Origin of the sequence: Streptomyces lavendofoliae (genome assembly GCF_014649735.1) — a bacterium.
GTDB lineage: Bacteria > Actinomycetota > Actinomycetes > Streptomycetales > Streptomycetaceae > Streptomyces > Streptomyces lavendofoliae.
On the sequence record NZ_BMTP01000004.1, the window covers coordinates 447010 to 504089 of the forward strand.

Genomic DNA, 57080 nt, shown 5'->3' on the forward strand with positions numbered 1-57080 from the left:
CCACCACCTTCGAGACCAAGTCCGGCTACGGCCTCACCGTCGAGGACGAGGCCCGCGCCCTGCGCATCGCCGCCCGTCACACCGACGAGGTCACCTACCTCGGCGCGCACATCGTCTCCCCCGACCACGCGGACGACCCGGCCGGCTACGTGGACCTGGTCACCGGCGAGATGCTGGACGCCTGCGCCCCGCACGCCCGCTGGATCGACGTGTTCTGCGAGAAGGGCGCCTTCGACGGCGACCAGGCCCGCGAGATCCTCACCGCGGGCAAGGCGCGCGGCCTCCATCCGCGCATCCACGCCAACCAGTTGAGTCACGGCCCCGGTGTCCGGCTCGCGGTGGAACTGGACGCCGCGTCCGCCGACCACTGCACCCACCTCACCCAGGCCGACGTGGACGCCCTCGCGAGCGGGAACACCGTCGCCACCCTCCTGCCCGGCGCCGAGTTCTCCACCCGTGCCGAGTGGCCCGACGCCCGCCGCCTCCTCGACGCGGGTGTGACCGTCGCCCTGTCGACGGACTGCAACCCCGGCTCGTCGTTCACGTCGTCCGTGCCGTTCTGCGTCGCACTCGCGGTGCGGGACATGGGCATGACCCCGGACGAGGCCCTCTGGTCCGCCACGGCCGGCGGCGCGGCCGCCCTCCGCCGCACCGACGTCGGCCGCCTCACCCCCGGCGCCCGCGCCGACCTGGTCCTCCTGGACGCCCCCTCCCACGTCCACCTCGCCTACCGCCCCGGCGTCCCCCTGGTCGCGGCGGTCTGGCGGCGCGGCGAGCGCGTCGTCTGACCCGGCCCACCGCTTGGCGGAGCCCCCGAAACCGCAGCCGGGGGCTCCCGCCCCGCCCGAGGGCCGTACACGGGTGGGCGGTCGGGCGTACGCTCCGCCCAGGGGAACGGCCGACCGGGGGAGCCACGTCGTGGGGCGTAACAGGCGAGCGGACCGGCGGACGGCGTGGGGTCTCGTCACCACCGCGGCACTCTGCCGCGGCGTTTTCGCCTACGCCTACTACGCCGCGACCGAGCGCCGTCAGCCCGCGTCCGTCTCGACGGACCCCGGGAACCGGCCGTAAGCTGCCGGTGAATCCCCCGAACACCATCCCCGGCCTGCCGTCGTCCCGGCAGGCTTTTTTCGTGTGCCCTGGAGGCTCCATGAAGCTCGGTCTCACCTGCCCCCGGTTCGTCTGGCCCGGCGGCGACGCCGCCATCGCGGGGCGGTTCGCGGATGTCGCGCGCGGCGCCGAAGCGGCCGGGCTCGACAGCTTCTGGGTGATGGACCACTTCTTCCAGATACCGAACTTCGGCGCCGCCGAGGACCCCATGCTGGAGGCATACAGCGCGCTGTCCTACGCCGCCGCCCTCACCCGGCGCGTCACCCTCGGGACGCTCGTGACGGGCGTGACGTACCGGGCGCCCGGGCTGCTGCTGAAGCAGGTGACCACCCTGGACGTGCTGTCAGGGGGGCGGGCCGTGCTCGGGATCGGGGCCGGGTTCCACGAGGAGGAGCACCGGGGCCTGGGGTTCCGGCTGCCGCCGGTCGCCGAGCGGTTCGAGCGGCTGGAGGAGACGCTGCGGATCGCCCGGCGGATGTGGAGCGCCGAGGACACCCCGTACGAGGGGAAGCACTACCGGCTGGCCCGCACCCTCAACTCCCCCCAGGCCCTCTCCCGGCCCCACCCGCCCGTCCTCATCGGCGGCGGCGGGGAGCGGAAGACCCTGCGGCTGGTCGCCCGCTACGGCGACGCGTGCAACCTCTTCCACGGCGCCGACGTACGCCACAAGCTCCGGGTGCTGCGCGCGCACTGCGAGGCGGAACGGCGCCCCTACGAGGCCATCGAGAAGACGCTCCACATGCGCGTGCCCGACGGGCAGTCCGTGGCGCAGAGCGTCCAGCGCTGCGGCGAACTCGCGGAGCAGGGCATCGACCACGTCATCGTGGCCATGCCCGATCCGTCCACCGACGCCTCCCTCACGCACCTCGCCGAACTCGCCCGCCAGGTGCGCACGGTCACCTGACGCCTCCCGTCGCCGTCCCGGCGGCCGGCCGCGCGACGATCATGGCAATCTGTCCCGATGAAGACCATCGGACTGATCGGCGGCATGAGCTGGGAATCCAGCGCGGAGTACTACCGGCTCCTCAACGAGCTGGTACGCGAGCGCCTCGGCGGGCTGCACTCCGCACGCTGCATCCTGCACTCCGTCGACTTCGCGGAGATCGAGCGGCTCCAGGTCTCCGGCGAGTGGGAGCAGGCCGGTGAGGTGCTCGCCGAGGCCGGGCGGGGGCTGGCCGCCGCCGGGGCGGACCTGCTGCTGATCTGTACGAACACCATGCACAAGGTGGCCGGCCAGGTGCAGGACGCGGTGCCCGTGCCGCTGCTGCACCTCGGCGACGCCACCGCCGACGCCGTACGCGCGGCGGGGCTGAAGACCGTCGGCCTGCTCGGCACCGCCTTCACCATGGAGCAGGACTTCTACCGCGACCGGCTGGCCGGACACGGGCTCACCGTCCTGGTGCCCGAGGCGGAGGCGCGGGCCGAGGTGCACCGGATCATCTACGAGGAGCTGTGCCTCGGTGTCGTCGAGGACGCCTCCCGCGCCGTCTACCAGCGGGTCATCGACCAGTTGGTGGCCGACGGCGCGGAGGGCGTCGTCCTCGGCTGCACCGAGATCGAGCTGCTGATCGGGCAGGAGCACAGCCCGGTGCCGGTGTTCCCCACCACCCGCCTGCACGCCGAGGCGGCCGTCACGGCCGCCCTGTCCCCGTGATCACACGCGGCCGGCGCCCCGTCACGCGGGTGGAAGGGCCCGTCCCTCGGCGGGACGGGCCCTTCGCGAGCCTTCGGCGGGCGGCCGGGTGACCGAAATCACTCGTCCAGGGTGAGACCCTTGCGCAGCTTGCCGAGCGTGCGGGAGAGCAGACGCGACACGTGCATCTGCGAGATGTTGAGCTCCTCGCCGATCTCCGACTGGGTGAGCCCGGCGACGAAGCGCAGGGAGAGGATCTTCCGGTCGCGGGCCGGGAGCGAGGCGATCAGCGGCTTGAGCGACTCGATGTACTCGATGCCCTCCAGGCCGTGGTCCTCGTAGCCGATGCGGTCCGCGAGCGCGCCCTCGCTGTCGTCCTCCTCGGGCTGGGCGTCGAGCGAGCTGGCGGTGTAGGCGTTGCTCGCCGCCATGCCCTCGACGACCTCCTCCTTGCTGATCCCGAGCTTCGCGGCGAGCTCGGCCACGGTGGGCGAGCGGTCGAGCTGCTGGGCCAGTTCGTCCCCGGCCTTGGCCAGGTCGAGGCGGAGTTCCTGAAGCCGGCGCGGGACGCGCACGGACCAGGAGGTGTCGCGGAAGAAGCGCTTGATCTCTCCGACGATGGTTGGCATCGCGAAGGTGGGGAACTCGACCCCTCGACTGAGTTCGAAGCGGTCGATGGCCTTGATGAGACCGATGGTGCCGACCTGGATGATGTCCTCCATCGGCTCGCTGCGGGAGCGGAACCGGGAGGCGGCGAACTTGACCAGAGCGAGGTTCAGTTCAACCAGCGTGTTGCGGACGTACGCGTGCTCGTGCGTCCCCTCCTCGAGGCTTTCGAGGCGCGCGAAGAGCGTCTTGGACAGAGCCCGCGCGTCGAGAGGTTCGACTTCGTCGAACCGGGGGATGTCGGGCAGACCGAGGGATTCGGTCCCGGTCTGCTCGAAGTCCGTGGTCCGGTGGGGCGGAGTTGCCGACGGCGCGTAGCGGGTACGCGTTTCGTCGAGCCGGGGTGACATGGTCTCCTCCATCGTTCTCGGCATATGGCCGCCGATGCCCAGTTGAGTCTGGCTGCGGTGTGCGGCGCCTCCAAAGCCGGCCGTGTTGGTTGTGTCCCTACTAGCCCTACCCGCTTCGCACGGATCGTTGCAAGTGTCAATTGTCCCATATGACCGCCTTGTAGTTAAGTCGTGACTACCGGCTGCCGTTCAGAGGGCGTAGGGTTCTACCGACTCAATGGCATCGGCGAAGAGGGACGGCATGGACCGCGGGACGGTCGGCAGCGCGAATCAGGGCCGACTCAAGGTCGGGGTCCGGACGGAAGGCCGCAGCGAGATTCTCACGCCGGCGGGTGAGCTTGATCACCACACCGCCGAGCTGCTGCGCGAGCCGCTGGACGCCGCGCTCGAACAAGGTCGCACCCGCCTGGTGATCGACTGCTCGCAGCTCGCGTTCTGCGACTCCACCGGGCTGAACGTGCTGCTCGGGGCCCGCCTGAAGGCGGAGGCCGCAGGTGGCGGGGTGCATCTGGCAGGGATGCAGCCCGTGGTGGCCAGGGTGTTCGAGATCACGGGCGCGGAGGCGGTTTTCTCCGTCCACGACTCGTTGGACGCGGCTCTGGCCGACTGAAGTGACAAAGCGGGTGTCGTCCCGGATCGGCCGGGCAGAAGAACCCCGCGGCAATTGTACGAACGGGCTCCACACTCTCTGTGACGGCCTTGTGGCTGCCCTGCGACGACGTAATTGGCGACTTGGTGAAATCGGTGAGGTGAAGCGCTGATGGGTACCACCCAGCAGCATCCGCCGAGCGATCTCGGCCCCCAGCCGGAGGGCTCCGGCCTCGGTGTCGGTGCCTCGCTCCCGGCTGCCTCCTCCGTGTCCACCACGCCGGAGGTGAGGTCGGAGATGTCAGGTGCGGCGTCCGGGGCGGGTCCCGGGGGCACGCCCGCGGGGCGCCGGACGCGGCGGTTGTCGCTGGGCAGTGCCAGCGGGATCGTTCCGCTCGCCCGGGACTTCACGAGGCAGGCGCTCTACGACTGGGGGTGGCTGCCGGCGGCCACCGCCGACCGGCGGGCCGCCGCCGAGGACGTGCTGCTCGTCGTCTCGGAGCTGGTCACCAACGCGTGCCTGCACGCCGGAGGGCCGGAGGAGTTGCGCGTCTCGCTGGACGCGAAGGTCCTGCGGCTGGAGATCGAGGACCGTGGCGCGGGGCAGCCCGCGCCGCGCACCCCGCACCAGGCGGGGCGACCGGGCGGCCACGGCATGTTCATCGTCCAGCGCCTCTGCCTGGACTGGGGGGTCGTACGGTCCACGGACGCCCCCGGCAAGACGGTCTGGGCGGAGCTGGCGGCACCCGCCTGATCCCGGCGGGTTGCGCGGAGCGGTGATGGAGCACGGCGATCCGCCGTGCTCTTCGTCTTTCCCGGCCCGCCCCCCACCCGCCTCCACCCGCCGCCGGGCGCCCCGGAACGCCCGTACCGCCGCCCGCCCTCCCTCCCGTACCGACGCCACGGCGCCGACGTTCGCCGCCGCGCGACCCTCCGGCAGGCCGGCCCCGGGACGGGCGTACGGAATCCCGGGAGCCCGAGGGGCTCCGACGGTACGCCCGGCACGGCGAAGGGCCGCCGTACCGGACGTATCCGGTACGGCGGCCCTCCGGCAGGGTGCGGACGCAGGCGTCAGTGCACGTCGACCATCAGTGTCTGCACCTTCTTGCGGTACATGAAGATCGCGGCACCGGCGAGGGCCGCCAGTGTGGCCTCCATCGCGATGATCCCGGTGCCGTTCAGGTCGACGCCCGCGAGGGAGAGCAGCCCCGTGGTGCAGTCGCCCGCGGTGACCGCGAGGAACCACACGCCCATCATCTGCGAGGCGTACTTCTGCGGCGCCATCTTCGTCGTGACCGACAGACCGACGGGGGAGAGGCACAGCTCACCGATCGTCTGGACCATGTAGATGGAGACGAGCCACATCGGCGAGACCTTGGTGCCGTCACCCGCCATGCCCATCGGGACGATGAAGACGAAGAACGACGCACCGACGAGAACGAGGCCCATCGCGAACTTCACGATGGTGTTGGGCTCCTGGTTCTTGCGGGCCAGCCACAGCCACAGCCAGGCGAAGACGGGGGCCAGCGCCATGACGAACAGCGGGTTCAGCGACTGGTACCAGGTGGCCGAGAAGGCGAAGCCGAAGACGCTGTCGGCGGTCTTGTCGTCGGCGAACAGCGACAGGGTCGAGCCGCCCTGGTCGTAGATCATCCAGAAGATGGCGGCGGCCACGAAGAACCAGATGTAGCCGTTCATCTTGGACTGCTCGGTCGGCGACAGCTCCTTGTCGCGCTTGATGCGGACGAGGACGGCGACCGGGATGACGAGGCCGGCGAGGGTCAGCGGGACCAGCGCCCAGTTCAGGGTGTACGCGCCCATGGCGACGACCACGCCGTAGAAGACGGCGAGGACCAGCACGGCGCCGGTGGCCTTGAGCAGCACCGCGCGGCGCTCCTCCGGGCTCAGCGGGTTCGGGACGACGCTGCTCTTCGGGCTCAGGTGACGCGTGCCGAGCAGGAACTGGAGCAGGCCCAGACCCATGCCCAGCGCGGCCAGCGCGAAGCCGAAGTGCCAGTTGTGCTCCTTGCCGATCGTGCCGATGACGAACGGGGCGACGAAGGCACCGAGGTTGATGCCGATGTAGAAGAGCGTGAAGCCACCGTCACGGCGCGGGTCCTCGGGGCCCTCGTAGAGGTGGCCCACCATCGTGGAGATGTTGGCCTTCAGCAGACCGGAGCCGGCGGCCACCAGGATCAGGCCGACGAAGAACATCGCCTGGCCCGGCAGGGCCAGCGACAGGTGGCCGACCATGATCACGGCACCGGCGATCGCGACGGTCTTGCGGGCACCCCAGACGCGGTCACCGAACCAGCCGCCGGGCATGGCCATCAGGTAGACCATCGACACGTAGACGGAGTAGATGGCCGTGGCCGTGGCCGCGGTCATCGCGAGCCCGCCGCCCTGGCTGCCCACGGCGGCGTCGGCGCCGCCCGAGACCAGGTAGTACACGAGCAGGGCGCGCATGCCGTAGTAGCTGAAGCGCTCCCACATCTCGGTCAGGAACAGAGTGGCCAGGCCGCGGGGGTGGCCGAAGAAGGACTTCTCTCCGCCAGTGGTGCGGGCCGAGTCCTTCGTCAGGCTGGACGCCATGGGTCGATCCTTGCTTGCTCGGGACGCGCAGCGCTTCGTGAGCGGTCACGCGCCCGGTGGGGGGCGGCCGGCACCGGCACGGGCTCCGCCCCACCCCACGCCCACAGGGGTCCGCCCTCGTACGCGTACGGAGGCGGGGGGACAGTCCGCACCGGGATCCACACCCCGGGCGACATCGCGCTTCGGGGCCCGGCCGACAGGTCATTCACTGTCTCGAGACCGGCCGGGCCGGTCTCACGCAGAAAGAGACCTTTGGCGCGTAGTGGTCCAAAGGTCCCCGGATAGTGCATCAGGCGTCTCGCCACCATACGACACGACAGGGCGGCATATGGAAGGACTTGAGAGATGGATCACAGGTGTCGCTGGAACCATCCACGCTGTTTCGAAGGTATTCCGCTGGATGACATCCCATACTCGCAGGGCATACCGATCATCGTGCGATCCCCCCGCGTCGCTGGTCCGGCGCGGACTACCATCACCACATGACCCGTGTACTGCTCGCCGAGGACGACGCATCCATCTCGGAACCGCTGGCCCGCGCCCTGCGGCGGGAGGGGTACGAGGTCGAGGTGCGGGAGGACGGACCCAGCGCCCTCGACGCCGGACTGCAGGGCCATGTCGACCTGGTCGTCCTGGACCTCGGGCTGCCCGGCATGGACGGGCTGGAGGTCGCGCGGCGGCTGCGCGCCGACGGGCTGACGGTGCCGATCCTGGTGCTGACCGCCCGCGCGGACGAGGTCGACACCGTTGTCGGGCTCGACGCGGGCGCCGACGACTACGTCACCAAGCCGTTCCGCCTCGCCGAGCTGCTCGCCCGCGTCCGGGCCCTGCTGCGGCGCGGCGCCAGCGAGCCCGCCCCGGCGCCCGCGACGCACGGCGTGCGCATCGACGTCGAGTCGCACCGCGCCTGGATGGGTGACGAGGAGCTCCAGCTCACCGCCAAGGAGTTCGACCTGCTGCGCGTCCTCGTCCGCGACGCCGGCCGGGTCGTCACCCGCGACCAGCTGATGCGCGAGGTGTGGGACACCACCTGGTGGTCCTCCACCAAGACCCTCGACATGCACATCTCCTGGCTCCGCAAGAAGCTCGGCGACGACGCCGCCAACCCCCGCTACATCGCCACCGTGCGCGGCGTGGGCTTCCGCTTCGAAAAGAGCTAGGTACGCACCGTGCGCCGCCGACTGATCAACTCCACGCTCGCGGTGGTCCTCGTCGTCATCGCCGTCTTCGGGGTCTCCCTCGTCATCGTCGAGACGCGCACCATCAGCAGCAGCGCCCAGGAGAGCGTGGACTCCGAGGCCGTCCGGCTGGTCAGCATCGTCGAGAGCCGGCTCGTCGGCGGCGAGCCGGTCAACCCCGGCATCCTCGCCCAGCAGAGCGGCGCCAAGCGGTACGCCCTGATCGAGGTGCCCGGCCGCGCCCCCATCGAGATCGGCGACCGCCCCGAGGGCAGCGTCATCCGCGGCAGCGCCGACGGCAAGCGCGGCGAGCGGGTGACCGTCGAGGTGCCGCGCTCCAGCGTCACCCGCGAGGTCGGCCGCACCCTGCTGATCATCGGCGCCGTGGCGCTGCTCGCCGTGATCGCCGCCGTCCTCCTCGCCGTACGCCAGGCCAACCGCCTCGCCTCACCGCTCACCGACCTCGCCGAGACCGCCGAACGGCTCGGCTCGGGCGACCCGAGGCCGCGGCACCGGCGCTACGGAGTGCCGGAGCTGGACCGGGTCGCCGACGTCCTGGACGCCTCGGCCGAGCGGATCGCCCGCATGCTCACCGCCGAACGGCGGCTGGCCGCCGACGCCTCGCACCAGCTGCGTACACCGCTCACCGCGCTGTCCATGCGGCTGGAGGAGATCTCCGAGACCGACGACCCGGCCACCGTGAAGGAGGAGGCGCACATCGCGCTCACCCAGGTGGAGCGGCTCACCGACGTCGTCCAGCGGCTGCTGACCAACTCGCGCGACCCCCGCACCGGCTCGGCGATCGCCTTCGACCTCGACGAGGTCGTCAAGCAGCAGATCGAGGAATGGCGGCCGGCCTACCGCAGCGCCGGGCGGGCCGTGGTCCGCTCCGGCAAGGTCGGCATGCGGGCCGTCGGCACCCCCGGGGCGGTCGCCCAGGTCCTCGCCGCGCTGATCGAGAACTCGCTGATGCACGGGGGTGGCACGGTCGCCCTGCGCACCCGGGTCACGGGCAACCAGGCCGTGGTCGAGGTCACCGACGAGGGGCCGGGCGTGCCGCCCGACCTGGGGGCGCGGATCTTCGAGCGGACCATCAGCGGCCGCAACTCCACCGGCATCGGGCTCGCCGTGGCCCGCGACCTCGCCGAGGCGGACGGCGGGCGCCTGGAACTGCTCCAGCAGCAGCCCCCGGTCTTCGCCCTGTTCCTCAGCCGCGAGGTGCGCGGCCGCGGGGAGAAGGCCCCCGACCGGTCCCCGACGGTCCGCTAGCGCTCGGCCCCCGACGGTCCGCTAGCGCTCGGCCCCCGACGGTCCGCTAGCGCTCGGCCCCCGACGGTCCGCCGGCGCTCGGCCCCGGGCGGTCCGCCGGCGTTCCGCCCCTGGCGGTCCGCTACCGGCGCGGCGCGACCGGCTCGGCCGCCCGCTCCGGCTCGTGCCGCCGCTGCTCCAGGAACGATTCGGCGGGCGGCGCCGGCTGGTGGACCGGCAGCGCCCGGAACACCCAGGTGCGGTACGACCAGAAGCGGAAGAGGGTGGCCACACCGATGCCGGCGAACTTGAAGAAGTTGTTCTGCAGCGGGGTGTCCCAGCCGAAGCCGTACGTCGCCGCGTACAGCACACCGTTCTCGATGACCAGCCCGACCAGGCTGAACAGCAGGAACAGCGTCAGCTCCTTCGTCCGGCCGCTCTTGTCGCGGTCCCGGTACGTGAAGTAGCGGAAGCCAACGTAGTTGAAGACGATGGCGACGACCGTGGCGACCAGACTGGCCCGGACCACCGGCAGCTCCGTGGTGTGGCGCACCAGGTTGAAGACCGCCATGTTGACCAGCAGCCCCAGACCGCCGACGAGACCGAATTTGGCGATCTCGCGGACGAGCTGGTCCAGCCGCACCCGCAGTGCGCCTCGTTCACTCATGGTGATCTTTCAGCCCCGTCCGGTCGAGTGGGTCAACCAAGCCATGCTAACCACCCGCTCGTGACCCCGCTCGGGGACGGAGACCGTCCGGTTCCGCGGGCCGGATACCCTAAGAGGGTGACGTTCCCGGTAGTAGGCATGGTGGGCGGCGGTCAGCTGGCCCGTATGACCCACGAGGCGGGCATCCCCCTCGGTGTCAAGTTCAAGCTCCTCAGCGACTCCCCCCAGGACTCGGCTGCCCAAGTGGTGAGCGACGTCGTCATCGGCGACTATCGCGACCTGGACACGCTGCGTGAGTTCGCGCGCGGCTGTGACGTGATCACGTTCGATCACGAGCACGTGCCGACCGAGCACCTGAGGGCCCTGGAGGCGGACGGCATCCCCGTCAGGCCGGGCCCCGACGCGCTCGTGCACGCCCAGGACAAGGGCGTGATGCGGGCCAGGCTCGACGCGATCGGCGCCCCGTCCCCCCGCCACCGCATCGTGGCGGACCCGGCCGACGCGGCGGCCTTCGCCGCCGAGACCGGCGGGTTCCCGATCATCCTCAAGACGGTGCGCGGCGGGTACGACGGCAAGGGCGTGTGGTTCGTCCGCTCCGAGGACGAGGCCCGTGACCCGTTCCTGGCGGGCGTGCCGGTCCTCGCCGAGGAGAAGGTCGACTTCGTGCGCGAGCTGGCGGCCAACATCGTCCGCTCGCCCCACGGCCAGGCCGTGGCGTACCCCGTCGTCGAATCGCGGCAGGTCGACGGTGTGTGCGACACCGTGATCGCCCCGGCGCCCGACCTGTCGGCCGAGCTGGCCGGCCAGGCGCAGGAGCTGGCGCTGCGCATCGCCAAGGAGCTGGGTGTCGTCGGCCACCTCGCGGTCGAGCTCTTCGAGACGCGCGACGGCCGCATCCTCGTCAACGAGCTGGCGATGCGCCCCCACAACTCCGGCCACTGGACCCAGGACGGCGCGGTCACCTCGCAGTTCGCCAACCACGTGCGGGCCGTCCTCGACCTGCCGCTCGGCGACCCGCGCCCCCGCGCCCCGTGGACCGTCATGTGCAACGTGCTGGGCGGTGACTACCCGGACATGTACCAGCCCTACCTGCACTGCATGGCCCGCGACCCCCAGCTGAAGATCCATATGTACGGCAAGGACGTGAAGCCCGGCCGCAAGGTGGGGCACGTCAACACCTACGGCGACGACCTCGACGACGTGCTGGACCGCGCGCGTCACGCCGCCGGCTACCTGCGAGGAACGATCGTTGAGTAACCCGATGGACACCCCGCTCGTCGGCATCGTCATGGGCTCCGACTCCGACTGGCCGGTCATGGAGGCCGCGGCCGGGGCCCTCGACGAGTTCGAGATCCCCTACGAGGTCGACGTCGTCTCCGCGCACCGCATGCCGCGCGAGATGATCGCGTACGGGGAGCGCGCCGCCGACCGCGGCCTGAAGGCGATCATCGCGGGCGCCGGCGGTGCCGCGCACCTGCCCGGGATGCTCGCCTCGGTCACGCCCCTCCCCGTCATCGGCGTCCCCGTGCCCCTGAAGTACCTCGACGGCATGGACTCCCTGCTGTCGATCGTCCAGATGCCGGCGGGCGTACCCGTGGCGACCGTCTCCGTCGGCGGCGCGCGCAACGCCGGACTGCTGGCGGCCCGCGTCCTCGCGAGCTCCGACCCCGAGCTGCTCGCCCGCATGGCCGAGTTCCAGCAGGAGCTGAACGACCAGGCCACGGAGAAGGGCAAGCGACTGCGGGCGAAGGTCGAGGGCTCGCCGGCGTTCGGTTTCGCCAAGTGACGGCCGGCCGTTTCCGGGACGAGGCGCGCGAGCTGCTCGCCTCGTACCCCGTCGTGGACGGCCACAACGACCTGCCGTGGGCGCTGCGCCAGTACGCCGGGTACGACCTCGACCACCTCGACGTCGCGGCCGACCAGACCGGCCGGCTCCACACCGACATCCCCCGGCTGCGGGCCGGCGGGGTCGGCGCCCAGTTCTGGTCCGTGTACGTCCGCACCGGAATGGCCGGCGACGACGCGGTCAGCGCGACGCTGGAGCAGATCGACTGCGTCGACCGGCTGCTGGCCCGCCACCCCGCCGACCTGGCGCCGGCCCTGACGGCCGACGACATGGAGGCGGCGCGGGCCTCGGGGCGCATCGCGTCCCTGAAGGGCGCCGAGGGCGGCCACTCCATCAACAACTCGCTGGCCACCCTCCGGGCCCTGTACGCGCTGGGCGTGCGCTACATGACGCTCACCCACAACGACAACGTCCCCTGGGCCGACTCGGCGACCGACGCGCCCGGCGTCGGCGGCCTGTCCGCCTTCGGCCGCGAGGTCGTACGGGAGATGAACCGGCTCGGCATGCTGGTGGACCTCTCCCATGTGGCCGACACCACGATGCGGGACGCCCTCGCCACGTCCGAGGCGCCGGTGATCTTCTCCCACTCGTCGGCCCGCGCCGTGTGCGACCACCCGCGCAACATCCCCGACGACGTGCTGGCCCTGCTGCCCGGCAACGGCGGCGTCGCCATGGTGACGTTCGTCCCCAAGTTCGTCCTCCCCGCCGCGGTCGAATGGACCCGCCGGGCCGACGAGAACATGCGGGCGCACGGCTTCCACGCCCTGGACACCACGCCGGAGGCGATGCGCGTCCACGCGGCGTTCGAGGAGGCGAACCCCCGCCCCGTCGCCACCGCCGCGACGGTGGCGGACCACCTCGACCACATGCGCGAGGTCGCGGGCGTCGCCCACATCGGCATCGGCGGCGACTTCGACGGCACCGCGTTCACCCCGGCGGGCCTGGACGACGTGTCGGGCTACCCGAACCTGATCGCGGAGCTGCTGCACCGGCGCTGGTCGCGCGCCGATCTCGCGCGGCTCACCTGGCAGAACGCGGTGCGCGTGCTCCGGGACGCGGAGTCCGTCTCGCGCTCCCTGTCCTCCCGCGCCCCCTCCACCGCCACGCTCGCGTCCCTGGACGCCTGACCACGCCGGCCCACCGCCCCTCGCGGCACCGGGGCGGTGCGGTGGCTTCACCCGGCCGTGGGCCTGGCCCGATCGGCGGAAGACGCCCCGGTCACGCGCCGCACGGCACACGGCACACGGCACGGCGCCGGTCTACCGGGGTCACCCGGTCGGAGTACGCCGCCGAGACCCCCGTACCGGCCCGTGTCACCGTGGCCCTGTCGGCTCGTCGTTCGTCCGGAGCGGAGCTCCCCCATGGCAGACCTTCAGGACCACCCCTGTGCGGCACCCTCTGCGATCGGTGAGTTCGACGACACCTCCGACGGACTCGCCGAGGCGACCACCCCGGCCGAGGTCGACATCGAGCGGGCCCGCGTCCTGCTGGCCGCGCAGCTCGTCGTCGACGGCCACAACACCCTCGCGCAGGAACTCGACCGGACGCACTGGCTCGACCTCCAGCACGGCTCGGCGTTTTTGGACACCGACATCCCGCGCATCCGCGCCGGCGGCGTCGGCGCGCAGTTCTGGTCGCTGTGCGTACCGCCGGGGCCCGCCGCCGTGCAGGAGACCCTGGACCGAATAGACGCGGTGCGCACCCTCATCGCGTCCTGCCCGGAGGCCCTCCGGCTCGCCCTCACGGCCGCCGACATGGCGCAGGCCCGGGACTGCGGCCGGATCGCGTCGCTCCTGGGACCCGTGTCGGGTGCCGCGCTCGGCGACTCGCTGGGCACCCTGCGGGCCTACCACGCGCTCGGCGTGCGCAGCGTCGGCATCGCCGGTACGCGCTGGACGGCCGACCCCGCCGGCCTGACGCCGTTCGGTGAGGAGGCGGTCCGGGAGATGAACCGCCTCGGGGTCCTCGTCGACCTCTCGGGCGCCTCCGGGACCACGATGGACCGGGTCCTGGACGTGGCCAGGGCGCCGGTCATCCTGTCCCACTCGGCGGCCCAGGCCCTCACCCCGCACGCCGCCAACGTCCCCGACGACGTACTGCGCCGCCTGCGGGGCAACGGCGGGGTCTGCATGGTCAGCTTCGCGCCCGACCAGGTCACCCGCCGTGCCGACCGGCCGGCCACGCTGTGGGACGTGGCCGACCACGTGGAGTACGTGCGCGAGGTCGCCGGGCCGGAGTGCGTCGGGCTGTCGGGTTCCTTCGGCGCGACCGCCGACGCCCCGCACACCATCGGGCTGGAGGACGCGTCCTCGTACCCGAACCTCATCGCGGAGCTGTTGCACCGCGACTGGGCCGAGACCGACATCGCGGCCCTCACCTGGGGCAACGCGGCCCGCGTGGTGCGCGAGGCGGCGGACGCCGCGCAACCGGCGTAACCGCTAGGGCGTGTCTTTCGGATCAGGCCGGATCAGGGCGCGTGCCAGGGCGCCCGCGAGCCCGGCAAGATCCGCAAGACACGCCCTAGGCGCGGCACAGGCAGAAGGGGTGCCCGGCCGGGTCGGCGTAGACCCGGAAGCCCCGCTTGCCCCCGTCGTCGTCGACGTCCAGCGGCCGCGCGCCCAGCGCCAGCACCCGCTCCTGGGCGGCGTCGATGTCCTCGACGTCCAGGTCGAGATGGAGCTGCTGGGAGTTCCGGTCGGCCCGCGGCCACTCGGGCGGGCGCAGGTCCGGCACCTTCTGGAAGGCGAGGCGCTGCCCGCCGGGGAGGTACAGGTCGATCCAGTGGCCGTCGTCGGTCTGGTCGTCCTTCACCTCGCCGCCGAGGACGGCGGCGTAGAACTCGGCGAGCCGGCGCGGTTCGGGACAGTCGATCGCGGTCAGGGCGAGTGTCGCAAGAGCCATGGTGCCCGGGTGCCCCTGCGGCACGGCGCCATTCCTGCCGCGGGCGGCTCAGGCCCGGGGCCGGCCCATCGCGCGGAACGTCCAGCCCGCCTCGCGCCAGCGCTCCGCGTCCAGGGCGTTGCGGCCGTCCAGGATGGTCCGCGACGCCGCGACCTCGCCCAGCTCGGCCGGGTCCAGCTCGCGGAACTCGCGCCACTCCGTCAGGTGCAGCACGATGTCCGCGCCCCGCACCGCGTCCAGGGCACTGTCGGCGTACCCCAGCGTCGGGAACAGGCGCCGGGCGTTGTCCATGCCCTTCGGGTCGTACACGGTGACCTGACCGCCCTGGAGGTGGATCTGGCCGGCGACGTTCAGCGCGGGCGAGTCCCGCACGTCGTCCGAGTCGGGCTTGAACGTCGCGCCCAGCACGGCCACCCGCTTGCCGAGGAACGTGCCGTCGCCCAGGGCCTCGCGGGCCATGCCGACCATCTGGCCGCGGCGCCGCATGTTGATGGAGTCGATCTCGCGCAGGAACGTCAGCGCCTGGTCCGCGCCCAGCTCGCCGGCGCGCGCCATGAACGCCCGGATGTCCTTGGGCAGACAGCCGCCGCCGAAGCCGATCCCGGCCCGCAGGAACTTGGCGCCGATGCGCTCGTCGTACCCGATCGCCTCGGCGAGCTTGACGACGTCACCGCCCGCCGCCTCGCAGACCTCCGCCATGGCGTTGATGAAGGAGATCTTGGTCGCCAGGAAGGAGTTCGCGGCGGTCTTCACCAGTTCCGCGGTCGGGAAGTCGGTCACCACGAACGGCGACCCCTCCGCCATGGGAGTGGCGTACACCTCGCGCAGCAGTTTCTCCGCCGCCGCGCTCTCCACGCCCACGACGATCCGGTCGGGGTGCAGGGTGTCGCTCACGGCGAAGCCCTCGCGCAGGAACTCCGGGTTCCACGCCAGCTCGGCGTCCGCGCCCACCGGCGCCCGGTCGGCGAGGAGCCGCGCCAGCCGCTCGGCGCTGCCCACGGGCACGGTCGACTTGCCGACGACCAGCGCGGGCCGCCGCAGGTGCGGGGCCAGCGAGCCGAAGGCGGCGTCGACGTACCGCATGTCGCACGCGTAGTCGCCCTGCTTCTGCGGCGTGTTCACGCACACGAAGTGGACGTCGCCGAATTCGCCGACCTCCTCCCAGGAGGTGGTGAAGCGCAGCCGCCCGGTGGAGCCCTCGATCCCGGCGACGTGCTTGCGCAGCAGCTCTTCGAGCCCCGGCTCGTACATGGGGACACGGCCCGCCGAGAGCATCTCGATCTTCTCGGGGACCACGTCGAGCCCGAGTACCTCGAAGCCCAGCTCCGCCATGGCCGCCGCATGGGTGGCGCCGAGGTATCCGGTGCCGATCACGGTGATCTTGAGGGCCATCGGTGCTCCATTGACGTACGGGAGGGAGTGCGCGCCCGAGCATAGTCGGGCCCGGCGCCGGGCACCGTTCCCCCGGGACGGGCGCTGTCGTCAAACTCACGTATGCCGGGCTCCGCCCGGCCTACTAAAATTCGGGTTACTTAACGGTAGTTAGCAGCAGCCCAGGGGAGTGAGAGAAAGTGGCGGGAACGCCTGACTTCGATCTGTACCGCCCGTCCGAGGAGCACGACATGCTCCGGGACACCGTCCGCTCGCTCGCCGAGGCCAAGATCCTGCCGTTCGCCGCCGCGGTGGACGAGGAGGCGCGGTTCCCGCAGGAGGCGCTGGACGCGCTCGTCGCCTCCGACCTGCACGCCGTCCACGTCCCCGAGTCGTACGGCGGCGCGGGCGCGGACGCCCTCGCGACCGTGATCGTCATCGAGGAGGTCGCCCGCGTCTGCGCGTCGTCCTCACTGATCCCGGCGGTCAACAAGCTGGGCTCGCTGCCCGTGATCCTCTCCGGCTCCGAGGAGCTGAAGCGTAGGTACCTGGGCCCGCTCGCCAAGGGCGACGCGATGTTCTCGTACTGCCTGTCCGAGCCCGACGCGGGCTCCGACGCCGCCGGCATGAAGACCAAGGCGGTCCGCGACGGCGACCATTACGTCCTCAACGGCGTGAAGCGCTGGATCACCAACGCGGGCGTGTCCGAGTTCTACACGGTGATGGCCGTCACCGACCCGACCAAGCGCTCCAAGGGCATCAGCGCCTTCGTCGTCGAGAAGGGCGACGAGGGCGTGTCGTTCGGCGCCCCGGAGAAGAAGCTCGGTATCAAGGGCTCCCCGACCCGCGAGGTCTACCTCGACAACGTCCGCATCCCCGCCGACCGCATGATCGGCGAGGAGGGCACCGGCTTCGCCACCGCGATGAAGACGCTGGACCACACCCGCATCACCATCGCCGCGCAGGCACTCGGCATCGCCCAGGGCGCCCTGGACTACGCCAAGGGCTACGTCCAGGAGCGCAAGCAGTTCGGCAAGCCGATCGCCGACTTCCAGGGCATCCAGTTCATGCTGGCCGACATGGCGATGAAGATCTCCGCCGCCCGCGCCCTCACCTACCAGGCCGCCGCGGCCTCCGAGCGCGGCGACGCCGACCTGACCTACCTCGGCGCGGCGGCGAAGTGCTTCGCCTCCGACGTCGCCATGGAGGCCACCACGGACGCCGTCCAGCTGCTCGGCGGCTACGGCTACACCCGTGACTACCCGGTCGAGCGCATGATGCGCGACGCCAAGATCACCCAGATCTACGAGGGCACCAACCAGGTCCAGCGGATCGTCATGGCCCGCAACCTGCCGTAGTACCCCCGCGGTACCCCGCGACCGCACAGGACGGCCCCCGGCGCATCGCCGGGGGCCGTTGCGGTTAGGCTGCGCTGCCGCACAACCAGCACAGCACGAGGTGGAAGCCCCATGAGCGTGGATCGTCAGATCTCCGCACTGCTCAAGCAGATAGCGACCCAGGACGTCGTGGTCGTCACCAACGAGTTCTCCCACGCCGGAAGGGCCGCCACCCTCGCCCACGTCGCCGAGCACTACGGTTTCGAGTACGGCGAGGCCCGGCGCGAGGGCCACAACAGCCAGACCCTCGCCGTCCACCTGTACCGCGACCCCGCGCCCGAGGCCCGCGCCCGGGAGGCGGCGACCATCGCCGCGCACCCGCGGGCGGGCATGGGCGGCACGGTGCCCGGCCTTCAGCCGGGAACGCTCAAGCCGACCGCCGAGGCCGCCGAGGCGGTCGCCCGGATGAAGGACCGCATCGGGTTCGACGTCATGACGCAGATGGCCGGCGCGCGGAAGATGGGCTTCGCCTGGTTCTGCGTGGCGGGCATGGTGGTGACGCTGCTGATCTGCCAGATGTACGTCGGCGCCCTCGCGGGCGGCGCGGCGCTGGCCGCCCTCCTCGTGGGAGGCGTCAAGATCAGCGAGGTCCGCCGGCAGCGCGTCGCCGAGCGCCTCCGGGAAGCGGGCTTCACCCCGGTGCGGGACGAGACCGGACGGCAGCGGTTCCTGCGCCCCGGCCAGCAGCTCCCGGGCCACGCGAACCCGTTCGCGGCCTGACGGCCGGGGCGGTCGGCGTGTCCCGGTGCCCGGGGTGCGACCGGTCACGGTACGAGGTCGAGCTCGGCCCAGACGGTCTTGCGGGGCACGGGTCCCGCCGTGACGCCCCATCTGTCGGCGAGCGCCTCGACGATCAGCAGACCGCGCCCGTACTCGGAGTCGTCGACCGGTGCGCCCAGGTCCCCGGGACCGGACGGCAACCGGTCCCCGCGCGTGTCCGTGACCGCGATCCGCAGCCGCTTCCCTCCGCTCTCGACGATGAGATCCAGGCGGAAGTCCCGGCCCGGTACACGCCCGTGGAAGGCGGCGTTGGCGGCCAGCTCGGCGACGATCTGCGCGGCCGACTCCGACGGCAGGCCCCAGTCGGTCAGTTGGGCCGCGGTCAGCAGGCGGGCGAGGCGGGCGCCACGGCGGGTGGGGGAGAGCAGCACGGTGAACTGCCGGGCGGGAGCGGAAGGTTCGGTTCGGGTGATTTCCAGGTTCACGTGACTCAGCGTGGCCGTCCCGTGCTTACGCTGACCAGAGCGACGCGTGTACGGACAGTGACTGTCCAGCCGGTGCACGGCCCTGTCCATCCGGTACGGCGGCGCACACCGACACGGGCGGAGGCGGATCACTCATGGCGGACGAACCGGAACAGGACATCGACCTGGAGGACGACTCCGGAGCGGTGATCGCGGCGGTCGGACGGCAGGTCAGGCTGTGGCGCGAGGCCGCGAACATGCGCGCGGCGGACCTGGGCGCGGCCATCGGGTACGGCGAGAACCAGGTCTACAAGGTGGAGGCCGGCAAGCGCATCCCCAAGCCGGAGTTCCTGGACAGGGCGGACGAGGTCTTGGGCGCGGGCGGCAAGCTGGCGGCGATGAAGAAGGACGTGGCGGAGGCCAGGTACCCGAAGAAGGTCCGGGACCTGGCCAAGCTGGAGGCCGACGCGGTCGAGATGGGCGCCTATGCCGCAGGCGTGGTGCACGGGCTGCTCCAGACCGAGGAGTACGCCCGCGCTCTCTACGGGGAGCGGCGACCCGCGTTCTCCGAGGACCAGGTGGAGCGTTTGGTGGCGGCCCGGATGGCCCGGCAGTCGGTCTTCGCGCGGCAACCGGCACCTCTCCTGACCTTTGTCCAGGAAGAGGCGACCCTGAGGCGGCCGATCGGGGGCAGAATGGTGCTGCGCCACCAGCTCGAACACCTGCTGGAAATCAGCGCGTTGAGGCACGTGGAGATCCAGGTCATGCCGACGGAGACGGAGGAGCACGCGGGGCTGGCGGGTTCCCACCGGGTGCTCAAGCTGAGCGACGGCACGGCGGTGGGACACATCGAAGTGCAGCTCACGAGCCGTCTGATCAGCGATCCCAAGGAGGTCCAGATCCTTGAGATGCGGTACGGCATGATCAGGGCACAGGCGCTCACGCCGCGCTTGTCGCGGACCTTCATCGAGAAACTGCTGGGAGAGACATGAACGCCGAGCTGACCTGGGTCAAGAGCAGCTACAGCACCAACGACGGCCCCGACTGCGTCGAGGTCGCGGCCGCGGACGACACCGTCCACGTCCGTGACTCCAAGAACGTGCCCGGCCCTCGGCTCGGCTTCGCGCCGGACGCCTGGGCGGCCTTCGTGACGTACGCGTCCGGGAGCTGACGTGGAGCCGGCCTGGGTCAAGAGCAGCTACAGCACAGCGGACGGCCCCGAGTGCGTCGAGGTCGCCGCCGCGCCCGACACCGTCCATGTCCGCGACTCCAAGAACGTGCCCGGCCCTCGGCTCGGCTTCGCGCCCGACGCCTGGGCCACCTTCGTGACGTACGCGTCCGGGAGCTGATCTCCGGCCCCCGGACGCGGCACCGTCAGTTGCCCGTGACGGTGACCTTCTCGTCGTTCTGGATCTGCTGCACCAGCTGCTGCACCTTCGCCTTGTCCCACACCAGGTTGCCGCCCGTGCTGCCCGAAATGGGGATGTTCATCGACTTGCCGTCACCGCCGCTGATGCCCTTCATCGCGAAGAACATCTCACCCAGGTCGAACAGGGACATGTCCTTGTCGACGATCAGGGTGTCCAGGCCGGCGCCGAGGGTCGGGTAGAGCCGGAACGGGTTCAGGAGCGTGCCGGGCGTCGCCGCCTGGTTCGCCAGCGTCGCCAGGAACTTCTGCTGGTTCTTCGTCCGGTCCAGGTCCGAGCCGGCGAACGCGTACCGGGTGCGGACGAAGGCGAGGGACTGCTCTCCGTTGAGGGTCTGCTTGCCCGCCTGGAAGTCGGCGCCGGACTTCTTGTCCTTGAAGGCCTTCGGGATGTCCATCTCGACGCCGCCGAGCGCGTCGACGATGTTGGCGAAGCCCGCGAAGCCGATCTCGGCGTAGTGGTCGATGCGCAGCCCGGTGTTGTGCTCGACGGTGCGGACCAGCAGCTCGGGGCCGTCCTCGGCGTACGCGGCGTTCAGCTTCACGCGGCGGCCCTGGGCGGGGAAGGTCTTGCCGGACTCGGAGCCGACGAACTTCGGGATCTCCACGTCGGAGTCGCGGGGGAGCGAGATCATGGTGTTGCCGCTGCCGCAGGCCGCCAGGATCATCATCGAGTCGGTCCGCTTGCCCTCGGCGGAACCGGTGTGCAGCTTCTTCTTCTCCTCGGCCGTCATGCCCTCACGGCTGTCGGAGCCGACGATCAGGTACGTGGTGCAGTCGCCCTCCTTGGGGCGGTCGATGACCTTGGCGAGGTCGACCTCGCGGCGCACCTTGCCGTCGGCCCAGAAGTACGTGCCGATCGTCGTGCCGAGCACGGCCACCAGCGCCACGATGGACCCGACCTTGATGCGGCGGCGCCAGTCGGGGGCAGGGCCCGGGGCGCGGACCGAGCCGCGGTCGGCCCGGCCGCCGCCGCGACCGCCCCCGGCGGGGCTGCCGTAGACCTGCCCGGTGTTGTAGCCGCTGTCGTACGCGTCGTAACCCTGCGACTGCTGGTGGGGGACCGGCGGGCGCTGCGGCGGTGCGGCGGGGCGCTGTACGTGCCGCATGACCCGGGCGCCCTCGGGCTGGGCGTCGGCGCTGCCGCGGCCGTACCGCGCGTTGCGGTCGTCGGTCCATCCATCGTTCATGCGGACCAGTGTGCAGGCCGCCTCCGGTGGCCCGACAGGGTGGGTGGGAAATCGGGCCAGGGCTGTAGCGAACCTGATGCAATGAGGGCCGGGACGGACTCGGGCATAGGGTGGAGGGCATGACAGATCAGGCCCCCGAGCTGCAGGGAAAGCCCACCTCGGCCTCCCGCACCACCCTCAGCCACATCATGACCGGCAGCGACACCAACCTCCTCGGCACCGTGCACGGTGGCGTGATCATGAAGTTGGTGGACGACGCGGCGGGCGCCGTCGCGGGGCGCCACTCCGGCGGGCCCGCCGTGACCGCGTCGATGGACGAGATGGTGTTCCTGGAGCCGGTCCGCGTCGGCGACCTGGTCCATGTGAAGGCCCAGGTCAACTGGACCGGCCGGTCCTCCATGGAGGTCGGCGTCCGGGTGCTGGCCGAGCGCTGGAACGAGTCCACGCCCGCGACGCAGGTCGGCTCGGCCTATCTCGTCTTCGCCGCCGTCGACGCGGACGGCAAGCCGCGTGCCGTCCCGCCGGTCGTCCCGGAGACCGAGCGCGACAAGCGCCGCTATCAGGAGGCGCAGATCCGCCGCACACACCGGCTGGCCCGCCGCCGGGCCATCAGGGAACTCCGCGAGCAGCGCGCGGCCGAGGGCATCGACGACTGAACGCCCCACGGTCCGCGGCCGGCGTACTGCCGGGCCGGGGCCGTGCAGGGTCGCCCCCGCAGGGGCCGGAGGCGACGGGTGGGCTCCTTTTCCGGGGCCCGAGGCCGCCGGCCCCGAGGAGGTGAGCCCGGAGGGGCCCCGGCCCACCCCCACCGGCGCGCCACGGGCCACGGGCCACCGGCCACCGCGCCACGGGCCACCGGCCACCGCGCCACGGGCCACCGGGCCACCGGGCCACCGGGCCACCGGGCCAAGGACACCGTCCGGCCCGTCGTGCCCACCCGCGCCGGAGGACGGCTTCCCGCGACCAAGGGGGCCGTCAGGTGCAGATGACCTGGTCGCCCGTGACCGCCCCGAACTCGCCCTGGAAGGCGTCCTCGGCCCGCACCGGCAGGACGCCCGCGAAATTCGCGCCGATCGTGACCTTGAACAGCGCGCCCTGCCCATGCACCGGGAGCAGCCGGCAGCCCGGCAGTGCCGTGGCCAGCGAGCGGGCGGAGCGGTCCCAGCGCGGGTCGAACCAGACGACCGTGCGGGACACGTCACGCCGTGGCCAGTTCAGCGCGGCGGCGCTCGTCCGGAACCCGGTCGCCCGCAGCGCCGTGTCGGCCCGGGCGCCCAGGCCGTGCACCATCGTGCCGTTGTAGACCTGCACCCGGATCTGCTGCGGCGAGACCTCCACGAGCCTCTTGCGGACCGCGCTGCGCGGCGCGTACGGGGCCAGCGGCTTGTCCGCCCGTACCGCCGCGAACAGCCGCTTGGCCTTCACCGGATCCCATTTCACCGTGGAGCCGATGCCCTTCACGGGGAAGCTGGTGTCACTGACGGGTACGGAGGTGAACTCCGACGACGCCGCCGTGAAGCCGCGCATCGCCTTGGCCATGGCCAGCATCTGCTCCGCGCCGAACCCCTGGTCGGCCCGCACCGAACCGAGCATCGAGGTGACGACCTGCTGGAACCGCACCGGGTTCAGCAGGGTGCCGTTGCTGGTGGCCTGGTCGATGAGGGCCGCCATGAACCGCTGCTGCCGCTGCATGCGGCCCAGGTCGGACGCCCCGTCGACATGGCGGGAGCGCACGTACTGGAGCGCCCGGCCGCCGTCGAGCTTGTGCGTGCCGGCCGGCAGGTCGAGGCCGGTGTAGGCGTCCTTCATCGGCTTCGCGGTGCAGATCTCGACGCCCCCGATGGTGTCGACGGTCCGCATGAAGCTGGTGAAGTCCAGCTCCAGGTAGTGGTCGACCTTGATGCCGGTCATGTGCTCGACGGTCCGCACGGTCAGGTTCGGGCCGCCCTCCGCGTACGCGGCGTTGAGCTTCACCGGGTGCCGGTGGTGGTACTTGCCGGTGGTGGCGTCGGTGTGCGGCGGGATCTCGGCGTACGAGTCGCGGGGCAGCGACACCATGCTGGCCCGCCTGCGGTCGGCGGAGATGTGCACCAGCATGATCGTGTCGGTGCAGCGGCAGGGGGCGCCGCCCAGCCGGTACTTCTCCTTCTCGTACGGGGTGATCCGGTCGCGCCCGTCGGTGCCGACCACCAGGATGTTGGTGCCGTGCCCGGGCGCCGGGCGGTTCTTCATGTCCTTGAACGGGTCGACCCGGCCGATCTCGGTGTCCAGGCTCGTCACGATCGCGTGCCCCACGCCTCCCGCCGCGAGGACCAGCACCGACAGGGCGGTCGCCATCCGCATGCCCCACGGGGTCCGCTCGGGGCGGGGCCGCTCGGGCCGCCCCCGCCGGACGGCCGGCGCCGCCGCCGGAGCCCGTCTCGGCCGTCCGGGCGCGGGCGGCCGGGGTGGGACGGGACGGCGGGGCGGCGTGGGCACGAAGGACACCTCCGCGGGCGGCTGGGGGAATGGTGAGCACAGTAGGCCCATACGATCAGCGACCGTCCGCGCCACCCGGGCGGCGCGCACCGCTGTCCCCCGTTCGCGGTAACGTGGCGCCGATGAACGCCACGCCCTCGCCTCCGCCCCCGGTCTCCGTGATCATGCCGGTCCTCAACGAGGAGCGGCACCTGCGCGCCTCGGTCCGTCACATCCTCGAGCAGGAGTACGACGGCGAGATGGAGGTGGTGATCGCGCTGGGGCCGTCCACGGACCGTACGGACGAGATCGCCGCCGAGCTGGTGCGCGAGGACCCGCGCGTCCACACGGTGCCCAACCCGACCGGCCGCACGCCCGCGGCGCTGAACGCCGCGATCAAGGCGTCGCACCACCCGATCGTGGTGCGGGTCGACGGGCACGGGCTGCTGTCGCCGAACTACATCGCCACCGCCGTCCGCCTCCTGGAGGAGACCGGCGCGCAGAACGTCGGCGGCATCATGCACGCCGAGGGCGAGAACGACTGGGAGCACGCGGTCGCCGCGGCGATGACCTCGAGGATCGGCGTCGGCAACGCGGCCTTCCACACCGGCGGCGAGGCGGGTCCGGCGGAGACCGTGTACCTGGGCGTGTTCCGGCGCGAGGCGCTGGAGCAGCAGGGCGGGTACAACGAGGAGTTCATCCGCGCGCAGGACTGGGAGCTGAACTTCCGCATCCGCGAGGCGGGCGGGCTGATCTGGTTCTCGCCGGAGCTGAGGGTCCGGTACCGGCCCCGGCCGAGCGTGCGGGCGCTGGCGAAGCAGTACAAGGACTACGGCCGCTGGCGGCACGTGGTCGCCCGCTACCACCAGGGCTCGATCAACCTGCGCTACCTCGCCCCGCCGACCGCCGTCGTCGCCATGGCGGCGGGCATCGTGGTGGGCGCGACGCTCACCCCGCTCGGCTTCGTCGTCCCGGCGGGCTACCTGGCGGCGATCACCGCGGGCTCGGTCCCGGCCGGCAAGGGGCTGCCGCTGAAGGCGCGCCTGCGGATCCCGGTGGCGCTGGCGACGATGCACATGTCGTGGGGGTACGGATTCCTCACGAGCCCGCGCTCCCTCGCGAAGAAGGTCATCGCCAGCCGCCGCCCGGCGGTCGTGCGGACGGCGGCGTAGCGGCCCGGAGCCGGCGGCTCCGGCCGCCGGCGGTTCACCAGGTGAAGCCGGGGTCGACCGTCATGCAGCCGGACTGGTCGGCCCTGCTGGTGTTCGACCCGGGGGCCTTCCCCGTGTTCCTGGGCGGCTTCGGGTAGGTGTCGCCCTCGCGCCAGTCGGCGCCCACGACGACCGTGATGCCCGAGACCGTACCGGACTTCTTCACGGAACCGGCCGGGATGCCCAGCGACTTGGCGACGGCCTGCGCGTCGCCCTCCAGGTCCGCGCTCGGGAACTGCACGAGGGTCTTGGCCTGCCGCGGCGCGGCCGTACCGGCCTTGGCCTGGGTGTAGCCCTTGGCGGCCAGCAGCCCGGCGACCGTGGTCGCCCGGCCCTGGGCCGAGCCGTACTGGTCGGTGTACGTGCCGTTCTGCACGGTCACCCCGGTCTCGGCGGGCGCCGCCGCCGGGTCCTTGGACGCGGTGGGCGTGGCCCGCTTGGACGGCTTGCCGTCGAGGGGGATGTCCTCGCGGATCATCCGGAACAGCTCCTCGGCCTCACCGGGCGTGGGCTCGACCTTGCCCGGCTTACGGGTCGAGTAGAAGTTCGGCATCGTCGTCATGGTGATGCGGCCGGTGGGCACGCTCTTGAGCTGCTCGGCCACGTCGTACAACTTGCCGATGGTGTCGAGCCCCTTGTCCACGGTGAGCGCCTCGGTGGCCGCCTCCGCGAGCTTGCGCAGCTTGTTGGGGTCGGTGAGCTTCGCGTTCCTGCGCAGCTCGCGGACCATCGAGTTCATGTACATGTGCTGGGCCTTGGCGCGCTCCAGGTCGGTCCCGCCGACCCAGCCGTACCGGGTGCGCAGCCACTGGAGCGCCTGCTCGCCCTTGATGGGGTGCGTGCCCGCGGCGAGCTTCAGCCCGGAGCCCTTGCCGTCGCTGGTGCGGGACTCGATGTTCTTGTCGACGCAGACGGGTACGCCGCCGATCGCGTCGGCCATCGACACCACACCCGCGAAGTCGATCATCATGAAGTGGTCGATGGGGATGCCGGTCAGCTCGACCCAGGTGGCCACGGTGCAGCCCGGACCGCCGCGGTCCAGCGACTCGTTGGTCTGCGCGAACTCCCGCGCGGGGTAGACCTTGCCCTTGGCGTCCCGGCACTCCGGCAGCCGCAGCATGGTGTCGCGCGGCATGCTGACCACGGAGATGTTGCTGCGGTCGGCGGAGAGGTGCACGAGCATCTGCACGTCGGCGAGCGGAGGTCCGTCGAAGGTGTCCCTGCCGCCGCCCAGCTCCTGGTTCGCCTTGGAGTTCCGGGCGTCCGAGCCGATCAGCAGGATGTTCAGCGGGGTCTGGCCCGCGGAGTTCGCCCGGTGCTCGGGCATCCCGTTCTTGCCGAGCGTCAGGTCTTCCTTCTTGATCTTGCTGTTGAGGTGTTCGTAGTAGAGGTAACCGGCGCCGGCCGTCCCCAGTATCAGCAGCGACAGCACGGCGGCGCTCCACCGGAGCACCCGCCGCTTGCCGGTCCGGCTCTCGCCGCCCTTTCCCGCGCGGCGCCGTCCGCCGCCGCCACCGCCGGCGCCACGGCGGTGGCCCCGGCCGCCGTCCGCGCCGCTCGCCGGGGGTCCGGCCGGTCTTGCCGGGTCCTCCGTGTCGCCGGACGACGGGTCACCGCGGTGACCGTCCTCCCAGCCGCCGGTACGGGCGTGCGGAACGCGGTCCCTCGTTCCCTCCCCACGCACGCTGCTCTGTCCCACCCCAGGTCCCCCTGTCGCTCAGGCGTGCGTCATTCGGCGCACACCTGCTTGTCTGCCACTACCTTCTGCACACCGTCCGGCGCCTTCGCCGGACCGGCGATGGGCACCCCCGCGCCCTTGAAGTCCCCGCCGAGAGTGAGCTTCATCGGCTCCGTCTCCCCGGCGTCCGCCGTCCCCTGCTTCAGCGCCGTGGCGGGAAGGCCCATCAGGTCCGCGAGCTTACGTGCCTGGTCGGCCTGGTTCGGCGCGAACTCCAGCGTCGTCCTGGCGATCTCCTGAGGGGCGTTGCTCTTGTTCGAGGACTTGAGGACGCCCTGGTCGTTCTGGAGCCAGTTGATGGTCGCCTGCGCGCCGCCCGTCCTGCCACTGCCGTTGTACACGTCCACGCGTACCTCGGAGGCCGCGGCCCGCGCTCCCTTGAGCAGGGCGGCCTGGGCGGTCTTGGCGTCCTTCTCCTTCTTCTTCACCTCGGTGAGCGAGATGTCGTTCCGCATCATCGAGAAGAGCGGCTGGGCCTTCTCCTGGTTGACGACGACGGTCGCCTTGACCGTCTCGGCGGGGTTGTCGACCACCGGGAGGGTGGTGAAGGTGATGTTCTTGGGGTTCACCTTGGCCAGCTCGCTGCCGAGGTCCTGGAGCTTCTTGATGCTCCCTATCCCCGTGTCGACGGTGAGGGCCTCGGTGGCCGCCTCCGCGAGGTCCAGCATCTTCGACGGGCTGGTGAGCGTCTCGTTCGACTTCATCTTGCGGATCATCGAGCTCAGGAACTGCTGCTGCGTCTTGATGCGGTCGAGATCGCTCTCGTTGCCGAACGCGTGCCGGGTCCGGACGAAGGCCAGGGCGTCCTCGCCCTCGATGACGTGCTTGCCCTTGGTCAGCTTCAGCTTCGAGCGCTTGTCGTCGACGTCCTTGCCCACGCACACCTCGACACCGCCGATCGCGGTCGTCAGCGTCTTCACCGCGTTGAAGTCGGCCATCATGAAGTGGTCGACGGTCAGTCCGGTGATCTCCTTGACCGTGCGCATGGTGCAGCCCGGGTCGCGGCCGGCCTGGCCGAGGCTGGTGTTGAACCGGACACGCTGCTCGCCCGGGATCACCTTCGTGCCCTCGGGCGTCTTCGTCTCGCAGTCCGGGATGTCGGTCATCAGGTCCCGGGGGATGGACATCGCGGTGGCGTTCGTCCGGTCCTTGGAGACGTGGAACAGGATCGTGGTGTCGGCGTGGCCGGCGCTGTTCTTGTCGCCGTAGCCCTCGTTGCCGTCGCCGGTCCGCTTGTCCGTGCCGATGACCAGGATGTTGATGGCCTGGTCCTTCTTGAAGCCGCCGCTGCCGGCGCCCGCGATGTCGACCGTGCTGATGTTGCCGTTGAGGTGCTCGTAATAGGCGAACGCCGTGATGGCGAGGGCGACGACGGCGCCGGCCGTCACGCCGCTCGTCCACATCAGGGCTTTCTTCTTGCGGGACTTCTCCGGCTTGCGCTTGCGGCGCCCGGCCGCCGACGGCGTACCGCCGCCGCGCCCCGGCCCGTCCGGGGCGCCGGGCGCGCGGCGCCGCCGCTGGCCGGGGACGCCGGCCGTGCGGCTGCCGGCCGAGGACGCCGGGCCGGCCGCGCCGGAGGCTTTGGAGGGGGAGGTCCTCGAAGTGGCGGCGCCCCGGCGGCCGGTGCTCCGGGACGACTGAGCCGACGGCGACGACTGCCCAGCGGATTGGTCCAGTCGCAGTTCGTAGTTACCGGTCTGCGGGTTGAGTACCCACTGGTCGGCGGGGTCGATGTCGTCCGCCCGTCCACGGCTGTGCGCGTCCACGGTTGCCTGAGTCCTCCGTCGGTGCCACGCGAGGCGCCTCCCCCCAGGCGCTCGGTTCCACGATCCTTGAGTGCGCGACCTCGCGGCCGGGTGCACCGGATCGCGTCACACTATCCGCCCAGTTCAGCGCGGGGCGACGTCCGTGACAAATTCCACGCCTCTTACAAGCGGGCAATCCGCCCAATCCGCATGGACTGCGGCGGTGTCTTTGGCCTGCGCTTTACTCGCAGGCTCCGTCCGGGGGCGCTACCGGCAGGCGCCGACGGCGGCGTTCGTCCCCGTGAAGGTGGGTGTCGAGGAAGGGCTCGCATCCCTCTTGCGCCTGCTCGATTCCGCCGGTTCCTCGCCACCCGGCTCGTGCTGCCCGTCCCCGGGCACGACCGCGACGGGTTTGTCGTCGCGCAGTCGCTTGAACAAGCTGTTCGCTCGGGGTTGTACGAGTTCGTCGCGGTTCGCGTCGTTCCGATACGGTCGCCGAGGAATCGTCAGGAAATGCACCTTTTCCGCCGGTACGCTGCGCATCGCGCGCGACAGGTCGTACAGGTCCTTCAGCGAGTCCAGGCCCGGGTCCGTGGTGACCGACCGGGTGGCCGCGTCCAGCACCGGGTAGAGGCGCGCCGGGTTGAGCAGCACGCCGTTGCTCTGCACCTTGTTGACGAGCGCGCCGAGGAACTGCTGCTGGCGGTCCATGCGTTCGGTGTCACTGCCGTTGCCGAGGGACTTGCGGGCCCTGACGTACCCGAGGGCCTGCTCGCCGTTGAGCGTGCGGGCGCCCGGCTTCAGCGTCACCTGCGCGTCGGGGTCGTCGATCGGCCGGGTGACGCAGACCCGCACACCGCCGACCGCGTTCACCATGTCCTTGAAGCCCCGGAAATCGATCACCACATGGTGGTCGACGCGGATGCCGGTCAGCTTCTCCAGCGTCCGGACCGTGCAGGCGGTGCCGCCGAACTCGAACGCGAAGTTGAACTGGGCGAACATCGGGACCGTGCGGGAACCGTCGGGCTTGCGGCAGCTCGGGATGCGCACCATCAGGTCGCGCGGCACGGACACCGCCGTCACACCCCGCCCCCGGGCCGCCAGGTGCAGCAGGATGGTCGTGTCGGAACGCTGGGTGCCCTTGTCGCGCCCGTACTGGGCGTTGCCGCTGCCGGCGCGGGTGTCGGACCCGATCAGCAGGATGTTCCGCGCGTCCCGCACGAGGGAGCTGGGGCGCTCCCGCTCGTACCGCTCCAGCTCCGCGGCGGCGGAGGAGTCGGTGGTGATGTTCTCGTCGAGCTTCTTGTACAGCCACCATCCGGCGCCGGACGCCGCCAGCACGGCGACCGCGCCCAGGAACGCGACGACCCGCAGGCCGCGTGGCCGGAACCCGGTGCGGTGGGTGATCCGGACCGGGACGGGGGCGGGGAGGACGGGGGCGGTGGGGCCGTCGGGGCCGGTGGAGCCCGCCGGGCCCGTGGTGCCGCGGTGCTCCGGAGCGGGGTCGGGCGCGGGGCCGGACACCGGGGTGGAACCGGGTGCGGGGGCCGGTGCCGAGGGGCGCGTCGCGCTCCAGTCCCGGCCGCTTCCGTGCCGGCCGCTTCCGGCGCGGCGCGCCCCCTGCCGGCGGCGCTTCCTGCCTCCGCCGCCCCTGGGCGTGGGGGAGCCGCCGTCCGCCGGCCGGCCGGACGGGGCGTCACCGGCTGGGGTGCCGGGACCGGACGCCCCTGCTGGGGGGTCCGGCTCCGGGGGCGTACCAGCGCTGTCCGTCACGTCTGCCGTCCGTCCTTCGCACGAGGCCCAGGGGTGGTGTGACGATCATCCATCGCGGACGGCGCCCGCACCCGGGGGACCCGGCGCGCGGTGCGCCGGACGGGTGGACTTCACACCAGCGTGCTGGTGATCCGCTCGCTCTCGACCCGCTTCGCGAGCCCCTCCGGCGACAGCTCCTCCAGGTTCCGGCACAGCACGACGGACGCGCCGGCCGCCAGCGGCGCGTACAGCCCCGCCGACAGCCCCTCCCACGTGTCGTACGGCAGCGCCGACAGCAGCCGCGCCCCGCCCGCCAGGCCCAGCCGCCGCGCGTCCTCGCGGGCCAGGTCCACCAGCTCGGCGCCGCTCAGCTCCGTACCGCCCACCGCGAGCGCCGGGGCCGCGGGGTCCACCGGGACGTACGGGGCGAACACATCGCCCTGCGTCGGCACCTCCACCGCGTAGTCGTCGTACCCGGCCGGCGGCGACGGGAAGCGGCGCCCCAGCGGCGCCAGGGACAGCGCGAGACGCTCACCCCGGCAGGCCAGCCCCTCTTCCAGCCGGTCGGGCCCGGCGACCACGTGGTCGGCGGCCGCGGGGTCACCGCCGAGGTCGGCGACGACCCCCACGGAGGAGCAGGCCACCAGCCAGACGGCGGTCTGCCAGTGCGCCGGCAGCAGCAGCGCGACGCGCTCGCCCGGCTCGGCGGACAGCCCGTCCTGGAGGAGGTTGGCCGTCTTGGCCACCCAATTGGCGAAGGTGGCCACCGACAATTCGACGCGCTCACCGGTGGCGTCGTCGTAGTAGGTGACCAAGGGGCGGGCCGCGTCCGAGGCGAGGGCGGATCGCAGCAGGTCGGCGGGGGTACGGTCGCTGGCATTCACGCGCGCCAGGGTACGCGCGCGGGCCGGGCTGGGTCGGCCGTACCGGTGACGGGGTCCACCGGTCGGACCGATGGGCCGTCAGTTTCCCGCCGAGCGGGGTGCGTCCGGGCCGCCGAGGATCGCCCCATGCGTGCCTTCCTTGCAACCTCGATCGGCGTCGCGTGCTCCGCGGCCCTCGCGCTCCCCGCGAGCGCCGCCCCCGCGACCTCCGTCACCACCTCCGTCTCCATCCCCGCCTCCGCCTCCCTTCCCGCCGAGGTGGCCGTCCCGGGCTCCACCCAGTCGCTTCCGCTCCGGACGCTGCCCGCCGACCGGGCGACCGGTGCCGCGCTCCAGGGGCTCACCCGGCGGGACGTCCGCCCCTTCTCACTGGTCGGCGTGGTCTGGGACGACCCGGACGCGGAACTGCACGGCTCCGTCCAGGTCCGTACCCGTGCCTCGGGCACCGGCGCCTGGTCCGGCTGGCAGTCCGTCGAGACCCACAACGACGACCACGCCGCCGACCCCGGCACGCCCGAACGCGACTCGGGCACGGTCCGCGGCTCCACCGCCCCCCTGTGGGTCGGCGCCTCGGACGGCGTCGAGGTGCGCGTACGGGCCGAGGCCCCGCGCGCGGGCGCCTCTCCCGCCCCGCTGCCGCGCGGCATGCGCATCGAGCTGGTCGACCCCGGCGACGAGCCCGCCAGTGAGCCCGCCAGCGAGGACACCGCCCAGGGCCCCGAGATCCCCGAGGGCAACGACACCGGCACCACCTCCGGCCAGGTCCCCGTCCCGGCCCTGACGCCCGAGGAGTCGGCCGCCTCGGCGGTCAACGCCGAACTCGTGCCGCTCGGCGCGACCGAGATCCCCGAACTCACCAAGGAGGAGACGGAGACCGCGTACGCCGACCGGTTCGGCGAGGAGGCCGTGACCGCCAAGCCGTACATCGGGCCCCGCCCCCGCATCGTCACCCGCAAGGGGTGGGGCGCCGACGAGCGGTTGCGCGAGCGCAACTTCGTCTACACCAAGTCCGTCCAGGTGGCGTTCGTCCACCACAGCGCCACCGGCAACAACTACTCGTGCAAGCAGGCTCCGTCCGTTCTGCGCAGTATCTACCGCTACCACGTCAAGAGCAGCGGATGGCGTGACTTCGGCTACAACTTCGCCGTCGACAAGTGCGGAAACATCTACGAAGGCCGTGCGGGAGGCGTGGCCAAGGCGGTGCTGGGCGCCCACACCAGGGGCTTCAACACCAACAGCATGGGCATCGCGGTCCTGGGCACGTACAGTCAGTCCACCCCGCCCTCGTCGGCGGTGACCGCCGTCGCGCGGCTGACGGCGTGGAAGCTCGGGCTGTACGGAAAGGATCCGCGGGGGAAGTCCACCCTGACCTCGGGTGGCGGGAACCGGTACAAGAAGGGCGCGAAAGTCAAGCTCAACGCCATCTCCGGGCACCGGGACGGCTTTTCGACGGAGTGCCCCGGCGCGCGGCTGTACGGCAAGCTCGGCACCGTCCGCAGCGCGGCGGCCAAGTACCAGGGCCGGTGACGACGACCGGGACGGCTGTACCGAACGGTCTGCATACACTGTCCGGTCGTATCGGTCATATGACCGATGTGGCCCATCGACCGGACCCAGCAGGAAGCAGAGACGACAGGTGACAGAAGCGATCCTCCTGGTCGGTGGCAAGGGCACCCGGCTGCGTCCGATGACGGTCAACACACCGAAGCCGATGGTCCCGGCGGCGGGTGTCCCGTTCCTCACGCACCAGCTGGCCCGCGCGCGGGCGGCGGGCGTCGAGCACATCGTGCTGGCGACCTCGTACCTCGCCGAGGTGTTCGAGCCCTACTTCGGCGACGGGTCGTCGCTCGGCCTGCACATCGAGTACGTCACCGAACGCGAGCCGCTCGGCACGGGCGGGGCGATCCGCAACGTCGCCTCCCGGCTGCGCTCCGGGCCGGACGAGCCGGTGCTGATCTTCAACGGCGACATCCTCACCGGCCTGGACATCCGGGCCCTGGTGGACACCCACGAGACGTCAGGCGCCGACGTCTCGCTCCACCTCACCCGGGTCGAGGACCCGCGCGCGTTCGGTCTGGTGCCGACGGACGCCACCGGCCGCGTCACGGCGTTCCTGGAGAAGCCCCAGACGCCCGAGGAGATCGTCACCGACCAGATCAACGCCGGTGCGTACGTCTTCCGCCGCTCGGTCATCGACACCATCCCGGCGGGCCGCCCCGTCTCGGTCGAACGCGAGACGTTCCCCGGCCTGCTGGCGGCGGGCGCCCACCTTCAGGGCATGGTCGACTCCACGTACTGGCTGGACCTCGGCACCCCGCAGGCGTTCGTGCGCGGCTCCGCCGACCTGGTGATGGGCCGCGCCCCGTCGCCGGCCGTGCCGGGCCGCCGCGGCGACCGGCTGGTCCTCGACGGCGCCTCCGTCGCCGAGGACGCCAAGCTCACGGGCGGCACGGTCATCGGCGCCGGTGCGACGGTCGGCGAGGGCGCCCGCGTCGACGGCAGCGCCGTCCTGGACGGCGCGGTGGTCGAAGCCGGCGCGGTGGTCACCGACTCGCTGATCGGCCAGGGCGCGCGGGTCGGCGCCCGGACCGTCCTGCACGGCGCGGTCATCGGCGACGGCGCGCACGTGGGCGCCGACAACGAGCTGCGGGACGGCGTCCGCGTGTGGTGCGGGGCCCGGCTCCCGGACGGCGCGGTCCGCTTCTCGTCCGACCAGTAGCACCCACGCGCCCCGCCGGCCCGTCCGGCGTGTGCGGGTCCCGGCGCCGGAGCGGCGGCGCATGGTGGAGGGTGCCGGCCCGGCGGGTCCCGGCCTAGGAGCGGCGGCCTGTGCGGCCCGGCTTCGGTGGTTCCCGCCCCGGCGCGGGCCTCACCCCGGCGGGTCCCGGTCCGGGTAGGGGCCGGCCCGGCGGGTCCCGGTCCGGGTCGGTCGTCGGCCCGGAGGGCGGCGGCGCGTGCGGGGGCTTACCCTCGTAGGACCCCGACAGGGGCAGCCCCCGACTCCGAGGACCGTACTTCCGTGGCAGGCCGTTACGCCCCGCGCCCGACCCGCACCAGCGTGCGCGGCGGGCACGTCGCCATACCCGCCGCCCGGTCGGCCCCGGCCGCTCCGGCCGCCTCCGTCACGCCGCGCACCCGGACCTGGACGCCCCCGTTCCCGCTGGACCTCGGGCTCGTCCTGGGGCCGCTGCGGCGCGGCCCGGCCGATCCCACGTTCCGCACGGCGCCCGACGGCTCCGTGTGGCGCACCAGCCGTACCCCGGCGGGCCCCGGCACGCTCCGGGTGGCGGCCGGCGGCGGAACCGTCCGGGCGGAGGCGTGGGGCGCCGGCGCGGAGTGGCTCCTGGACCGGCTCCCGGCGCTCCTGGGCGCGGAGGACGACCCGTCCGCGTTCACCCCGCGCCACCGGCTGCTGGCCGTCACGGAGCGGCGCCGCCCGGGGCTGCGGCTGACCCGCACCGGGCTGGTGATGGAGTCGCTGATCCCCTCGATCCTGGAGCAGAAGGTCACGACGGACGAGGCGTACCGGGCGTGGCGGCTGCTCGTGCGCCGGTTCGGCGAGCCGGCACCGGGCCCGGACGACCGCTTGTACGTGGTGCCCGAGCCGCGCACCTGGGCGCTGATCCCGTCCTGGGAGTGGCACCGCGCGGGCGTGGACGCCAAGCGCTCCGACACGGTCATGCGCGCCGTGCGGGTGGCCCGCCGCCTGGAGGAGGCCGCCGCGATGGAGCCCGAGCAGGCCCGGCGGCGCCTCGAACTCGTCCCGGGCATCGGCCCCTGGACGTCCGCCGAGACCGTCCAGCGGAGCAACGGCGCCCCGGACGCGGTCACCACCGGCGACTACCACCTGCCGAGCATCGTCGGCCACGCCCTGGCCGGGCACCGGGACGCCGACGACGACGAGATGCTGGAACTCCTGGCCCCCTACGCGGGCCAGCGCCACCGCGCCGCCCGCCTCATCCTCCTCAGCGGCCGCATCCCGCCCCGCCACGGCCCCCGGTTCACCCCCGGCGACATCGCGGCGCTCTGACCGGCCGGCCGCCCCCGTACCGGCACAGCGCCGTCAGGGCGAGGTCACCGCACCTCGACGAAACCGGCCGCCTCGCGCGCCGGCCTCGGCCCCGGCACGCCCGCCGGCCGCCCGACCGCCACCGCGCCCATGGGGTCCCAGTGCGCCGGCAGGTCCAGCACGTCCCGTACGACGTCCCGGCAGAACATCGTCGACGACACCCACGCCGACCCCAGCCGCTCACCGGCCAGGGCCACCAGGAAGTTCTGTACGCCGGCCCCGGCCGCGACCACGAACATCTCCCGCTCCGCCGCGTCCCGCCGCGCGTCCCCGTAGTGGTGCGAACCGTCCATGACCAGGCACGGCACCACCAGGTACGGCGCGCGCCGCAGGACGTCCCCGCGGCGCACCCGGCGCGCGACGGCGTCCTCGCCGAACCCGTCGGCCCGCAGGTCCGCGACCCACGCGTCGCGCATCGCGTCCAGCAGCCGCACCCGCGACCCCGCCGACTCCAGCAGCACGAACCGCCACGGCGTGGTGTGGTGCGGCGCGGGCGCCGTCAGCGCGGCCGCCACCGCCCGTCGCACCGCGCCGGGGTCCACGGGGTCGTCCGTGAACTCCCGCACCGTGCGCCGCAGCGTGACCGCCTCCCGCACCGCCTCCGACGTGCCGAGCCGGAACATGTCGTCCGCCGCGTCCCGCACCAGCGCTCGGGCGCCCCGGTCGGCGTCCCCGGAGACGACCAGGTGCGCGAGGCCCCGCACCACCGCGACCGGCAGCCCGGCCGCCTTGCCCTTCACCAGGTCCCCGGCGGCGGCCAGCTCGTCCGCGCCGGCGACCACGGTGGCCACCAGCGGGTTGCCGTACGTGTCCGTGCCGCCGCGCAGGTCGTCCAGGACGCGCACCCCGGCCGCGCCGATCGCCACATCGGTGACCCCGCTGCGCCAGGGCCGCCCGGAGGTGTCCGTGACCACGACACCGACGTCCACGCCGAGCGTGTCCCGCAGTCCGTCCCGGATCGCCCGCGCGGACGCGTCGGGGTCCTCCGGCAGCAACAGCACCGTCCCCGCCGGGGTGTTGGACGCGTCGACCCCGGCCGCGGCCATGACCAGGCCCTGACGGTTCTCGACGATGCGCAGCGGGCCGCGCCGCGCCACCACCCGTACCGTCTCCGCGTCGATCGCCGCCTCGCGGTCGCCCGCCGCGACGATCCGGCCCTCCGCCTTGCTGACGATCTTGGAGGTGACGAGCAGCACGTCACCGTCGGCCAGCCCCGGTTCGGTGGCGGCGATCAGCTTGGCGAGGTCGTCCCCGGGCCGCACCTCCGGCAGCCCCGGCAGCGCCCAGACCCGGTACGAGGGGGTCGTCACGCGCGTACCTCCTCGGCGAGGGCCAGCGCCTCGCGCGCCATCGCCGCCGCGGCCTCCACGTCGGTCATCATCAGCGGCACCGCCCGGCACCGGATGCCGGCCGTCTCGACCTCGCCGACCGTGTCCGCGTCGGTCGTGTCGACGAGCCAGCCGTCCAGCAGCCCGGAGCCGTAGTGCCGGGCGACCGCCGAGGCCGTGGACTCGACGCCCACCGCGGCGAGCACCTTGTCGGCCATGCCGCGCACCGGGGCGTTCCCGACGATGGGGGACAGGCCGACGACCGGCACGCCCGCGTCGGCGATCGCCTCCCGGATGCCGGGCACGGCGAGGATGGTGCCGATGGACACCACCGGGTTGGACGGCGGGAACAGTACGACGTCGGCCTCGCCGATGGCCTCCAGCACGCCGGGCGCGGGGGCGGCCCGCTCGGCGCCGACCGGCACCACCGCCTGCGCGTCCACGGAGGCGCGCAGCTTGACCCAGTACTCCTGGAAGTGGACGGCCCTGCGCTCGCCGTCCAGCTCGATGGCGACGTGCGTCTCGACCCGGTCGTCGGACATGGGCAGCAGCCGCACGCCCGGCTTCCAGCGGGCGCACAGCGCCTCGGTGACGGCGCTCAGCGGGTAGCCGGCGCCCAGCATCTGGGTGCGGACGATGTGGGTGGCGAAATCGCGGTCGCCGAGCCCGAACCACTCGGGCCCCACTCCGTACGCCGCCAGCTCGCCCTTGACGTGGAAGGTCTCGTCGGCCCGCCCCCAGCCCCGCTCCTCGTCGATGCCCCCGCCCAGGGTGTACATCACGGTGTCGAGGTCGGGGCAGACCTTCAGCCCGAACAGATGGATGTCATCACCGGTGTTGCCGATGACCGTGATGTCCGCGTCGGGCGCGGCCCGCTTGAGGCCGCGCAGAAAACGGGCACCGCCGATGCCGCCGGCCAGAACCACAATGCGCATGGGCACAGTCTGTCAGCCGATGGCCGCTCGCTCCGAGGCGGTCAGCCGGTCAGCCGGTCAGGCGGTCAGGCGGTGACGGCGGCGTCCCGGCTCTCGGGCGCGGAGCAGGCGCTGGGGTGCATCGGCATGTCGGTGAGGCCGGGGTAGTACACGTGCAGGCTGACGGCCGGTTCGAGTGAGTCGTTGACCACGTCGTGCGCGTATCCCGGGGCGAAGACGCGCTGCGCGCCGGCGGTGAGCGCACGCGCGCCCTTTTCCGTACGTTCCGTCAGTTCGCCCTGCAAGACGGTCAGTACGCCGGAGGACTCGCCGTGATCATGCATACCTGCGCCCTGACCGGGCACCCAGGACAGCAGCCAGACTTCGTAGCCGGGTCCGGTGCGCAGCCGGTGGTACCAGCGGGTGGTGGCGTCGTACTCGACGAGGTGGGCCCACTGCGACCTGTCGGCGGCGATGGCGCGGGCCAGGCCGGCGAACTCGGCCACGGTGGAGGGGTGCTCCTTGGCGGGCTGGAGAAGGTGCTGTACGGCGAGGATGTCGCCGGCGATCTGGAGGTCGCTGTCGCTGTTCATGGGATGCGGGGGTTCCTCGAGAGAAACGGGTCCGGAAACCGGAAGCGGTGCACGCGGGAAGGGCCGAGCCGGGACGCTGGGGGGAGACGCTGGAGCGCTAGGGCATCAACAGCTGGAACAGCGACAGCGACAGCGGCAGCGACAGAGCGGCTGGAGAGCCCGGGCAGCGCTCAGGGACCCACGGGCGTGGGTCGCGAGGAGCGCTGTGGTCGCTGGCATGCAATCAAAGGTGACCGGCTCGATTCCGTATGTCAACCCAATGCCCGATTTGGCGGCAATGTTTCACCTCATCCGGTTGCTCCGTCCGGAGAAAGGTTTGTGCTGCCGGGAGCCCGGACACATGCCGCAGCAACCACCGGCGCAAACGTCGTCGCAGTCCCGTGATCCGACTGTGATCCGGATCGCTTCACCGGCTCGATCGCAACAAGATCGAAGTGGTGGACGTCCTCCCTTGGAGAGCGGCGAGAGGGAGGGTGCCGACGGGGCGGCGGCGCGTGTCTCATTTTTGCTGATTTGAACACTTTCCGCATAACCTTGGTTCCGCAGAGTGAATACCGGGCCCAATAGCAGATCCCGGCTTGACTGGCCCGGAGCACCGCACTTGTAATTTCACTCGTGTCGTTCGGCCGAAAAATTCGACAAACGGCCACCACACGGGGACGCAAAGACCGACGAGGGGCGCACATGACCGAGTTGTTCCAGGAACTGCTGGTCGAGGACGCGGATGAAGAACTGGGCTGGCAGGAGCGCGCGTTGTGCGCCCAGACCGATCCGGAGTCCTTCTTCCCCGAGAAGGGCGGCTCCACTCGCGAGGCCAAGAAGGTCTGCCTCGCCTGCGAAGTCCGTTCGGAATGCCTCGAATACGCGCTCGCCAATGATGAGAGATTCGGAATTTGGGGCGGGCTGTCGGAGCGTGAGCGCCGCCGGCTGAAAAAGGCCGCCGTCTGACGGCGTCGGCCACCGCCGCGCTCCACCCCCGGCCCCGGCCCCGGCTCTCCGCGCGGTCACCCCGCGCCCACCCGCCGCCAGGCCCGCGCACCGCGCCCTCGGGGCGACGGCCTCCGCGCACCCGCCCGCCGTCGGGCGTCGCGTGGCCACCCCGCCGGTCCGGCGGCCGACCGCCGCCCGGCCCGCCTGCCGCGCCCGCCGGCGCCACGATCCCGCGGTGCGTGCCGCACGGCGACCCCAGCGCCCGGGCCCCGGGCCGCACCGGCGCCCAGCGGCCACCTCGCGCCACCCGGCGCGCGCACCGGCCCGGACGGCCACGCACCGGTGCCTGCGGCGCCGGCTCGCGCCCCACTCGGTCGGCCCCTCCCCGGGGCGGCGCATCGGGGGCGCGTTCGGTCGGCGACCGGTGCCGGCCGGCCAAACCACGCACACGCGCACGTAAAGAACGGGCCACCGTGGGCGCTCTGTCCACAGGCGGCGGAACGGCGACGTGCCAGCCATTAGTGTGGGCCTCCGTCCGAGACGCTCCGACGCCCCCCGCGGGCGACCCCCGGCCGGAGGGCCCGTAACCCGATGTCCGCCACAGCCGCGTTCACCCCCGCTCCCCCCACGCAGCAGCCCGAGTTCCCGCGGCACGTCGTCACCGCCGTGCTCGTGTCCCACGACGGCGCCCGGTGGCTGCCGGACGTCCTGGCCGGGCTGCTCGGCCAGGAGCGCCCCGTGCAGAACGTCGTCGCCGCCGACACCGGCAGCGCCGACGACTCCGCGCGGCTGGTCGCCGAGGCCATCGGCGACGAACGGGTGCTGCACCTCGCGCGGCGTACGGGATTCGGTGCCGCCGTCGCGGAAGCCGTCCGCACCGCGCCCGCCCTCGGGCCCGAGGAACTGCCCTACCTGAAGCGGCCCAGCGGCTGGGACCCGGTCAGCCGGACGTGGAACGACGACGCCTACGACCTGCCCGACCTGCCGCACGGAGAGCCCGTCCAGTGGCTCTGGCTGCTGCACGACGACGCCGCCCCCGAGCCCGGCGCCCTCGCCGAGCTGCTCCGGGTCGCGGACGGCGACGAGTACGCGGCGGTCATCGGCCCCAAGCTGCGCGGCTGGTACGACCGCAAGCAGCTCCTCGAAGTGGGCGTCTCCATCGCCAACAGCGGCCGGCGCTGGACCGGACTGGACCGGCGCGAGCAGGACCAGGGCCAGCACGACCAGGTCCGCTCGGTGCTGTCCGTCTCCAGTGCCGGCATGCTCGTCCGCCGGGACGTCTTCGAGGAACTCGGCGGCTTCGACCGCCGCCTGCCCCTGATGCGTGACGACGTCGACCTGTGCTGGCGTGCCCACTCCGCCGGCCACCGCGTGCTCGTCGCGCCCGACGCCGTCCTGCGCCACGCCGAGGCGTCCGCGCGCGAGCGCCGCACCGTCGACTGCGTGGGCCGCTCCGTCGCCGGCCCGCACCGCGTCGACAAGGCGGGCGCCGTCTACACCCTGCTCGCCAACGCGCGCGGCATCGCCCTCCCCTGGGTCCTGCTCCGCCTCGTCGTCGGCACCCTCCTCCGTACGCTCGCCTACCTCGTCGGCAAGGCACCCGGCCAGGCCGTCGACGAAGTGATGGGCCTGTTCGGCACGTTGCTGCGGCCGGAGCGGATCGTCGCGGCCCGCCGCAGGCGGCGCGTCAGGGCCGTCGAGGCATCCGAGCTGCGCCCGCTGTTCCCCCCGCCCGGTGCCACCGTTCGGGTCACCGTCGAGCAGGTGATGTCCGACCTCGGCGGCGCGGACGCCGATTCGGGCGGCTCGCGGCACGGCGCCGTCGAGTCGGGCCCCGGCGGCGACGACGCCGACTACCTGGAGATCGAGCAGTTCGCCCGCCTGAAGAAGATCGCCCGCAGGCCGGGTCCCGTCCTCTTCGCGCTGCTGCTGGTCGCGTCGGTGGTCGCCTGCCGCGGCCTGTTCGGCGGCGGCGCGCTGGCGGGCGGCGCGCTGCTGCCCGCGCCCGACGGGGCCGGGGACCTGTGGAGCCGGTACGCGGACGGGTGGCACCCGCTGGGCACCGGCGGCACCCAGACCGCCCCGCCGTACCTCGCGCTCCTCGCCGCTCTCTCCGCCCTGTTCCTCGGCTCCACCGGGCCCGCGCTCACCGTGCTGCTCGTCTGCTCGGTGCCGCTGGCCGGCATCACCGCGTACTTCGCCTCCCGCTCGCTCGTCCGGTCCCGGCTGCTGCGCGCCTGGGGAGCCGTCGCGTACGCGTTCCTGCCCGCCGTGACCGGAGCCCTCGCGACCGGCCGGGTCGGCACCGCGGTCCTCGCCGTCCTGCTGCCGCTGATCGCCCGGGCCGCCGTCGCGGCGCACGGACTGCGGGGCGAGGGACGCGGCAGCTGGCGCGCCACCTGGGCGTACGCCCTCCTGCTGACCGTCACCACGGCGTTCACGCCCGTCGTGTGGCCGCTCGCCGTCGTCCTGGGGCTCGCGGTGCTCGCGCTGCGGCGCGACGACCTCGTCGCGTACGGCCTGCGTTTCCTGGCCGCGGTCGGCACACCGCTGCTGATGCTCGCCCCGTGGTCCCTGACGCTGCTCACCGATCCGGCGGCCCTCTTCAGGGAGGCCGGCATGGAGACCGGTACGCGGGCGGCGTCCCCGCTGGACCTGCTCGGCGTCTCGCCGGGCGGGCCGCGGACCGTCGGCGGCCTGGTCCTGATCGGCCTCGTCCTGGCGGCGCTCGCCGCCCTGCTGCGCGCCGAGCGGCGGTTCGCGATCCGTACGGCATGGGTCACGGCGGTGGTCGCCCTCGTCTTCGCGGTACTGGCCAACGGCTCCGGCGGCGGCTCCGGCTGGGCCGGTCCGGCCACGCTCGTGTACGGCGTCGCGCTGCTGGCCGCCGGCATGCTCGGCGCGGAGGGCGGACGCGCGCGTGTCGCCTCCCAGAGCTTCGGCTGGCGCCAGCCCGTCGCCGTACTGATCGCCCTGGCCGCCGCCGCCGGCCCGCTCGTCTCCGCGGCGAGCTGGATGATCGGCGGCGCCGCCGGGCCGCTGGAGCGCCGCGACCCGGTGCAGGTGCCGGCCTTCGTGGCGGAGGAGAGCGGCACCCGCGACCAGCCGCGCACCCTGGTCCTGGGCGGCACCTCGTCCGCGCATGTCCCGTACACCCTGGTCCGCGGCTCCGGGGCCCGCCTCGGCGACGCCGAGCTGACGGCCGCCGGAGGCGGCGACCCCCGCCTCGACGAGGTCGTCGCCCACCTGGTCGCCGGCTCCGGCGCGGACCAGACCGCCGAGCTGAGCGGCTTCGCGATCCGGTACGTGCTGGTGCGGGACGGGGCGCCGCGCCAGATGAGCCGCGTCCTGGACGCCACGCCCGGGTTGACCCGGCTCAGCCAGCTGGACGGCAGCGCGCTGTGGCGGGTGGACCGCCAGGTCGCACGGGCCACCATCGTCCCGGGCGGCGACGGCAGGGGCGAGCGGCTGCCGGTCGCCGCCGGCCCGGTCGAGGCGCACACCGAGATCCCGCCCGGCGGTCCCGGCCGCGTCCTGCGCATCGCGGACCGCGCGGACGAGGGCTGGCAGGCCACCATCGACGGCAAGCCCCTGAAGAAGACGGTCGTCGACGACTGGGCGCAGGGCTTCGAGCTGCCCGAAGAAGGCGGTCGGCTGGACCTGACCCATGAGGACTCCATGGGCCGCACCGCCTGGATCTGGACGCAGTGCTTCCTGGTCGTGGTGCTTGTCGTGCTGGCCCTGCCGGGGCGCCGCCGGGACGTGGACGACGACCTGCCCGAGGAGGAGCAGCCCGCCGTGACCGCCGAGGACCTGGCGGGGGACGGCCGCCGGGCGCGCAGGCTTCGGGCGGCGGCGGCCGCCGGGGCCGCGGAGGCGGAAGCCGCGGCGGACACCCGACAGGCCCCCGCCCCCGTGCCGGACGCCGATCCGTACGCGGCGCCCGGCGTGCCGCAGCAGCCGGCGTACGGCGACTGGAACGACGGCGCCGGCGCGGCCGGTGGCGGCGGTGACGCCGGTGGCGGCGACCAGGCGTACGCGGCCCACCCGGCCGACGGGCAGCAGTACCCGGCCGACGCGTACCAGCAGTACCCCGAGCACCAGCAGCAGTACGCGCAGTACGGCCAGTACCCGCAGCAGCCGTACGAGCAGGGCCAGTACCAGCAGGGCGGGTACGAGCAGAACCCGTACGAGCAGGGCCAGTACCAGCAGTACGGCCAGGGCCAGTACGAGCAGCCGTACCCGCCGGGCCCGTACGAGCAGCAGCAGGGCTACGGCTACGAGTACGACAACGAGCAGCGTCCCGACGGGAGCAGCAACCAGTGAACCGCACCACCCTCTCCCTCGCCGCCGCCGTCACCGCCCTCGCCGCGGTCACCGGGTACGGCGCCCTGACCGCGCCGGCGGACGGCGGCGGGACGGCGACCGCCGCCGAGGCCCCGGCGCGGCTCCCGGTCGAACGCTCCAGCCTGCTGTGCCCCGCGCCGAGCAACTCCCAGGTCGCCGAGACGGTCTACACGTCGTTCACCCCGGCGGGCGGGCCGCCGGGCTCCGGTGCGACCGCGGGCGAGGCCGCCGGCCGGGCGGAGCTCAAGCCGTCCGCCGCCACCGGCGACGTCACGACGGCCGACCCCCGCAAGGCGAACGCGCCGAAGAGGGCCGCCGTCGCCGACAAGCCCGTCCTCGCGCTCACGCAGCCCGGCCGGCCGGTCACCGCCGAGGCCGACGGCGGTGACGCCCCGGCCCTGGTCGGCGCCGCCTCCGGCCGCCTCGCACCCGGCTGGACCACCCAGCAGACCACCAAGGTCCCGGCGGGCGGCGGACGCGGAATGCTCGGCCTCAGCTGCACCCCGCCGGACACGGACTTCTGGTTCCCCGGCGCCTCGACGGTCCAGCAGCGCGCGGACTACGTCCACCTGACCAACCCCGACGACACCGCCACCGTCGTCGACATCGAGTTGTACGGGCCCGGCGGCGTCCTGAAGACGCAGCTCAACGAGGGCATCACCGTCCCCGCCCGGTCCGGTGTACCGGTCCTGCTGTCCACCCTGACGAGCGCCCCCGCAGCCGAGGACCTCACCGTCCACGTCACCACCCGCAGCGGGCGGGTCGGCGCGGTGGTGCGCTCCGCCGACGAGAAGCTGGGCAGCGACTGGCTGCCCGCCTCGGCCGACCCGGCCGGGTCGCTCGTGATGCCCGGCATCCCGGCGGACGCCACGTCCGTCCGGCTGGTGGCGTACGCGCCCGGCGAGGACGACGCCGACCTGCGGATCCAGCTCGCGAGCCCGACCGGCACGATCACCCCGGCCGCCGCCGAGAGCCTGCACGTGAAGTCGGGCATGACCGCGGCCGTCGACCTGAAGGACGTCACCCGAGGCGAGGCGGGGTCGCTGCTGCTGACCCCGGCGCGCAAGGGCCGGGCCACCCCGGTGGTCGCCGCGCTGCGCGTGGTGCGTGGCAAGGGCGACGACCAGGAGGTCGCGTTCATCCCGGCGACCGGGCCGGTGGGGGAGCGGGCGACCGTGGCGGACAACCGGGCCGAGGGCACCACCCTGTCGTTGACGGCGCCCGGCGGGAGCGCGGAGGTGAAGGTCACCGCGTCGGCCGGCACGGAGGGCGGGACGCCGGTGACCAAGACGTACAAGGTCCCGAGCGGTACGACCCTCGCGGTCCCGCCGCCGGTGCCGGCCGGGCTGAAGGGCTCGTACGCCCTGACCGTGCGGAGCGTCTCGGGCGGCCCGGTGCACGCGGCGCGCACGCTGGCCGAGGCGGACGACGGCCTGCCGATGTTCACCGTGCAGACGTTCGCCGACGACCGGGGCACGGTGGAGGTCCCGTCGGCGGAGCAGGACCTGACCGTCCTCGACGACTAGGGCGTGTCTTTCGGATCTCGCCGGCACGGGGTACGGACGGGCCCGTACCGGCGGGCCCTGCCCGTACCGCTGGCCCCGCCCGGACACGGGGGTCCTGCCCGTATCGGCTAGTCCTGCCCGTACCGGGGGTCGACCGATTCGGGGGACAGCCCGAGCAGCTCGGCGACCTGCTCGACCACGACCTCGTGGACGAGCAGGGCCCGCTCGTCCCGGCTCTTCGCGCGCAGCTCGACCGGCCGCCGGTAGACGACGACCCGCGCCGGCCGGTCGCGCCCGGCCGGCAGCGAGACACCCAGCGGCACGGACTCCTCGGGCGCCACCGGCACCTCCAGGACGAGGAAGTCGACGTCGGCCAGCTGGGGCCAGCGGCGCTCCAGCCGCTCCACCGAGTCCTCGACCAGATCGCGGAAGGTGTCGGCACGGCTGGCGGAGAGCGGTACCTGCGGCGGGGCGACGGGCCCGCGCATGCCGCGACCGTGGCGGTCTCGGCGGCGCGGCCGGGGCTCGGCCGGACGGGGCGGTACGGGACTGTCCATCACTGAGGCAGGGTAGCCGTCCCCGGCGTACCGCGATCGTGTCGCGCGCCGGGCCCCGGGCATGTCGGGGATTGCGCGTTCCGGCCATACTTCGGCGCCGTTCCGCACGGCCGCCCGATCGGTTGAAGCGCCGGGATTGACCGGATTCGTTCGGGGCGATGTTCGGCAGGCCGACCGCCGCACCTCCGGACCGAGCCCTTCCCCGCAGGTCAGCAAAGCGTTCCCGGCGACCCGTGTGCGGGACATCACACCGCGACACGGGCGAGTGACCTGGTGGAGAGTCGTCGCGGCCCGCTCAAGAGTGCGGTACCGTCCAACGTCGTGAGCCCTGTACGTCGCTGTTCGCGCACCGCGTGCGGCCGCCCTGCCGTCGCGACACTGACGTACGTCTATGCCGACTCGACAGCGGTTCTCGGTCCGCTCGCCACCTACGCCGAGCCCCATTGCTACGACCTGTGCGCCGAGCACAGCGAGCGCCTCACCGCGCCGCGCGGCTGGGAGGTCGTCCGGCTCTCGGACGGCTCCGCCCCCGCCCGCCCCAGCGGTGACGACCTCGAAGCGCTCGCCAACGCCGTGCGGGAGGCCGCCCGCCCCCAGGAGCGCGCGGCCCAGGCCGGCGGCAAGCCCGGAGGCCGGGCCGGGGACCCGGTGGAGGTCGGGCGCCGAGGCCACCTGCGGGTGCTGCGCTCTCCCGACTCCTGACCGCCCGCCCCGTACGGGTAGTTTGTGTGCTCCACCGAGGGTGGACACACAGGGCTTGCAGGAGGGTGCGGGGAAGTGACAGCTGATCTGTCTGGTGGTCCGTCTCGTGATCTGTCGGGGATCGTGAAGGCGTACGACGTTCGCGGAGTGGTCCCGGACCAGTGGGACGAGTCGCTGGCGGAGCTGTTCGGCGCGGCCTTCGTCGAGGTGACCGGTGCCGACGCGATCGTGGTTGGTCACGACATGCGCCCCTCGTCCCCCGGCCTGTCCGGCGCGTTCGCGCGCGGCGCGGCGCGGCGGGGCGCGGACGTCACACTGATCGGCCTGTGCTCCACGGACCAGCTGTACTTCGCGTCGGGGACCTTCGGCCTGCCGGGCGCGATGTTCACCGCGTCGCACAACCCGGCCCAGTACAACGGCATCAAGCTGTGCCGCGCCGGCGCCGCCCCGGTCGGCCGGGACACGGGCCTGGCGGAGATCCGCGCCCTCACGGAGAAGTGGCTGGAGACGGACGCGCCGGAAGCGGCGGCCGCACCGGGCACGCTCACCGAGCGCGACACCCTCACCGACTACGCCGCCCACCTCAAGACCCTGGTGGACCTGACGTCCATCCGGCCGCTGAAGGTCGTGGTCGACGCGGGCAACGGCATGGGCGGCCACACGGTCCCCACCGTCTTCCGGGGCCTGCCGCTGGACCTGGTCCCGATGTACTTCGAGCTGGACGGGACCTTCCCCAACCACGAGGCCAACCCGCTGGACCCGGCCAACCTCGTGGACCTCCAGCAGCGGGTGCGCGAGGAGGGCGCCGACCTGGGCCTGGCCTTCGACGGCGACGCCGACCGGTGCTTCGTGGTCGACGAGAAGGGCGACCCGGTGTCGCCGTCGGCGATCACGGCGCTCGTCGCGGCGCGCGAGCTGGCCAGGAACGGGGGCACGGGGACCGTCATCCACAACCTGATCACCTCGTGGTCCGTGCCCGAGGTCGTGCGCGAGAACGGCGGCACGCCGGTGCGCACCCGGGTCGGCCACTCCTTCATCAAGGAGGAGATGGCCAGTACGGGTGCCATCTTCGGCGGCGAGCACTCAGCGCACTACTACTTCCGCGACTTCTGGAACGCGGACACCGGCATGCTGGCGGCGCTCCACGTCCTCGCGGCCCTGGGCGGCCAGGACGGGCCGCTGTCCGCGCTGGTCTCCTCGTACGACCGCTACGCCGGCTCCGGCGAGATCAACTCCACCGTCGCCGACCAGCCCGGCCGCACGGCGGCGGTCCGCGAGGCGTTCGCCTCCCGCGACGGCGTCACGACCGACGACCTCGACGGCCTGACGGTGACGGGCGCCGACTGGTGGTTCAACCTCCGCCCCTCGAACACGGAACCGCTGCTGCGCCTGAACGTCGAGGCCCGCGACGAACCGACCATGGCCCGGCTGCGTGACGAGGTCCTCGCCCTGGTCCGTACGCCCTGACCGCCGGTCCCGGGCCCGGTCCCGGGCCCGACCCGAACGTCCAGCCGTCCGGAGGCCGGCCGTTCCGGGACCGGCCGCCCCGGCGCCGGCCGTCCCGGGGCGGGCCGCCCCGGCGCCTGCCGGGTCCCGTCCGCCGGTCCCCCGGGCCCACGACCCGGGGGCCCGCAGACCCCGCCCGGATCTCCGGTGGGCTCGCGGGGGTGAAGCCCGTGGTTCCGGGAAGGGGCGCAGTGGGGGACGAGCCCGTCCCGCCGACGCCGTGTCGCCGGTCCCCCGGCGGTAGGCTGACGTGGCCCGAAGCGCACCGCCGTACGGGTCACCGAGCACCACCCCGTACGACCGCACCGCGGGCGACCGCACCACGCACCACCGCATGACGCACCACCGCACCACGCACGACCGACCGCAGGACCCGGTCCACCGCGACCGGCCTCACCCGCCCGAAGGGACCCACCCCATGCCGCTCGAAGCCGGCCTTCTGGAGATCCTCGCCTGCCCGGCCTGCCACGCCCCGCTCAACGACCGCACGGCAGCCGAGACCCCCGAGCTGATCTGCACCGGCGACGACTGCGGCCTGGCCTACCCCGTACGCGACGGCATCCCGGTCCTCCTCGTGGACGAGGCCCGCCGCCCCGCCTGACGGCGCACCGGCAGCGCGCACGGGCCGCGCCGGGGACCCACGGACACCCCGGCCGCGTCCCGCCCCGCCCAAGGGGGCGCCGCCCACCGGCGCAGCGCCGCACCGCATCCCACACCGCACGGCGATCGGAGGCCCCACCTCATGCTCGACGAGACGCTGCTCGACGACCCGGACGCCCTGGCCCGAGCCGACCGCCGCGGCCTCCTCCGGGGAGCCGCCGAAGCCGGGGCGCGCGTACGCACCGCCGCCCACCACGCCGCCGAGGCGGGCGTCACCGAGCTGAACCCCGAAGGGCGCCCGCGCTCCATCCTGGTCGCCGGCCCCGGCACCGCGGCCGCCGGCGTCGCCGACCTGGTGGCCGCCCTGGCCGGGTCCTCCGCGCCCGTGGCCCGCCTCCACTCCACCGGCGTGGCGGCCGCCGCCGGAGCCCTCCGCTGGACGCTCCCGGGCTGGGCCGGCTCCGTCGACCTGCTCCTGATCACCACAACCGACGGCAGCGAACCCGGACTCGCCGTGCTCGCCGAGCAGGCCTACCGCCGCGGCGTCACCGTCGTCGCCGTCGTCCCCCAGCGCTCACCGCTCGCCGAGGCCGTCACCGGTAGGCACGGCCTCGTCGTCCCGATGGCCACCGCCCCCCACGAGCCGACCGACGAGGAAGCGCAGGACGCCGGCCCCGCCGCCCTGTGGGCGCTGTTCACCCCCCTCCTCGCGCTGCTCGACCGGGTGGGCCTCGTCAGCGCGTCCGCCGACACCCTCCAGCGGGTCGCCGACCGCCTCGACCGCACCGCCGAACGCTGCGGCCCCGGCGTCGCCACGTACAGCAACCCGGCCAAGACGCTCGCCTCCGAGCTCGCCGACACCCTCCCCCTCATCTGGACCGAGGGCGCCATGGCGGCCCCGATCGGCCGCCGGTTCGCCGCCCTGCTCGCCGAGCTGGCCGGCCGCCCCGCCTTCGCCGCCGAACTCCCCGAGGCACTCGCCGCCCACCGCGTCCTCCTCGCGGGCGACTTCGCGGGCGGCGCGGACCCCGACGACTTCTTCCGCGACCGCGTGGACGAGGCCCAGGCGCTGCGGGCCCGTGTCGTCCTGCTCCGCGACCGCCCCGTCGGCGGCCTCACCGCCGCCCCGGCAGCCCGCGAACTCGCCCTGAGCCACGACACGGCGATCAGCGAACTCGAACCCGAGGACGCGGCGACGGGCACGGGCACCGGCCCGGCGAACGGGGACGGTGCGACCCCCGGCGACGGAAGCGGCAGCGGCACGACGAACGGGACCGGCGCCCCCGCCGAGGACGCCGCCGCCACCCCCGGCCCGGCCCACGACGGCACGACCGACCTGGAAGGCGTCGCGGAGCTCCTGGCGATCACGGACTTCGCGGCCGTCTACCTGGCGCTGACGTCCCGCCTCCACACCACCTGACGCCCCGCACCGCCACACCGGCCGGCGCACGGCAGCAAAGACGCAAGGAACGACGACGCATGGACCGCCTCTCCAACACCGTCCGCCCCTACGCCTGGGGCTCCACGACGGCCATCCCGGACCTGCTCGGCGTCGCCCCCACCGGCGAGCCGCAGGCCGAGATGTGGATGGGCGCCCACCCCGGCGCCCCGTCCCGCGTCACCCGCGCCGGACACCCGGAGCAGCCCCTGTCGGCCCTCATCCAAGCCGACCCGGAACGCGAACTCGGCCCCGCCACCGTCGCCAGGTTCGGCCCGCGTCTCCCGTTCCTCCTCAAGATCCTCGCGGCCGGCGCCCCGCTCTCCCTCCAGGTCCACCCCGACCTCGAACAGGCCCGGGCGGGCCACGCCGCCGAAGAGCGCGCGGGCGTCCCCGTCGACGCGCCCCACCGCAACTACAAGGACGCGAGCCACAAACCCGAACTCATCTGCGCCCTCACCCCCTTCGAGGGCTTCTGCGGCTTCCGCGTGCCCGGCCGGACCGCCGACCTCCTCGCCGCGCTCGAGGTCGACTCCCTCAAGCCGTACGTCGACCTCCTGCGCGCCCACCCCGAGGACGCCGCGCTCCGCGAGGTCCTCACCGCCGTCCTGGCCGCCGACCCCGCCGAGACGGCCGCCACGGTCACCGAGACCGCCGCGGCCTGCGACCGCCTCGGCGGCGACCACGCCCCGTACGCCGTCCTCGCGCACCACTTCCCCGGCGACCCCGGCGTCCTCGCCGCCATGCTGCTCAACCACGTCCGGCTCCAGCCCGGCGAGGCGCTCTATCTGGGCGCCGGCGTCCCGCACGCGTACCTCGGCGGCCTCGGCATCGAGGTCATGGCCAACTCCGACAACGTCCTGCGCTGCGGCCTGACGCCCAAGCACATCGACGTCCCCGAACTCCTGCGCGTCGTCCGCTTCGAGCCGCACGACCCCGGCGTCCTGCGGCCCGAGGCATCCCCGTCCGGCGAAGAGGTCTACGAGACGCCGGTCGACGAGTTCCGCCTCTCCCGTTTCGTACGGGCCGAGGGCGCCGCCCCCGTCGACATCACCACCCCCACCCCCCAGATCGTCCTCGCCACCTCCGGTGCGCCGAGGGCCAACGACCTCTCCCTCACCCCAGGGCAGTCCGTGTTCGTCCCCGCGGGCGAAAGAACCGAACTGTCCGGTACGGGCACCGTCTTTCGTGCCACGGTGGTGGCCTGACGTACCACCCGTCACCGCTACTGCAACAATGTGCCGCCGTACGAACCACCCCCCAGCATCATCAAGAAGGGACACCCGCACGCATGAGCGCGTCAGGCGGAACCAAGGCGATCGTGGCGGCACTCGTCGCGAACCTCGCTATCGCGGCGAGCAAATTCGTGGCGTTCCTCTTCAGTGGTTCGTCCTCCATGCTCGCCGAGAGCGTCCACTCGCTCGCCGACTCGGGCAACCAGGGCCTGCTGCTCCTCGGCGGCAAGAAGGCCCAGCGCGAGGCAACGCCCCAGCACCCCTTCGGCTACGGCCGTGAGCGGTACATCTACGCCTTCCTCGTCTCGATCGTCCTCTTCTCCGTCGGCGGCATGTTCGCCATCTACGAGGGCTACGAGAAGATCAAGCACCCGCACGAGATCGAGGCCTGGTACTGGCCGGTCGGCGTCCTGGTCTTCGCGATCATCGCCGAGACGTTCTCCTTCCGGACGGCCATCAAGGAGTCCAACCAGATCCGCGGCAAGCTCTCCTGGAAGGAGTTCGTCCGCCGCGCCAAGGCGCCCGAGCTCCCGGTCGTCCTCCTGGAGGACCTCGGCGCGCTGGTCGGCCTGGTCCTCGCCCTCGTCGGCGTCAGCCTGGCCCTGGTCACCGGCAACGGCATCTGGGACGGCATCGGCACCCTCTGCATCGGCATCCTGCTCATCGTGATCGCGATCGTCCTGGCCGCGGAGACCAAGTCGCTGCTCCTGGGCGAGTCCGCCGGCATCGACGAGGTCAGGAAGATCGAGGAGGCGCTCGTCGACAACGACACCGTCACCGGCATCATCCACATGCGCACGCTGCACCTCGGGCCCGAGGAACTGCTGGTCGCCGCGAAGATCGCCGTCCAGCACGACGACACGGCCTCCGAGGTCGCCGCGGCCATCGACGCCGCCGAGGCGCGCATCCGTGCCGCCGTACCGATCGCCCGGGTGATCTACCTGGAACCGGACATCTACCAGGACAGCAAGCGCACCACCCCCGTCACCTGACGGAACCGGCGACGAGAGGCCCCCGCCCCAAGGGACGGGGGCCTCTCGGCTGCCCCGCCCGGACACGCGCCCTCCCGCCGTCCCCCCCCCGCCCGCCGCACCGCCACCCCCGCCCCCCGCCACCCCCTTCACTGCCCCCGCCATCCGCGGACTGTGGCCCGCCGGAGCGATCGGTGTAGATTCGTGTGAAAGCCAGACGTCGCTGCTGATGGCGGTCGGGCGGTCCGCGACGGACCGGCCGAGGGAGAGAGGGCCTCCGACGACTGCACTGCGGGTACCGGGCATCCTTGTGGTGTCCAGCCACCTCGCAGAGCCAGCCGTACCCACCCTCGACCCAACACGAGGAGCAGCTCGAAATGACGACTGTCGCCAACCGACAGGACTTCAAGGTCGCCGATCTCTCCCTGGCCGAGTTCGGCCGCAAGGAGATCACCCTCGCCGAGCACGAGATGCCGGGCCTGATGGCGATCCGCAAGGAGTACGCCGAGGCCCAGCCGCTCGCCGGCGCCCGCATCACCGGCTCCCTGCACATGACCGTGCAGACCGCCGTCCTGATCGAGACGCTGGTCGCGCTCGGCGCACAGGTCCGCTGGGCCTCCTGCAACATCTTCTCCACCCAGGACCATGCCGCCGCGGCCATCGCCGTCGGCCCCGAGGGCACCCCGGACGCCCCCAAGGGCGTCCCGGTCTTCGCCTGGAAGGGCGAGACGCTGGAGGAGTACTGGTGGTGCACCGAGCAGGCGCTGACCTGGCCGGACACCGCCACCGGCGGCCCCAACATGATCCTGGACGACGGCGGTGACGCCACCCTCCTGGTCCACAAGGGCGTCGAGTTCGAGAAGGCCGGCGAGGCCCCGGACCCGTCCACCGCGGACAGCGAGGAGTACGCCCACATCCTCCGTCTCCTCAACCGCACCCTGACCGAGAACCCGCAGAAGTGGACCCTCCTCTCCTCCGAGATCCGTGGCGTCACGGAGGAGACCACGACGGGCGTCCACCGCCTGTACGAGATGCACCGCGACGGCACGCTGCTGTTCCCGGCGATCAACGTCAACGACGCGGTCACCAAGTCGAAGTTCGACAACAAGTACGGCTGCCGCCACTCGCTGGTCGACGGCATCAACCGCGCCACCGACGTCCTCATCGGCGGCAAGGTCGCGGTCGTCTGTGGCTACGGCGACGTCGGCAAGGGCTGCGCGGAGTCCCTCCGGGGCCAGGGCGCCCGCGTGATCGTCACCGAGATCGACCCGATCTGCGCGCTCCAGGCGGCGATGGACGGCTACCAGGTCACCACCCTCGACGAGGTCGTCGAGACGGCCGACATCTTCATCACCACCACCGGCAACAAGGACATCATCATGGCCGCCGACATGGCCAAGATGAAGCACCAGGCCATCGTCGGGAACATCGGTCACTTCGACAACGAGATCGACATGGCCGGCCTGGCCAAGATCCCCGGCATCGTCAAGGACGAGGTGAAGCCGCAGGTCCACACCTGGACCTTCCCCGACGGCAAGAAGATCATCGTGCTGTCGGAGGGCCGCCTGCTGAACCTGGGCAACGCCACCGGCCACCCCTCGTTCGTCATGTCCAACAGCTTCGCGGACCAGACGCTCGCCCAGATCGAGCTGTTCACCAAGCCCGAGGAGTACCCGACCGACGTCTACGTGCTGCCCAAGCACCTCGACGAGAAGGTCGCCCGCCTGCACCTCGACGCGCTCGGCGTGAAGCTCACGACGCTCCGCCCCGAGCAGGCCGCCTACATCGGCGTCGAGGTCGAAGGCCCCTACAAGCCCGACCACTACCGCTACTGACGGCGCCCGTGCACTGACGCACGTCCGCAGCGGCCGGTGACCGCAGCACGCACCAGGCAGGCCCCCGCACCCCCGTGCCGGGGGCCTGCCCCGTACCGGGCGTCCCCTACCGCCGATCCCGAGGACCCGAGACCCCATGCCCCGCGGCCGATATTCGCTCCATGATCCGCACGATCGCACCCCCCTCGGTGAAGAGCACTTCCACTGCGCCCCCGGCCCCTCCGGCTGGCGCTACGTATCCCGGACCACCACCCCCTCCGGCGACCACGCCGGCTCCGTCGATCTCACCCTCGACGACCTCGGCCGCCCCATCCGGCTCGAACTCCACGCGGCGAGCTGGCAGGTCCGCGGCGCCGCCCTCGACGGCGTCACCTGGGTGCGCACCGACCCGACCGGAACGCACGCCACCGAAGGCAATGTGCGCGCCCACGCCTTCACCGGCACGTCCCCCGCGTTCCTCGTCGCGACATCCCGCCTGCTGCGCCTCACCCCCGCTTCCCCCGCCGGCCGGGTCCGCCTCGTCGCCTTCACGGACCCCGTACTCGCCCCCCTCACCGTCGACCAGTCGTGGGCCCTGATCAGAAGTGAAGCGCACCCCACTGACAACGGCCCCCTGACCGTGGACGAGTACCAGGTCGACGCCCTCGACACGGGCGAGCGGCACACGGTCCACATCGCCGGCGACGTGGTCCTCGCGGCCCCGGGTGTCGAGCTCGAAGACCTCGACACCCCTCCGTCGGCCTTCGCCTGACCGCGCCCGACCCGGCCGTCCTACGCGGGCGGAGCGAACCCGGTGGCAGGCGGCGCACCCCGGCCGTCACCGGTCTCGGCACCCGCGCCCCCCACCACCGGACCGCGACCGCCACCCGGGCCACCGGAACGACCGGCACGACCGGCACCAGCGGAGCCACCGGCACCACCGTCGACTCCCGGGCCACCGGGGTCACCCGCACCAGCGGGGCCACCCGCAGCACCGCCGACTCCCGGGCCACCGGCGTCACCCGCACCAGCGGGGCCACCGGCACCACCGTCGACTCCCGGGCCACCGGCGTCACCCGCACCAGCGGGGCCACCCGCAGCACCGCCGACTCCCGGTCCACTCCGGCCCCCGAAACCCCCCGCACCCCGCACACCGTCCCGGTCACCCGGGCCACCCGGGCCACCCGGGCCACCCGGGCCACTCGCGACCGTCCCCGCCCCGCCGCCCGAGGCGAAGGCCCGCCGCGCGTCCCGCGCCTGCCGCTCGTGCACCACCGCGGCCAGGTACTCCGCCGCGGGCACTCCGGACGGCGGGGGCGTACCCGTCCGGGCCACCAGGTCGTCGGCCAGCCGCTCCGCGAGCGCTCGCCCCACCGCCGCGTCGAGCTGCCGCATCCGCGTCAGGTACTGCCGTATCGCCGACCACAGGTCGTCCGGCACCGCCGACAGGTCCACCTGCGCGAACCGCCCGACCAGCCACGGCGGCGGAGGCGGGACGCCCGCCCCCCGAGCCGTCGCCATCCGTTCCCGTACGACGAGCGTCCCCGCGAACACGTCACCGATCCGCCGCCCCCGCGCCGACACGAGCGAGGCGATGCAGGCCACGACGCCGAACGTCATCAGGATCTCGACGACCCCCATGGCCCCCCGGACCAGAGCGTGCCGGAACCGGATCGGCCCCCCGTCGTCCCGCACGACCCGAAGCCCGCACGCGAGCTTCCCGAGCGACCGCCCGCGCGTCAGCGTCTCCACCGCAATGGGCCCGCCCACCAGCACCAGCAGAAAGGTCGCGATCCCCACCGCCATGACGGCCGCCTCGTCCAGGGAGGCGGTGGCCATGGTGAGCCCCACGGATATCAGCAGGTACGTCGTCCACACCACGACGAGGTCGATCGCGAGCGCGAGCGCCCGGCTCGGCAGCCTCGCCGGCTGCAGGCCGAGGACCACCGCGTCGCCCGTCACAACCGCGCTCACAGCGCCCACCCTTCTCCGGCCTTCCCGACCCCTCCGAACGCCAGTCTGCCAAGCTGGCCGTCAGCGCGCCGCAGTAGTACGAACCGTACGCACCAGTGCCTGGAGCAGCAGCCGATCATGGACCTCGACGTCTACGTCACCGCCCACCGCGCCGAGTGGGACCGTCTGGACCATCTCCTGCGACGCGGCCGCCGCCTCACCGGGGCGGAGGCCGACGAACTGGTCGCGCTCTACCAGCGCACCGCCACCCACCTCTCCCTCCTCCGGTCCAGCGCGCCCGATCCCGCGCTCACGGCCCGGCTCACCCAGCTGGTGGCCCGCGCACGCGCCACGGTGACCGGCACCCGGCGCGCCTCCTGGCGGGACGCGGCCGGCTTCCTGACCGCGGGCTTCCCGGCCGCGGTCTACCGCTCACGCCACTGGTGGGTCCCGACCGCCGTCCTCTCCACGCTCCTGGCCGCCCTCATCGGCTGGTGGATCGGCACCCACCCCGAGATCCAGGCGTCCATCGCGGCACCCGAGGAACTGCGGCGGCTCACCCGCCCGGGCGGTGAGTACGAGACGTACTACTCCAGCCACCCGGCCGCCTCCTTCGCCGCCCAGGTCTGGACGAACAACGCCCAGGCCGCCGCCATGTGCCTGGTCCTCGGCGCCTTCCTGTGCGTCCCCGTCCTGTGGATCCTCCTCCTCAACATGCTGAACCTCGGTGTCGGTCTCGGGCTCATGGCGTCGGCCGGCCGCCTGGACACCTTCCTCGGCCTCCTGCTCCCGCACGGACTGCTGGAGCTCACGGCCGTCTTCGTCGCCGCCGGCACCGGCCTGCGCCTGGGCTGGACCCTCATCGACCCCGGCCCCCTGCCTCGCCGCACGGCTCTCGCCCAGCAGGGGCGGGCCGCTCTCGGCATGGCCCTGGGCCTGGCACTGGTGCTGTTCGTCTCCGGAGTGATCGAAGGCTTCGTCACCCCCTCCGGGCTCCCCACCTGGGCCCGCGTCGCCATCGGCATCGCCGCCGAGCTGGCCTTTCTCGCGTACGTGTACGTCCTCGGCGGCCGAGCGGCCCGAGCCGGCGAGACGGGGGACGTCGAGTCCTCCGACCGCAGCGCCCTCCAGCCCACCGCCGCCTGATGTGCGTCCGGCCCCGCTGACCTGCTAGTCTCCTCTTCGCCCACAAACCCCGTTGACACGGGTCGCGTGGGGAGGTAGATTTGAACGGTTGCCTCGGACTGGACAGGTTCGAGCGCGAAGGTTTAAAGTCTCTCTTGCTCCGGTCGGAATTGATTTCCACGGAGCCACTCCGATTCTTCTTTCGAATCCCGAACGTCGATTAGCTCGGCGGAAATGATTCTGATAAAGTCGGATCAGCCGAAAGGCAAAGGCCCTCCAACGGCCACCGGAAACAGACTCCGAACCGGAAACGGAACGGAAAAAGGATCTGGTAAGGTTGGAAACACGAAAGACCGAAG

Annotated in this window: 50 protein-coding genes (1 of these 50 running past the window's edge); 33 read left to right on the top strand and 17 right to left on the bottom strand. The window is 72.8% G+C overall.

Annotation, left to right across the window (positions count from 1 at the left end):
* The 3 genes from hutI to IE109_RS10535 form a co-directional block, all read left to right on the top strand.
* A protein-coding gene (hutI, locus tag IE109_RS10525; protein WP_229890878.1) for an imidazolonepropionase crosses the window boundary here: on the top strand, positions 1-788 show its 3' portion. Its footprint begins 460 nt before the window's first position; only the last 788 of its 1248 coding nucleotides appear in the window; its start codon lies beyond the left edge, outside the window; it ends in the stop codon at positions 786-788.
* A gap of 362 nt (positions 789-1150) precedes the next feature.
* On the top strand, positions 1151-2014 hold the full coding sequence (locus IE109_RS10530) for an LLM class F420-dependent oxidoreductase (RefSeq protein WP_189550504.1): 864 nt from the start codon (positions 1151-1153) through the stop codon (positions 2012-2014).
* 57 nt (positions 2015-2071) lie between these two features.
* Positions 2072-2764 carry an aspartate/glutamate racemase family protein gene (locus IE109_RS10535; protein ID WP_189550505.1) on the top strand — a complete coding sequence of 231 codons (693 nt, stop codon included), beginning with the start codon at positions 2072-2074 and terminating at the stop codon, positions 2762-2764.
* Positions 2765-2862: 98 nt separating this feature from the next.
* Here IE109_RS10535 and IE109_RS10540 read toward each other — a convergent pair whose 3' ends face one another.
* A complete protein-coding gene (locus IE109_RS10540) occupies positions 2863-3759 on the bottom strand; it encodes an RNA polymerase sigma factor SigF (protein WP_373297681.1) in 897 nt (298 codons plus the stop codon).
* A 241-nt stretch (positions 3760-4000) separates the two neighbouring features.
* On the opposite strand from IE109_RS10540, the gene IE109_RS10545 reads away from it, so the two are divergent.
* A complete protein-coding gene (locus tag IE109_RS10545) occupies positions 4001-4369 on the top strand; it encodes an STAS domain-containing protein (RefSeq protein ID WP_189550507.1) in 369 nt (122 codons plus the stop codon).
* A 150-nt stretch (positions 4370-4519) separates the two neighbouring features.
* Positions 4520-5101 carry an ATP-binding protein gene (locus IE109_RS10550; RefSeq protein WP_189550508.1) on the top strand — a complete coding sequence of 194 codons (582 nt, stop codon included), beginning with the start codon at positions 4520-4522 and terminating at the stop codon, positions 5099-5101.
* Positions 5102-5418: 317 nt separating this feature from the next.
* On the opposite strand, the gene IE109_RS10555 is transcribed toward IE109_RS10550, so the two are convergent.
* Entirely contained in the window at positions 5419-6939 is a 1521-nt protein-coding gene (locus IE109_RS10555) for a peptide MFS transporter (protein ID WP_189550509.1), read from the bottom strand.
* 482 nt (positions 6940-7421) lie between these two features.
* Between IE109_RS10555 and IE109_RS10560 the strand changes: the two genes are divergently transcribed.
* Both IE109_RS10560 and IE109_RS10565 read left to right on the top strand, forming a co-directional pair.
* Positions 7422-8099 carry a response regulator transcription factor gene (locus IE109_RS10560; RefSeq protein ID WP_189550510.1) on the top strand — a complete coding sequence of 226 codons (678 nt, stop codon included), beginning with the start codon at positions 7422-7424 and terminating at the stop codon, positions 8097-8099.
* Between the two features lie 9 nt (positions 8100-8108).
* A complete protein-coding gene (locus IE109_RS10565; RefSeq protein ID WP_189550511.1) occupies positions 8109-9386 on the top strand; it encodes a sensor histidine kinase in 1278 nt (425 codons plus the stop codon).
* A gap of 121 nt (positions 9387-9507) precedes the next feature.
* Here the strand turns inward: IE109_RS10565 and IE109_RS10570 are convergent, their stop codons facing one another.
* Positions 9508-10032 carry a GtrA family protein gene (locus IE109_RS10570; RefSeq protein ID WP_189550512.1) on the bottom strand — a complete coding sequence of 175 codons (525 nt, stop codon included), beginning with the start codon at positions 10030-10032 and terminating at the stop codon, positions 9508-9510.
* Between the two features lie 117 nt (positions 10033-10149).
* Between IE109_RS10570 and IE109_RS10575 the strand changes: the two genes are divergently transcribed.
* The 4 genes from IE109_RS10575 (at position 10150) to IE109_RS10590 (ending at position 14313) form a co-directional block, all read left to right on the top strand.
* Positions 10150-11289, top strand: a complete 1140-nt coding sequence (locus IE109_RS10575) for a 5-(carboxyamino)imidazole ribonucleotide synthase (protein WP_189550513.1) — start codon at positions 10150-10152, stop codon at positions 11287-11289.
* A gap of 4 nt (positions 11290-11293) precedes the next feature.
* Complete coding sequence (gene purE / locus IE109_RS10580; protein ID WP_189550593.1) at positions 11294-11818, top strand: 5-(carboxyamino)imidazole ribonucleotide mutase; 525 nt, start codon at positions 11294-11296, stop codon at positions 11816-11818.
* Positions 11815-13005: a dipeptidase gene (locus IE109_RS10585; protein ID WP_189550514.1), complete on the top strand. Its 1191-nt coding sequence runs from the start codon at positions 11815-11817 to the stop codon at positions 13003-13005. Before purE ends, IE109_RS10585 begins: the two co-directional genes overlap by 4 nt.
* Positions 13006-13239: 234 nt before the next feature.
* Entirely contained in the window at positions 13240-14313 is a 1074-nt protein-coding gene (locus tag IE109_RS10590) for a dipeptidase (protein WP_189550515.1), read from the top strand.
* A gap of 85 nt (positions 14314-14398) precedes the next feature.
* Here the strand turns inward: IE109_RS10590 and IE109_RS10595 are convergent, their stop codons facing one another.
* Both IE109_RS10595 and IE109_RS10600 read right to left on the bottom strand, forming a co-directional pair.
* Positions 14399-14779 (bottom strand): VOC family protein, encoded by a 381-nt coding sequence (locus IE109_RS10595; RefSeq protein WP_189550516.1) that lies wholly within the window; start codon positions 14777-14779, stop codon positions 14399-14401.
* 48 nt (positions 14780-14827) lie between these two features.
* On the bottom strand, positions 14828-16171 hold the full coding sequence (locus IE109_RS10600) for a UDP-glucose dehydrogenase family protein (protein WP_189550517.1): 1344 nt from the start codon (positions 16169-16171) through the stop codon (positions 14828-14830).
* 179 nt (positions 16172-16350) lie between these two features.
* On the opposite strand from IE109_RS10600, the gene IE109_RS10605 reads away from it, so the two are divergent.
* Complete coding sequence (locus IE109_RS10605) at positions 16351-17508, top strand: acyl-CoA dehydrogenase (RefSeq protein ID WP_189550518.1); 1158 nt, start codon at positions 16351-16353, stop codon at positions 17506-17508.
* Positions 17509-17619: 111 nt separating this feature from the next.
* Complete coding sequence (locus IE109_RS10610) at positions 17620-18267, top strand: hypothetical protein (RefSeq protein ID WP_189550519.1); 648 nt, start codon at positions 17620-17622, stop codon at positions 18265-18267.
* 44 nt (positions 18268-18311) lie between these two features.
* On the opposite strand, the gene IE109_RS10615 is transcribed toward IE109_RS10610, so the two are convergent.
* On the bottom strand, positions 18312-18752 hold the full coding sequence (locus tag IE109_RS10615; protein ID WP_189550520.1) for an ATP-binding protein: 441 nt from the start codon (positions 18750-18752) through the stop codon (positions 18312-18314).
* A 134-nt stretch (positions 18753-18886) separates the two neighbouring features.
* Between IE109_RS10615 and IE109_RS10620 the strand changes: the two genes are divergently transcribed.
* The 3 genes from IE109_RS10620 to IE109_RS10630 are packed head-to-tail and all read left to right on the top strand — an operon-like array spanning position 18887 to position 20080.
* On the top strand, positions 18887-19723 hold the full coding sequence (locus IE109_RS10620) for a helix-turn-helix domain-containing protein (RefSeq protein WP_189550521.1): 837 nt from the start codon (positions 18887-18889) through the stop codon (positions 19721-19723).
* Entirely contained in the window at positions 19720-19902 is a 183-nt protein-coding gene (locus IE109_RS10625) for a DUF397 domain-containing protein (RefSeq protein WP_189550522.1), read from the top strand. The genes IE109_RS10620 and IE109_RS10625 overlap by 4 nt, the downstream gene beginning before the upstream one ends.
* A 1-nt stretch (position 19903) precedes the next feature.
* Positions 19904-20080 carry a DUF397 domain-containing protein gene (locus IE109_RS10630; protein ID WP_189550523.1) on the top strand — a complete coding sequence of 59 codons (177 nt, stop codon included), beginning with the start codon at positions 19904-19906 and terminating at the stop codon, positions 20078-20080.
* Between the two features lie 25 nt (positions 20081-20105).
* Here IE109_RS10630 and IE109_RS10635 read toward each other — a convergent pair whose 3' ends face one another.
* Complete coding sequence (locus IE109_RS10635) at positions 20106-21347, bottom strand: LCP family protein (protein ID WP_189550524.1); 1242 nt, start codon at positions 21345-21347, stop codon at positions 20106-20108.
* Positions 21348-21466: 119 nt separating this feature from the next.
* Between IE109_RS10635 and IE109_RS10640 the strand changes: the two genes are divergently transcribed.
* The gene (locus IE109_RS10640) at positions 21467-22003 is read left to right on the top strand and encodes an acyl-CoA thioesterase (RefSeq protein WP_189550525.1); all 537 of its coding nucleotides are present in this window, start codon (positions 21467-21469) and stop codon (positions 22001-22003) included.
* 319 nt (positions 22004-22322) lie between these two features.
* Here IE109_RS10640 and IE109_RS10645 read toward each other — a convergent pair whose 3' ends face one another.
* Complete coding sequence (locus tag IE109_RS10645) at positions 22323-23825, bottom strand: LCP family protein (protein ID WP_444545556.1); 1503 nt, start codon at positions 23823-23825, stop codon at positions 22323-22325.
* Positions 23826-23947: 122 nt separating this feature from the next.
* Here IE109_RS10645 and IE109_RS10650 point away from each other — a divergent pair, with 122 nt between their 5' ends.
* Positions 23948-24976, top strand: coding sequence for a glycosyltransferase family 2 protein (locus IE109_RS10650; RefSeq protein WP_189550527.1), 1029 nt, complete (start codon positions 23948-23950; stop codon positions 24974-24976).
* A gap of 34 nt (positions 24977-25010) precedes the next feature.
* Here the strand turns inward: IE109_RS10650 and IE109_RS10655 are convergent, their stop codons facing one another.
* The 4 genes from IE109_RS10655 to IE109_RS10670 all read right to left on the bottom strand — a co-directional run bounded on the left by IE109_RS10655 (position 25011) and on the right by IE109_RS10670 (position 31134).
* Positions 25011-26714 carry an LCP family protein gene (locus IE109_RS10655; RefSeq protein WP_189550528.1) on the bottom strand — a complete coding sequence of 568 codons (1704 nt, stop codon included), beginning with the start codon at positions 26712-26714 and terminating at the stop codon, positions 25011-25013.
* Between the two features lie 29 nt (positions 26715-26743).
* Positions 26744-28519: an LCP family protein gene (locus IE109_RS10660; RefSeq protein ID WP_189550529.1), complete on the bottom strand. Its 1776-nt coding sequence runs from the start codon at positions 28517-28519 to the stop codon at positions 26744-26746.
* 246 nt (positions 28520-28765) lie between these two features.
* Positions 28766-30022: an LCP family protein gene (locus IE109_RS10665; protein WP_308431350.1), complete on the bottom strand. Its 1257-nt coding sequence runs from the start codon at positions 30020-30022 to the stop codon at positions 28766-28768.
* Positions 30023-30381: 359 nt separating this feature from the next.
* Positions 30382-31134, bottom strand: coding sequence for a TIGR03089 family protein (locus tag IE109_RS10670; protein WP_189550531.1), 753 nt, complete (start codon positions 31132-31134; stop codon positions 30382-30384).
* A 126-nt stretch (positions 31135-31260) separates the two neighbouring features.
* Here IE109_RS10670 and IE109_RS10675 point away from each other — a divergent pair, with 126 nt between their 5' ends.
* The 3 genes from IE109_RS10675 (at position 31261) to IE109_RS10685 (ending at position 35164) form a co-directional block, all read left to right on the top strand.
* Entirely contained in the window at positions 31261-32661 is a 1401-nt protein-coding gene (locus IE109_RS10675; protein ID WP_189550532.1) for a peptidoglycan recognition protein family protein, read from the top strand.
* A 109-nt stretch (positions 32662-32770) separates the two neighbouring features.
* Positions 32771-33853, top strand: a complete 1083-nt coding sequence (gene manB / locus IE109_RS10680) for a mannose-1-phosphate guanylyltransferase (RefSeq protein ID WP_189550533.1) — start codon at positions 32771-32773, stop codon at positions 33851-33853.
* A gap of 300 nt (positions 33854-34153) precedes the next feature.
* Positions 34154-35164, top strand: a complete 1011-nt coding sequence (locus IE109_RS10685) for a DNA-3-methyladenine glycosylase family protein (protein WP_189550534.1) — start codon at positions 34154-34156, stop codon at positions 35162-35164.
* Between the two features lie 44 nt (positions 35165-35208).
* On the opposite strand, the gene IE109_RS10690 is transcribed toward IE109_RS10685, so the two are convergent.
* The 3 genes from IE109_RS10690 to IE109_RS10700 all read right to left on the bottom strand — a co-directional run bounded on the left by IE109_RS10690 (position 35209) and on the right by IE109_RS10700 (position 38038).
* Positions 35209-36513, bottom strand: a complete 1305-nt coding sequence (locus IE109_RS10690; RefSeq protein ID WP_189550535.1) for a coenzyme F420-0:L-glutamate ligase — start codon at positions 36511-36513, stop codon at positions 35209-35211.
* The gene (cofD, locus tag IE109_RS10695; RefSeq protein WP_189550536.1) at positions 36510-37466 is read right to left on the bottom strand and encodes a 2-phospho-L-lactate transferase; all 957 of its coding nucleotides are present in this window, start codon (positions 37464-37466) and stop codon (positions 36510-36512) included. Before cofD ends, IE109_RS10690 begins: the two co-directional genes overlap by 4 nt.
* Before the next feature lie 65 nt (positions 37467-37531).
* Complete coding sequence (locus IE109_RS10700; RefSeq protein WP_189550537.1) at positions 37532-38038, bottom strand: cysteine dioxygenase; 507 nt, start codon at positions 38036-38038, stop codon at positions 37532-37534.
* Positions 38039-38722: 684 nt separating this feature from the next.
* On the opposite strand from IE109_RS10700, the gene IE109_RS10705 reads away from it, so the two are divergent.
* The 3 genes from IE109_RS10705 to IE109_RS10715 all read left to right on the top strand — a co-directional run bounded on the left by IE109_RS10705 (position 38723) and on the right by IE109_RS10715 (position 44841).
* Positions 38723-38986 carry a WhiB family transcriptional regulator gene (locus IE109_RS10705; RefSeq protein ID WP_023588371.1) on the top strand — a complete coding sequence of 88 codons (264 nt, stop codon included), beginning with the start codon at positions 38723-38725 and terminating at the stop codon, positions 38984-38986.
* 573 nt (positions 38987-39559) lie between these two features.
* Positions 39560-43294, top strand: a complete 3735-nt coding sequence (locus IE109_RS10710) for a glycosyltransferase family 2 protein (protein WP_189550538.1) — start codon at positions 39560-39562, stop codon at positions 43292-43294.
* Positions 43291-44841: a DUF5719 family protein gene (locus IE109_RS10715; RefSeq protein ID WP_189550539.1), complete on the top strand. Its 1551-nt coding sequence runs from the start codon at positions 43291-43293 to the stop codon at positions 44839-44841. Before IE109_RS10710 ends, IE109_RS10715 begins: the two co-directional genes overlap by 4 nt.
* Before the next feature lie 107 nt (positions 44842-44948).
* Here IE109_RS10715 and IE109_RS10720 read toward each other — a convergent pair whose 3' ends face one another.
* A complete protein-coding gene (locus IE109_RS10720) occupies positions 44949-45377 on the bottom strand; it encodes a metallopeptidase family protein (protein ID WP_189550540.1) in 429 nt (142 codons plus the stop codon).
* Between the two features lie 273 nt (positions 45378-45650).
* Here IE109_RS10720 and IE109_RS10725 point away from each other — a divergent pair, with 273 nt between their 5' ends.
* The 8 genes from IE109_RS10725 (at position 45651) to IE109_RS10760 (ending at position 54415) form a co-directional block, all read left to right on the top strand.
* The gene (locus IE109_RS10725) at positions 45651-46079 is read left to right on the top strand and encodes a DUF3499 domain-containing protein (RefSeq protein WP_073757778.1); all 429 of its coding nucleotides are present in this window, start codon (positions 45651-45653) and stop codon (positions 46077-46079) included.
* Positions 46080-46154: 75 nt separating this feature from the next.
* Complete coding sequence (locus IE109_RS10730; RefSeq protein ID WP_229890860.1) at positions 46155-47546, top strand: phosphomannomutase/phosphoglucomutase; 1392 nt, start codon at positions 46155-46157, stop codon at positions 47544-47546.
* 457 nt (positions 47547-48003) lie between these two features.
* Positions 48004-48186 carry a Trm112 family protein gene (locus IE109_RS10735; protein ID WP_189550595.1) on the top strand — a complete coding sequence of 61 codons (183 nt, stop codon included), beginning with the start codon at positions 48004-48006 and terminating at the stop codon, positions 48184-48186.
* A gap of 141 nt (positions 48187-48327) precedes the next feature.
* A complete protein-coding gene (locus IE109_RS10740) occupies positions 48328-49605 on the top strand; it encodes an SIS domain-containing protein (protein ID WP_229890862.1) in 1278 nt (425 codons plus the stop codon).
* A gap of 59 nt (positions 49606-49664) precedes the next feature.
* Positions 49665-50831 (top strand): mannose-6-phosphate isomerase, class I, encoded by a 1167-nt coding sequence (manA, locus tag IE109_RS10745; RefSeq protein WP_189550541.1) that lies wholly within the window; start codon positions 49665-49667, stop codon positions 50829-50831.
* 83 nt (positions 50832-50914) lie between these two features.
* A complete protein-coding gene (locus tag IE109_RS10750) occupies positions 50915-51850 on the top strand; it encodes a cation diffusion facilitator family transporter (RefSeq protein ID WP_189550542.1) in 936 nt (311 codons plus the stop codon).
* Between the two features lie 356 nt (positions 51851-52206).
* Positions 52207-53664 carry an adenosylhomocysteinase gene (gene ahcY, locus IE109_RS10755; RefSeq protein ID WP_189550543.1) on the top strand — a complete coding sequence of 486 codons (1458 nt, stop codon included), beginning with the start codon at positions 52207-52209 and terminating at the stop codon, positions 53662-53664.
* Between the two features lie 136 nt (positions 53665-53800).
* The gene (locus IE109_RS10760; RefSeq protein WP_189550544.1) at positions 53801-54415 is read left to right on the top strand and encodes a hypothetical protein; all 615 of its coding nucleotides are present in this window, start codon (positions 53801-53803) and stop codon (positions 54413-54415) included.
* Positions 54416-54435: 20 nt separating this feature from the next.
* On the opposite strand, the gene IE109_RS10765 is transcribed toward IE109_RS10760, so the two are convergent.
* Positions 54436-55617 carry an RDD family protein gene (locus tag IE109_RS10765; RefSeq protein ID WP_189550545.1) on the bottom strand — a complete coding sequence of 394 codons (1182 nt, stop codon included), beginning with the start codon at positions 55615-55617 and terminating at the stop codon, positions 54436-54438.
* 117 nt (positions 55618-55734) lie between these two features.
* On the opposite strand from IE109_RS10765, the gene IE109_RS10770 reads away from it, so the two are divergent.
* The gene (locus IE109_RS10770) at positions 55735-56742 is read left to right on the top strand and encodes a stage II sporulation protein M (RefSeq protein ID WP_189550546.1); all 1008 of its coding nucleotides are present in this window, start codon (positions 55735-55737) and stop codon (positions 56740-56742) included.
* Positions 56743-57080 lie beyond the last annotated feature (338 nt).

Bases quoted from the DNA above. Each gene is read 5' to 3' on its own strand.
- purE (WP_189550593.1), top strand. From the start codon at position 11,294: ATGGACACCCCGCTCGTCGGCATCGTCATGGGCTCCGACTCCGACTGG.
- IE109_RS10740 (WP_229890862.1), top strand. From the start codon at position 48,328: ATGCTCGACGAGACGCTGCTCGACGACCCGGACGCCCTGGCCCGAGCC.
- IE109_RS10540 (WP_373297681.1), bottom strand. From the start codon at position 3,759: ATGTCACCCCGGCTCGACGAAACGCGTACCCGCTACGCGCCGTCGGCA.
- IE109_RS10760 (WP_189550544.1), top strand. From the start codon at position 53,801: ATGCCCCGCGGCCGATATTCGCTCCATGATCCGCACGATCGCACCCCC.
- IE109_RS10635 (WP_189550524.1), bottom strand. From the start codon at position 21,347: ATGAACGATGGATGGACCGACGACCGCAACGCGCGGTACGGCCGCGGC.
- IE109_RS10705 (WP_023588371.1), top strand. From the start codon at position 38,723: ATGACCGAGTTGTTCCAGGAACTGCTGGTCGAGGACGCGGATGAAGAA.
- IE109_RS10700 (WP_189550537.1), bottom strand. From the start codon at position 38,038: ATGAACAGCGACAGCGACCTCCAGATCGCCGGCGACATCCTCGCCGTA.
- IE109_RS10675 (WP_189550532.1), top strand. From the start codon at position 31,261: ATGCGTGCCTTCCTTGCAACCTCGATCGGCGTCGCGTGCTCCGCGGCC.
- IE109_RS10530 (WP_189550504.1), top strand. From the start codon at position 1,151: ATGAAGCTCGGTCTCACCTGCCCCCGGTTCGTCTGGCCCGGCGGCGAC.
- IE109_RS10595 (WP_189550516.1), bottom strand. From the start codon at position 14,779: ATGGCTCTTGCGACACTCGCCCTGACCGCGATCGACTGTCCCGAACCG.
- IE109_RS10620 (WP_189550521.1), top strand. From the start codon at position 18,887: ATGGCGGACGAACCGGAACAGGACATCGACCTGGAGGACGACTCCGGA.
- IE109_RS10770 (WP_189550546.1), top strand. From the start codon at position 55,735: ATGGACCTCGACGTCTACGTCACCGCCCACCGCGCCGAGTGGGACCGT.
- IE109_RS10610 (WP_189550519.1), top strand. From the start codon at position 17,620: ATGAGCGTGGATCGTCAGATCTCCGCACTGCTCAAGCAGATAGCGACC.
- IE109_RS10710 (WP_189550538.1), top strand. From the start codon at position 39,560: ATGTCCGCCACAGCCGCGTTCACCCCCGCTCCCCCCACGCAGCAGCCC.
- IE109_RS10650 (WP_189550527.1), top strand. From the start codon at position 23,948: ATGAACGCCACGCCCTCGCCTCCGCCCCCGGTCTCCGTGATCATGCCG.
- IE109_RS10555 (WP_189550509.1), bottom strand. From the start codon at position 6,939: ATGGCGTCCAGCCTGACGAAGGACTCGGCCCGCACCACTGGCGGAGAG.
- IE109_RS10735 (WP_189550595.1), top strand. From the start codon at position 48,004: ATGCCGCTCGAAGCCGGCCTTCTGGAGATCCTCGCCTGCCCGGCCTGC.
- IE109_RS10550 (WP_189550508.1), top strand. From the start codon at position 4,520: ATGGGTACCACCCAGCAGCATCCGCCGAGCGATCTCGGCCCCCAGCCG.
- manA (WP_189550541.1), top strand. From the start codon at position 49,665: ATGGACCGCCTCTCCAACACCGTCCGCCCCTACGCCTGGGGCTCCACG.
- IE109_RS10570 (WP_189550512.1), bottom strand. From the start codon at position 10,032: ATGAGTGAACGAGGCGCACTGCGGGTGCGGCTGGACCAGCTCGTCCGC.
- IE109_RS10600 (WP_189550517.1), bottom strand. From the start codon at position 16,171: ATGGCCCTCAAGATCACCGTGATCGGCACCGGATACCTCGGCGCCACC.
- IE109_RS10545 (WP_189550507.1), top strand. From the start codon at position 4,001: ATGGACCGCGGGACGGTCGGCAGCGCGAATCAGGGCCGACTCAAGGTC.
- IE109_RS10535 (WP_189550505.1), top strand. From the start codon at position 2,072: ATGAAGACCATCGGACTGATCGGCGGCATGAGCTGGGAATCCAGCGCG.
- IE109_RS10590 (WP_189550515.1), top strand. From the start codon at position 13,240: ATGGCAGACCTTCAGGACCACCCCTGTGCGGCACCCTCTGCGATCGGT.
- ahcY (WP_189550543.1), top strand. From the start codon at position 52,207: ATGACGACTGTCGCCAACCGACAGGACTTCAAGGTCGCCGATCTCTCC.
- IE109_RS10750 (WP_189550542.1), top strand. From the start codon at position 50,915: ATGAGCGCGTCAGGCGGAACCAAGGCGATCGTGGCGGCACTCGTCGCG.
- IE109_RS10720 (WP_189550540.1), bottom strand. From the start codon at position 45,377: ATGGACAGTCCCGTACCGCCCCGTCCGGCCGAGCCCCGGCCGCGCCGC.
- IE109_RS10640 (WP_189550525.1), top strand. From the start codon at position 21,467: ATGACAGATCAGGCCCCCGAGCTGCAGGGAAAGCCCACCTCGGCCTCC.
- IE109_RS10560 (WP_189550510.1), top strand. From the start codon at position 7,422: ATGACCCGTGTACTGCTCGCCGAGGACGACGCATCCATCTCGGAACCG.
- cofD (WP_189550536.1), bottom strand. From the start codon at position 37,466: ATGCGCATTGTGGTTCTGGCCGGCGGCATCGGCGGTGCCCGTTTTCTG.
- IE109_RS10625 (WP_189550522.1), top strand. From the start codon at position 19,720: ATGAACGCCGAGCTGACCTGGGTCAAGAGCAGCTACAGCACCAACGAC.